General features: G+C 56.5%; 14 protein-coding genes, 1 tRNA gene and 2 rRNA genes (2 of these 17 cut by a window edge). 13 read left to right on the forward strand and 4 right to left on the reverse strand.

Going from position 1 to position 57,671, the window contains the following annotated elements:
* A 23S ribosomal RNA gene (locus tag XMD517_RS11275) occupies positions 1-1,497 on the forward strand; it begins 1,334 nt to the left of the window's first position.
* A gap of 133 nt (positions 1,498-1,630) precedes the next feature.
* A 5S ribosomal RNA gene (gene rrf / locus XMD517_RS11280) occupies positions 1,631-1,745 on the forward strand.
* Between the two features lie 461 nt (positions 1,746-2,206).
* Here the strand turns inward: rrf and XMD517_RS11285 are convergent.
* Positions 2,207-2,722, reverse strand: coding sequence for an acyloxyacyl hydrolase (locus tag XMD517_RS11285; RefSeq protein ID WP_173488013.1), 516 nt, complete (start codon positions 2,720-2,722; stop codon positions 2,207-2,209).
* A 139-nt stretch (positions 2,723-2,861) separates the two neighbouring features.
* Between XMD517_RS11285 and XMD517_RS11290 the strand changes: the two genes are divergently transcribed.
* The 11 genes from XMD517_RS11290 to XMD517_RS11340 all read left to right on the forward strand — a co-directional run bounded on the left by XMD517_RS11290 (position 2,862) and on the right by XMD517_RS11340 (position 55,000).
* Positions 2,862-2,938, forward strand: a tRNA-Met gene (locus XMD517_RS11290).
* A gap of 323 nt (positions 2,939-3,261) precedes the next feature.
* On the forward strand, positions 3,262-4,389 hold the full coding sequence (locus tag XMD517_RS11295) for a BamA/TamA family outer membrane protein (protein ID WP_173488012.1): 1,128 nt from the start codon (positions 3,262-3,264) through the stop codon (positions 4,387-4,389).
* A 31-nt stretch (positions 4,390-4,420) separates the two neighbouring features.
* Positions 4,421-5,932 carry a TolC family protein gene (locus XMD517_RS11300; protein ID WP_371732389.1) on the forward strand — a complete coding sequence of 504 codons (1,512 nt, stop codon included), beginning with the start codon at positions 4,421-4,423 and terminating at the stop codon, positions 5,930-5,932.
* Positions 5,933-5,982: 50 nt separating this feature from the next.
* Entirely contained in the window at positions 5,983-46,677 is a 40,695-nt protein-coding gene (locus XMD517_RS11305; RefSeq protein ID WP_173488010.1) for a DUF4347 domain-containing protein, read from the forward strand.
* 44 nt (positions 46,678-46,721) lie between these two features.
* Positions 46,722-47,051: a DUF3467 domain-containing protein gene (locus tag XMD517_RS11310; RefSeq protein WP_173488009.1), complete on the forward strand. Its 330-nt coding sequence runs from the start codon at positions 46,722-46,724 to the stop codon at positions 47,049-47,051.
* 20 nt (positions 47,052-47,071) lie between these two features.
* Entirely contained in the window at positions 47,072-48,901 is a 1,830-nt protein-coding gene (locus XMD517_RS11315) for an efflux RND transporter periplasmic adaptor subunit (RefSeq protein WP_173488008.1), read from the forward strand.
* Positions 48,835-51,063 carry a hypothetical protein gene (locus XMD517_RS11320; RefSeq protein WP_173488007.1) on the forward strand — a complete coding sequence of 743 codons (2,229 nt, stop codon included), beginning with the start codon at positions 48,835-48,837 and terminating at the stop codon, positions 51,061-51,063. The genes XMD517_RS11315 and XMD517_RS11320 overlap by 67 nt, the downstream gene beginning before the upstream one ends.
* Positions 51,056-53,023, forward strand: coding sequence for a DEAD/DEAH box helicase (locus XMD517_RS11325; RefSeq protein ID WP_371732388.1), 1,968 nt, complete (start codon positions 51,056-51,058; stop codon positions 53,021-53,023). The genes XMD517_RS11320 and XMD517_RS11325 overlap by 8 nt, the downstream gene beginning before the upstream one ends.
* A 73-nt stretch (positions 53,024-53,096) precedes the next feature.
* Positions 53,097-53,711, forward strand: coding sequence for an efflux RND transporter periplasmic adaptor subunit (locus XMD517_RS11330; RefSeq protein WP_173488005.1), 615 nt, complete (start codon positions 53,097-53,099; stop codon positions 53,709-53,711).
* 282 nt (positions 53,712-53,993) lie between these two features.
* Entirely contained in the window at positions 53,994-54,395 is a 402-nt protein-coding gene (locus XMD517_RS11335; protein ID WP_173488004.1) for a hypothetical protein, read from the forward strand.
* A 35-nt stretch (positions 54,396-54,430) separates the two neighbouring features.
* Positions 54,431-55,000 carry a DUF3489 domain-containing protein gene (locus XMD517_RS11340; RefSeq protein ID WP_173488003.1) on the forward strand — a complete coding sequence of 190 codons (570 nt, stop codon included), beginning with the start codon at positions 54,431-54,433 and terminating at the stop codon, positions 54,998-55,000.
* A gap of 9 nt (positions 55,001-55,009) precedes the next feature.
* Here the strand turns inward: XMD517_RS11340 and XMD517_RS11345 are convergent, their stop codons facing one another.
* From XMD517_RS11345 to XMD517_RS11355, 3 genes are all read right to left on the reverse strand, one after another.
* Entirely contained in the window at positions 55,010-55,216 is a 207-nt protein-coding gene (locus XMD517_RS11345; protein ID WP_371732387.1) for a hypothetical protein, read from the reverse strand.
* The gene (locus XMD517_RS11350) at positions 55,216-56,478 is read right to left on the reverse strand and encodes a site-specific DNA-methyltransferase (RefSeq protein WP_173488002.1); all 1,263 of its coding nucleotides are present in this window, start codon (positions 56,476-56,478) and stop codon (positions 55,216-55,218) included. The genes XMD517_RS11345 and XMD517_RS11350 overlap by 1 nt, the downstream gene beginning before the upstream one ends.
* A gap of 467 nt (positions 56,479-56,945) precedes the next feature.
* Positions 56,946-57,671 carry the 3' portion of a Y-family DNA polymerase gene (locus XMD517_RS11355; protein ID WP_173486863.1) on the reverse strand. The gene runs 540 nt beyond the window's last position, so 726 of the gene's 1,266 nt are visible here — the last part of the coding sequence; its start codon lies beyond the right edge, outside the window; its stop codon occupies positions 56,946-56,948.

A 57,671-nucleotide genomic window follows, 5' to 3' on the forward strand; every position in this document is an offset into this window, starting at 1 on the left:
GACATGAGTAGCGACAAAGGGGGTGAGAGACCCCCTCGCCGAAAATCCAAGGGTTCCTGCTTAAAGCTAATCTGAGCAGGGTAAGCCGGCCCCTAAGGCGAGGCCGAAAGGCGTAGCCGATGGGAACCAGGTTAATATTCCTGGGCCAGAAGGAAGTGACGGATCTCGAAGGTTGTTCATCCTTATCGGATTGAATGGGCAGCTTAGAGGTTCCTGGAAATAGCCCTTCATGAGACCGTACCCTAAACCGACACAGGTGGATAGGTAGAGTATACCAAGGCGCTTGAGAGAACGATGTTGAAGGAACTCGGCAAAATACCTCCGTAAGTTCGCGAGAAGGAGGCCCAGTTTCTACGCAAGTATTGACTGGGGGCACAAACCAGGGGGTGGCGACTGTTTACTAAAAACACAGGGCTCTGCGAAGTCGCAAGACGACGTATAGGGTCTGACGCCTGCCCGGTGCCGGAAGGTTAAAAGGAGGTGTGCAAGCACCGAATTGAAGCCCCGGTAAACGGCGGCCGTAACTATAACGGTCCTAAGGTAGCGAAATTCCTTGTCGGGTAAGTTCCGACCTGCACGAATGGCGTAACGACTTCCCCGCTGTCTCCAACATCGACTCAGCGAAATTGAATTGCCTGTCAAGATGCAGGCTTCCCGCGGTTAGACGGAAAGACCCCGTGCACCTTTACTACAGCTTCGCACTGGCATCAGGCACAACATGTGCAGAATAGGTGGTGGGCTTCGAAGCAGGGACGCCAGTTCCTGTGGAGCCTCCTTTGAGATACCACCCTTGTTCTGCTTGATGTCTAACCGCGGTCCGTTATCCGGATCCGGGACCCTGCGTGGTGGGTAGTTTGACTGGGGCGGTCGCCTCCTAAAGCGTAACGGAGGCGCGCGAAGGTTGGCTCAGAGCGGTCGGAAATCGCTCGTTGAGTGCAATGGCAGAAGCCAGCCTGACTGCGAGACTGACAAGTCGAGCAGAGTCGAAAGACGGCCATAGTGATCCGGTGGTCCCGAGTGGAAGGGCCATCGCTCAACGGATAAAAGGTACGCCGGGGATAACAGGCTGATACTGCCCAAGAGTCCATATCGACGGCAGTGTTTGGCACCTCGATGTCGGCTCATCTCATCCTGGGGCTGGAGCAGGTCCCAAGGGTATGGCTGTTCGCCATTTAAAGAGGTACGTGAGCTGGGTTTAGAACGTCGTGAGACAGTTCGGTCCCTATCTGCCGTGGGTGTAGGATACTTGAGAGGAGTTGCCCCTAGTACGAGAGGACCGGGGTGAACGATCCACTGGTGGACCAGTTGTCGTGCCAACGGCAGTGCTGGGTAGCTATGATCGGAAAGGATAACCGCTGAAGGCATCTAAGCGGGAAGCCCCCCTCAAAACAAGGTATCCCTGAGGACCGTGGAAGACTACCACGTCGATAGGCCGGAGATGTAAGCATGGTAACATGCTCAGTTGACCGGTACTAATGGTCCGATAGGCTTGATTTGATCCAGTAGAAGACAAATCTACTGATAAATCAAAAGCATACACAAAAGTGTACCAACTTGGATATTTGGAAAACCAAATTCGGGCTCAAGTAGCCGAAGGCGGTAGCCCAAATAAAATTGGATTTTTACTCGGTTTGGTGGTCATAGCACAAGTGAAACACCCGGTCCCATCCCGAACCCGGCCGTTAAGCACTGTCGCGCCAATGGTACTGCGTCTTAAGACGTGGGAGAGTAGGTCACCGCCAAACCTAGTAAAAATCCAACCTATCCTCTCAATACGATCACATAAATCAAAAAACGCCCTTCGCACAAAAGCGAGGGGCGTTTTTGCTGTTGGCAAGGCTAATAATTAATTGGGAAGAGCTGTAATCTCATGGCCATTAACGGAAACAGCCTAGCGTAATAATCTGCGACCTAAGCCCTCGATAACTCAGGTAACAGCTGGCTATCATGAATTCTGAGGATTGCTGTCTCCGTATCTAGGGCACTTTCGAGGATCGCCGAAAGCCAGTTACGTTGGCCGTCCCGAATTATCCCCGGCTCATCGACACCTTGAAAAAGATTCAAATCTCGTTCGAACGACTTCAGTCGTATCCAACTCAAAAATCACCCACATTATATGACTTTGCCCCAATGAGTTGGGCGCTGAAACTGCCAAGGGAGCATTCGAATGTGGAGGAGTTAATGATCTTGCTGAGAGAAACCTGCATTATTGAAGCTGCCGAGAATACCGCATCAGAACGGTTTCAAGACCAGGGTTCGGGCGGCCCAGGCTACCGTTTGAGCGGTGATCAAGGGACACACCAACACGGTCACCATTTTCCCGATAGATACCGGCCTCCAGACCTGATCGAAATTCCAATGGGTAACCGAGTACAGGACCGGTTTCACCCCGGATCCAACGGCCGGGCATGAAGCTGAGCTCAGCATAGGCGTGGCCTTCTGCGGTTGTAAACTCATTGACCGCTCCGGCGCCGATCCAGACATCTCCATGGGTATCTACTGACAGGCCAAATGCGGGACGGAAGGGACCGAAGGAGACGGGGGCATCGATCCGGTAATAGGCTTCCTGCCCGATCACATCCGCCTCAAACACCAATTGGCCAGCAGATACTGTGTGGCGCACCCCACTCCAGACAGCGCTCATGCAACCCCGGTCACAGTGATTGACCGCCATGTCAATCAACCCCGTCAGCAGAAACACAACCGCTAAAGTACCATCCATGAGAGCGTCCTTTCAAAACAGAGAGTTAGGGTAAATGCCCTGATTTGTCACCCTTCTGCTGGCTGCGAAAGAAATATGACAGTTTTTTGCCATACCCCCTTGTGGTTCCGAACGCGCAGGCGTATATCAGCCCCACTGTCGCGGGATGGAGCAGCCCGGTAGCTCGTCAGGCTCATAACCTGAAGGTCGTAGGTTCAAATCCTACTCCCGCAACCAAAATATGCAAATAAATCAAATGCTTAAGACGATGGTACCATAGTACCATCGGCCTTTTGCGCGTTTACGTCAACACCACGTCAACAATGCACAAGGGCTTACCCCAAGCAGCGGCCTGATCGGCCGGAAGGTGGCAGGACCGATATTTCCGCGCAAAATACTACGAGATCAGTAGTGCGCGACGTTTCTTGACTGATTAACCAAGCTAATCTAAGGATTTACCAGCCAAACAGATTTTGCTTTGATTTCCGTTTACCAAGTGGTTTATTGAGAATTCAAATCCTGCCTTTCAGGATGACCAAACGCAGGGCTTATGCTGCAAAATGTTAGACGAACGTAAACGTTACTTACCCGCCGCATTTTCAACGCAACTGAGAAATTTGACTTCTTTCTTACCGGCGGCAGCAATGACAGTGCTGGTCGCCAGTGGGCCGGCAAATGCTGCCGAGCCTGTTGGAAAAGTCGTGTTCGGCGCAGGTTTTAATGACGCTTACGGCGCAAATCTTCGGTTTGGATTGACCCACAATCAATTCCTTGGTCGAGATCAAACGATTGATGTGGGTGCACAGGTTGGTGAAGACGGTGCACGATATCAGTTGTTCTATAACAATGAAAAGCTGAGTGGTGGCAATCCTGTTCTCGGGGTGAGTGCTTTTTTCACTCAGAAGTTCAGTGGTGACTTGTTTCACTTTGAGTCCCAGAGGGTGGGCGTGACGCCATCGCTAACTTGGCGCCTGAACGAAGACTCATCTTTGAAAGTGCTGGCAAAAATGGGCGCTGATGATCTGAATGGCTTCGCGCCGGATGCAAGCTCGCTCATCACCGCCGAACCGGATTCACGTCAGTACGTGGGGCTTGGGGTGGCGTATTCCCGCCAGCTGGGTGGTTTTGGCTTAGACCTTGCCACCCTTCTTCAGGGCACTAGTGAAAACCAAACCATGCTGAAAACCACCGCTGCATTGTCGGGTGGTACGACCGCAGGGCCAGCAGAGCTTGAGATGCGACTTAAGGGCGGTACGATCAAAATGCTTGATCGACAAAGCTCGGTTTTGGATCGGTTCCTTATTGGCGGCAACGGGTTGCGCGGATTCGCATATGGCGGACTTGGACCGCGTGACACCCGCACTTTAGACAATCAGGCCTTGGGTGGTACCAATTTTGCATCGCTACAGCTTGATGCGCGCTTTCCCGGAATGATCAGTGCGGCGCCCAATATTGTGCTTGGCGTGTTTTTCGATGCGGGTGCCGTTTGGGGGCTGGATGCCTCTGCTGCGGATCTATCGGGGCGCGCTTTGGTGGATGATGGGTTCGACCTTCGCAGCGCGGCGGGTGTGACGCTGGGCTACGCGGTGGACGCTGGGCGTCTTGAGATGAGCCTTGGGGGAGTGCTTAGCTCACGTTCGTTCGATGAGAAACAGCAATTACAAATAGCCTTTACGGCTGATTTTTAGGACGCAAATAGGCTGGAGAAGTTCGTTGAACGTGTTTGATACCCCCAAGGCCCCCACAAAAAGCGTATATTCTGTGTTCATCGCGCGGTTGATGACGCTAGGTGTTGTTGCCTCAACCGTTGCGGGCTGCGCTGAACCGATCAAGTTTGACGACACGGCTCAAGAGCTTGTTGCACGGATCGAAAAAGACGGCCCCAAAGTCCCATTGGCCGCCGCCATCGAAGACCGCGAACCGTCGGAAAATGGATCTTTGTTGGCGTATGCCAAGGTGGTCAGTGAGAATACCCCAAGCGTCCGCGCGGCGCGCCGCGAAGTGCTGGCGGCGCAAGAGCGTGTCGCCGAGTTGAAGCGCGGTTTCGGGCCACAGGTTTCCATTGAGGTCAGGCAGACAACAACGGATCAGGAGATCATCGAGTCTTCAAATCCTTCCTTTGAAGGCAACCAGTCGCAATACGACTCTTTAGATTCGTCTTTGATTGTGCGACAGCGCCTTGTCGATTTGGCGGCATCGGCGGATGTGGCGGCTGTGCGGGCTGAATTGAGGGCGCGAGAGGCCGAATTCGCCGAGGCGCAGCAAGATGCGTTCGATGAGGTGTTACGCCTGACGCTGGACGCCTCGGAAGCCCTAGAGCGCTATCGCCTCGCCGCAGCCGAGGTGCGCTATTACGCAGCGCGCAGCGACTCTGAGCGGGATGCAGTGTCGGCTGGTGAAATGCGGGCATCAAAGCAATCGGAAACACGTGCACAGATGGCGCGGGCCCGCAGTGAAATGCGGATATCAGCGGCTGACTACCGGATTCGTGTGGATCGGTTGTGTCGTTTGTCTTCGGCGGCTGAGTGCCCACTTCCCCAAGCGGTCAGCCTATCGCAAGCCCTGCCGCAGCCTCAGCCATTGACGGCTGAGGAAATTGCGGCTGTAGCGGAAAGCCCGGCGCAATTGGCCTTGCAAGCGTCCACAGACGCCGCCTTGCGCGAGGTCGATCGCGCAAGAATGGGGATGCGCCCGCGCCTAGCGTTAGAGCTTGAGGCAAGGATGCGGGACCGTGGCGGATCGCTGTTTGATGGATCAAGTGAAACGCAGACAGCAGATTTGGGGCTCGTGTTCGAATGGGATCTGTTTACCAGCGGAAGTAAACGCAGCGCCATTCGCCGCGAATTGAACGAGGCACTGTCTGTTGATCTGCAGCGCGAAGCACGTTTGCGCGAAGGGATCGGCACCCTGGAAACCGCGCACTCGGCTTTGATGGCGCTGTGGCAGAATGATCGCGCGCTGGCCACGGTTGTCGGGTTGCAGGCGCAGGCCTTGGGCGAGGTGCGCAAGGAACAAGCCGCAGGCGGCGCCACGTCGGTGGACGTGCAGTCGGCGTGGTTAGAATTGACCAGACTGGAAACGCTGCGTCAGCGCACAAGGCGCAGTTTTGTGGCGGCCACTGTGGCGCGCGAACGCGCCACTGGGAATTTGAATACTGCAACGATTGAATTGGTTGAACGAGTGCTATCGGACGGACGGCTTCGCGCTCAGGTCTACGGAATGCGTAGATAACATACAAAAGGCGCAAGCCTATTCGGCATCAAGCGATGCAGGGGGAAAAGATGAACAAGATCTTTGACAAAAAAAGCAAACCTTTGGCGGGTCGTCGGCAAATATCGGTCGAACCGCTAGAGGAAAGAATTTTGCTTTCGGTGGATCTTATCCCTTATGCGCCCGATGATCGGGATGATGCGGACCTGCAATATGAACAGGTTGTTGAGCCGGAAAACACGACGGCTGAAACAAGCGAGGTATCAGTCGAGACAGAGCCACGGGAATTGGTGTTGCTTGATACCAGCGCCGGAACCCTTGGCGATATTGGGTCGGCGCTGACCGACATAGGCTTTGGCGTCGAGGATGGGAAACGGATCGTCGAGGTTTCCAGCGCCGAGGACATCATCAGCGCGTTGCGTGGTGAGACCTACGATGCAGTCCATTGGTTGACCCACGGCAGCGCGGATGCGCTTCGCGTTGGCGGTGATTTCTTCGATGCGGATATCAAAGCAGATGATCCGCTGGTTCTGGCGTTCGAGGCTGCGCTTAGCGCCGAGGGCGATCTGATGCTTTACGGGTGTGATGTCGGTCAGGGCATGATGCCCGAGCGTCTGGCGCTTTTGACAGGGGCTGATGTGGCCGCGTCGATTAACGCGACAGGCACCGGCGGGGACTGGATGCTAGAAGCATCGGTGGGCGAGATCGAAACAACGGCCCTGAATCTTGGCGATAGCATCGGCACCCTTGGAAGCCTTAGCGTTTTTGAAAGTGTCTTGACTGGTGCGTCCTTGGATTCTGCATCTGAAAGCGCGTTATCGCTGGGCGCATTCTTTGAACAAAGCGCCGATGCGGCCATTGCCGACGGTGTGTTCAGCGCGGCGACGATTGCGTCGGATGCGACATGGGCGGCAGAGTCGCATTCTTTGTCCGATGCGGCATACAAGGATAAAGATCCGCTGGAATGGATCGGCAATGGCATGCCCGGGGTTGTGGGCTATGTTCAGGCGGCCATCGCGTCTGCCGGTGCAGCGGCTTATACCGCTGCTTTCAACGAAATGACGGCAGCGGGCACGCTGGATGCGGATTCGGCAAACTGGACTGCACAGCAGATTGAACGGCTGGAACAAGCCTTTGTAGGATCGGCTGAAGATGCCAGCCGGACCACGGCGGGCAGTATGGCGCAAGCCCTGCAAGCCAATCTTGTCAGCAACGGGTTTGCCGCACCGCCGGCCCAGAAATTGACGTCACGCATCCTATCCTTGGTGTCGGGTATCAATGTTCGGGTCGATATATCGACCCAAACCCTTGAGACCACGATTGGCCTGACGGGTGATTGGATTGGTCTTCCGCCTGCGTTGACCGGCGGCTTTGCTGTGGCGAATGGAACGATCTCGGTGACCAACAAAGTGGTCGGTGATGTTGTGACCCGGTCGCAGCTGGCCGAAATGGTTGCGGCACCCTCAAGCGTGTATGCGCAGACCGGAGACATTTCGACTTTTGCGCGCATGGTCGCGCCCGATGCTTCGGGCACGAGCATTGATTTGTCGGCCGTACCAGCAGAGCACCCATTCTGGAGCGTTACGATTGGCGATGAAAACCGCCTGCTCGTCGTGCCGGACAGCCTTGACGCGGCCAGCGCAGTTGCGACTGCCTTGGCGGATTTGGCAGCGCAACATGGTTTGACGTTGAGCGCATCCAATAACAATTTATCAGCTGTTAAAGTTGCAAATGAAACAACGGCCACCCGCCTTGAAATCGTAGCGTCCTCAGAGATTGCGGTTGTCGATGTGCCGGGCTTTGATGCCACGGTGTCGGTCGTCGAAAACGGCGTGTCTGGTGATATGGCGCTTGCCGATGTCATGGGGCGGATTGATGACACGGTTGCCGCAGATACCTACAGCTTGTTTGACCTGTCTTTGGTTGATCAAGGGACGTATGCGGAGGCTAACACATTTGCGGTGACGCCCGATGTCGAGGTGTCGAAAATCAAGCGGTATATCCGTGCGGTCGGTGGCGTGGATGCGGTAACCGGCGGTCAATGGGTTCAGGCCATGCCGCTTTCGTTTGGTGACAGCCTGTTGGCCGGGCAATTTGCGAACAGTTACGCGACGGGTGGCGTGTTCACGACTGCCCCCAGTTTTGTCCCAGATGCCAGACATTTACTTGGTAGTCTGGAGGTGATGGACGACATCAAGGCAGCCAATAGTGCGCCTGATGTCGTTGCCTGGCTGGATGAATTGGCCGCGAAGGTGGCACTCAGCCACCCGGTTGGCCATGATGCCATGACGTTGCTGGGCTTTCAGAAGGTCATCAATGACCTGCGCGTTCTGCCGGTGCCCGTCAACAAATCGGTTGTAACACCGGCGACAAACAAATCTGCCCTCGACAAAACGCAGTTGCCTGTCGTGCGTGACGGTGAGGCGTTTGTTGATAATCCTGATGTTGGTTTTGGCGATCTGTTGGGCGACGGCGAGGCCGACACAACCGGTGGCGTCGATTTCGCTGAACAACAGGTTGCGGATTTGACAACCCTTCCGGAATTGGCCGGATTTGGCGTTGATACAACGAATGACAGCGGCACTGGCCTGCCGGATCGCGATGCGATTCTGGCTGACAAGCTGGAACTGGTTGCTGACGCAATCGCGCGTGGCTGGTTGAACCGAACAGATAACTCCGCCGCCGAGTTGAACGCCGTTTTATCGGCTATAGACTTTGATGCGCTGGGCTTGGAGGCCTACACTGGCAATGTGCTGCCGTTGCCCGAAACCGCCGAAGTCAGTGCCTTTTCGCTGGCCTACGACAGCACTGCCAACGAACTGAAGGTCGATTTCAAAGGCCTGACGCTGGAAGAAACAGAAGGTCGGCGCGCGGTTTGGGGGGAAATCCCGCTGTTTGCCAATCTTGGTGAGCGTGTGGCAGACACCACATTGGTAAGCAGTCTTGGGTTTGCCTACGCGGTGAATGACACTGCAACCACCCAAAGCGATGATTTGGATATCACGTTGGGGTTGGATGTGCGTTCAGCCGATACCAATCTGGCGCCATTAGACCAAGATTTGCCGGGCGATCCGGTGGTCGATATGGCCACTCTGCGTCTTGGCCTAAGCCAGACTTTCAAGCTGTCGCCGGATGGGTGGAACGCCGCAAATTTCAGTGACTTGGCATGGGAGTTGGCGTTCGATCTGGATTTTAGCGATCCGCGTGGTTTGAATGGAACAGCCGCCGAGGCCGTTCTTGATACCACGTATGAGATGAGCGGCGACGCCGCCGATAGTTTGCGGCGTTTGAACACCGGCAGCGACGATCTGTTTATGGGGGATAGCGACCGCAGCAATGCGCTTTACCTGCTGTCCTTGCGTCAGTCTGACGTTTTGATCGGCGAGGCCTTCCTGAACGGTTTGTTGTCCGCCCCGGAAATGAAGGCGATGATACCGGTCGTTGGCTATAGCCTTGCCGATATGATCGTGAATGATACGGCGGGCACACTGGCGACAGCCGATTTTTACGATTTCCTTGTCAAGGATATAGCCGCCGCATTTGATGCGTCTGAAAATGCGGACAAGACGTTGGATGAAACAGTCAATTTGTTTGGTCCCAACAATTCTGTTGCGTCGTCTTATAGCGCAAACCTTTCAAAGACTGGCAGTGCGGCCGATGGTGTCGAATTCGATGTCAACATCAACAATGCCAGTCTGCCGAGCATTACCATTGATTTTGCAAAACTCAGCACGCTTGCCCTGTCTGGTGCAAGCTACACGCTGAAACCAAATGCTTCGGCCTCGGTCAAAGCGCGTATCCGGCATCAACTGACAGATGTTGCTGGGGCGGATCAAAAGCTGATCTTTGCCACCACGTTCCACCCCGGAACGGGAAATGGCGGAGACCTGTTCACGCTTGATCTTGGCCTTGATACGGCAACTGAAGTTGGCCAGTTGATGCTGGATCTTGGCTTTATCGGGCAGCAGGAAATTGACACGCCGACGCTTGATCTTGACGTCGCCTTTGCGGCGGAAACGCGTGACGTAGAGGTTGCTGGCGGCACCGAAGTTCAGATCCTTGGTGGGGCGTCGCCCACAATCACTCCGGCAGAGGCAAGTGGGTCCACCGTTGGCTATAAATTCAGTCTGCCGATCAATCTGAATGTCACGGCAGAGTCGCTTCCGGTCGATTTACAAGATGACGAAACCTATAGGCTTTTGGATGGGGTGACACCCTATACGCCGCTGTTTGAAGCAAACGGTTTCGCCGAGCTAAGCGCCGACGATCCGCGCATCCTTCTGGTGAATGACGCCGAATGGGAAATGTCGCTGCTTTTGGAAACCCTTGCCGAGCGCTTTAATCAGGCTTGGCTGGTTGAATCCGGGGGCACGTCGCAACTGGACCGTTTGTTGCAGCGCACTGTTGCGTCCAGCGCCGGGTTGAGCGAGTTCATGAATGCGCCCATGGCGCTGTTGAAGGGCGCAAGTTACTTTGACCTGTTGCAAGATCCCGCCGCCAGTGTCGCGTATAGCGATTTGAGCGATGTCATTTTGGAGCATCTGGCAGAGCTTAACCAATATGACATGACCGGCGAAGCGCCGATGCACCCTGCGGGCGACGCCGATCTTGTCGCTTTTGTTGATAATCTCGCGGTGCGACTGTCAGAAATGGCTGAGGTCACAAAAGTGCCGTCGCCGCTTTTGCCGAACGAAACGGGATCTGGCACGCCAGTCAAGTCCCCGGACTCGGCTTCGTTCCTTGAGAATATCGGGCGCGTAGAAAGTGCGGATGCCCAGCTTTTGGATGAAGTCCGTTATCGGGTCACCTTGCGCGATTTGATCACGTTGGAAAAATCGGTCGGTCAGGACGCCCTGAACCAGTTGATTGACCTTTCGGCGATGGGGATCACGCTGGATGGGACAAATGTCGATATTGATGGCTACGAATTTGGCCTAAGCGCCGATCTTAACCTGAATATTGATTTTGGTCTAAAGCGGAACGGTGGCCAGTTTGACCCCTTTGTTGAGATGTCCGAAGTCACCGGCAATGTCGTTCTAAGTTCGACCACTCTGCGCGATCCGCGGCCTTTCATTACCTATCGCTATGACAGCGCCACGATAGGCGACAAGGTGTTTTCCAATCTGACTGATCGTCAGACGCTGACATTTGCGCCAACTTTTGTTTACCGCCCAGCCGAAGGCGCATTGGATTTTTCCGGCGGGATCGTGGCCGACATCGAAGGTAAGGCCCAGTTTGAGATCGGCCTGAAAAGCGCCGGTCCGGGGGCCGCAGGCAAGCTGATTGTCGATCTCTTACCGGGGGCGCGGCAAGAGGGCCGGGTGTTCACCTATGCGGGTGCGGTGCCTCTGGAACTGGCCGATTTTGCGCAACACGTTTCGGATCAATTGAACCTTTCAGAGGTTGCCAAGGGCGACTTGGTGCATGACGTCAGTGGCACCGATCTTTACCGGTATTTGGGCGATAGCGCGCCGACCGTCGTTGATTTCACGGACGATACGCTGTGGAAGAAAGAAAGCCTGATCACGGTTCAAGGCATTGTATCGACCGGCCCGGAAACGGAAAATCGGACGATCACGGGTGTAACCGGTCATGGCGACGCCAATAGCCAAGCGCGTGGGTTCTTGATTGCGGGGGGCAACACCATTCGCCTCGATGCAACCGAAAAAGGATCACAATGGAATGGTTATTCCATTGTGATCCAGCCGGCTGATGATCAGATTTCAGAGCCTGAAGTCGTTCATGATGTCGACGCTAAAACACTGACGTTCCGTTCGCCGACATCCATTGATGCAATTGTATTTGCTGATCTGTTAGAGGGAATGGATAACGCGCCTTTTGTGGCCAGCTTGCTGTGGTCCGAGGTGACAGCGCCGAACGCAACTCAAAGGGTGTATGCCTTTGCTTCGGATGCTCCGGCAACATTGGAGGTAAACTCGGCCTTCCGTCTGCCTGCGACACTGGCAACTGGATCAGCGCTGGATCGTCTTGCGATTTTTGCCGATGGAACCGTGATGAAGGCCGAAATCACCGTTGATTTCGCCGATCAGAAATTAAGCGAACTGCCGGACGGCATCAAAGACCTGACATATGATGGCGACATCAAGGGTGCGATTGATCGCCTGAACGCCGCTTTAAGCGACGCTGACGGTATGTTTGCCGGGTTGTTGGATGTCAAACTGCCGTTTTCCGGCGGGCAGACCATTAAGGATGTTTTGACGAAGCCAACAGACGGCGGCAGCTCGGTTCGGACAATTGGCGAGGCGCTTGGGCTGACAACGCTGGCGACAAAGCTGGACAACCCAGACTTGGCCAATTCTTCAATTGGAGCCGCTGCTACGACGCTGGCCACCGCATATGGCAAGACGGAAGTGGGCGGTCAGGACGTCGCCGATATGCCGGATGCGGTACGATTTGGCTATGACGTGCGCAGCGGCGAGTTGGTGTTGAACTTTGCGCCGACACTGGTGGTCGATTATTCTGCCAGCGCCACGCTGCGCCGTGAACAGTTGGCCGCTTTGTTGGGGCTGACGGTTGGATCACCCGATTTCGATGCCGGGTTGGAAGGCGATCGCCTGACAGGCGATGCGAAACTGTATGTTGAGCCAAATTTCAAGATCATGATCTCGCCCGAGGGTGAGGTGCGTCTTGGCACAGGAGCGCAAGGTCAAATCGACTTTACGATTGCGTCGGGATCTGCAAGCGCACAACGCGCGGCTGATCTGACCGAGGCGGACAAGTCGATATCGCTTTTGCCTGAAGACAATGTTTCATCTGTATCGCTTGAACTGGATGGCGAAACGGCTGGAACTGCAAACGCGTCTTTCGATTTTGATGCGGCCACGCTGGATGTTTTGGGCGACGCTGGGCGTTTCTCGCTTTCGGTGGCGCCGGGAACTGGCGGCGCGGTGTCTATGGATGCGATCAAAGGCGAAGTTTCGCTTGCGGCTTTGCAGTCGCAGGTTAATCTCGCCTCCGAGGTGTCCGGTGATGTGTCCGACAAAGCCGATGATGTCGTCCAAGCCGCAATCTTGTTGGACGATGCCCAGGCGACCCTGAAAGAGGTCGAAGACCGTATCAAGCTATTGCCGTCCTATGTTTCGGGAACGACAAGCGATTTGGCCGACGTGGCGAAAGCGGATGATTTGGTGCTGGCCGACAAGCTGGAACAGGCCTTGTCGGATGTCGCTGCGGCGACCACGGCGTTTGATCAAAAGCAGGCGGTTTTGGCCGCCGCAAAAGCCGCGCTTGACGCTGTGGTGGCTGACATCCAGTCGGCCCGTCAGCAGGCCGTTGATCAATTTGATACCTCGACGTCCGAGACAGAAATGGCGGGTGCGTTGGGCGTTTTGCAAGATCGTGCAGATGCGGCCATCCGCCGGTTGGAGTCGTTGGGCGATGTGGCTGGTACGGTTGTGACGGCAGATGCCGCAACAGCCGCCGGGCAAGACGCAAAGGTAAGGCTTGCAACCGAGGTCGACGCCGTGTTGGTCGAGCAAGCCCGCCTTGAAAACCGACTGGGCGAACTTTCGGCGACAGTCAAAGACGTTGTGGCGCGTGTGGCGCTTCCAGCAAGCGACCCACTGGCACAACCGACGGCCATCGCACAAGCGCTTGACGCGATCGAGGCACAGCTTGTGGTCGTGAACGCGCAGATTAGCCGCGCCAGCCAAAGCGCGACCGCTTTGACGGACCGCGCCAATGCGATGTCGGATGTCGGTGACCTGACTGCGGCGTTGGCTGCGGTGGTTGCAGGGTTGCAAGACGCGGACGCGATAGGTTCGTCGCTGGCCGACTATATCCTGCAGGTTCAGCGCGCGACCAGTATCGACTTGGATGTGGCGCGTGACACGATGGACGCGATCACGCTGGCCGAGGCTTTGTATCTGCGTGCCGGTCAAGAGGTGGTCAAGCTGGCGGAAACGCTGCGGGCTGCCGCAACGGCTGTTGCGAATGGGCAGACGGTCGATTCACGCCTATCACAAGTGCACATCGCCTTGACTGCGTTAGAGACGCTTGTTGCCAATGCGCAAACGCTGAAGGTTGCGGCGCAAACACAAATCGACACTGCGGCGGACGCGTATGACAATATCAGCGGCTTACCGTCAGGCGTTACCAAGCCTGATTGGGACGTCGTAACAGCCGCACGCTTGGATGCCATTGATTTGGTGGCGCTGACCGATGCAATTGCATTGTTCCAAAACGCGGTGGCATCCAACACGGCCCTTCAGGACAATCTAAGTGCATTACAGGCGGCCGTTTCCGACAATGGTGTCGTCTTTGATCGTATATTGGGCGATTTCGAATCCGAAAATCTTCCCAATATTGATTTCTCAACTCTGGCGTTGGCGTTGAAAGCCAACGAGGCACAGGCAAGCTTCGAAAGCTCAAGCGAGAAGGTCTTGCTTGATTTCTTGGCCACGGCGACCTTGCCGGCCACGGTGTCGGCAGGGTCCGGCGAAGCGGTTGAAGCGGTGAATGCGTTTACACCGCCCTCCATGTCGGACCTGCGGTTTGGCATGCTCAGCGGGTTGGATCAGGTCGTCTTGCCTTCGGCTGATCCACAAACCGGCGCTTTGTCGGGATTGGCCAAGACCATAGCCGATACGCTTGATGCTATGCTTGCCCCATCATCTTCAGCGACCGGAACGGCAGTTTTCTATCAAGACATACCGCTTTTGGGCAAAAGCCTTGCGGAATTGATCAACCTCGATGACCGTTTGGATCAGATCACCGGTTTGATTGCCTCCGCGCCAACCACGTCGATTGCCCAGTTGGATGCGATTGTGAACAAAGGGTTGGGCGACTCTCCGTTGTCGCTCAGGCTTGAGGCGCCCGGCGAAATGAACGCGGGCGAGGTCAATCGCCTGAACGTCATCCTAGAAATCCGTGCTGATCAACTAATAGGTGAAGGCACGGCGCTTGACCTGAGCGATTTTGCCGAATTCTTCGGCATCCCGACGCCCGAGATCCCGCTTGTAAAAGATCTGGTTCTTGATCTGAGCGGCACTGTTGTCACAAACAAATCTGAAATAACCCTGACGCAAGACCAGGTTCGGACACTTTTGTCCGGAACCAAAGACGATACCCTTGCCAATGGTGATCGCCTGCGGCTGCGCGATAGCAATGGAACGACCTTGGCAACCGGTGTGGTGCGCAGTGTCGACTACACGTTTGGGAGTGGACAGGACGCACCGCGCGCAGATTTCTACGATAGCCTTGATGCCAATAACGCAACGGCGATGACCGTTCTAAAAATTGATTTGCAGGGTGATTTCGATCCTGCTGATGTCGGCGATATTGTGCGCGATGATCTGAATGCCGACCGGGTATTGATCACATCGCCGGGGGTGGGCATTGCATCTTCGGATGCGAATGTGACGTTCGAAATGTCCCAAGATGCGCCTCTTTTGGCGGCGTTTCAGTTTGGCATAGACCTGTCGAGTGTCAGTACGCAATGGGACGGTTTCGACGCGTCTGCGCTTTCACAGCATATCGGCGAGGATATTGCCGTGATCCGCGACGGTGCGGTCGTCGGGCGAGGTCTGCTTGCAAGCGCGAACAGTTCGGGCGCGGGGTTTGTTTTGAACTCGGGCACGTTACGGGACGGTGATTCCATCAAGCTGCGGACCGGCGCGCAAACGTCGACGACGTTTACCGGCGCAAGCGATGTGACCTATCTGCCGATGGAAACGGTGGACGAATTTGGCACGCGGGCAGGGGCCGACCTGGTCATTGGGCTTGCGCCAAAAGACGGCACGGGCGCGGGATCGCTTATGGAATTCCGCAGTGGCGTTTTCGGTGCCGACAGTGTCAAGGTTGCGGTCACTGGTGGCACACAGGCCGCGCCGCTGGAATTGGGCCGCACGGCCTTGCGTTTGAAGCTAGACGATGGCTTGCCTGATTTTGAACCGATTGTGGCCGCGTTCGAACCGTCGCGATTGGTGCCGACATCCGCCTTTGCATTCAAGTCAGATGCTATGCTGGACGTGACCGCAACAGTGGTGGCAGACAAGACCTATCCCCTTGATTTGGGAACAGCCGACCTGTCGGCGCTTTACGTTGACGGGAAGTATACCGCCCCGAAACTTGGCTTTGCCAATGGCACTTTAGTCGACGCGATGACCGCGGCGCTGTCACAGGACGGGGCAATATTGGCCCAGATGGCGGCTGGCTGGGAAGACCTGACACGGTTTGAGGCTGGATTTAGCGATCTGTTGGGGCAGGTTGTTGGCGATCTGGATCGCAAAGACGGTTTGCTGGACATGGTCATTCCGGGATTGGGGCAGTCCGTCGAAGAGATGACTGGCGTCAAATCCAGTTTGCGCGCGGCGCTATCGGCCCTTGAAGAGGCAGGGGACCAATCGCTGGACTATGCCGCCGGATTGATCCATCAGGCCATGACCGATGCGACAGATCCGCTAAGCTTTAAGCCGGACGAATTGGCCGTCAGCCTGATGCCGGATGAGCCCGACGCAACATCCGGGGTGTCCGAGGCGGTTATTCTGTCGCTGAAAGGCACGCGCATCCTGAATGGCGAGATTGATTTTGGGATGGACCTTTCGGAATTGCCAATCGGCAATTTGGAGGCGCTGAAATCAGTACTTAACCTTGATCAGCCGGGTTTGCTGAGTATCAGCGCGCAGGATCAGAGCTATCTGCGCTATGCGTTGTCGTTGGGGCTGGATCTGACCGTTCGCATCGGGTGGGATGACACCGAAGGCCAGCCAACCGTTACGTTCGTGAAGCAGGACTTGCAGGATGGCACCTTCAAAGAACTTGCAGACGGGCAAACGGCTGCGCCGCTTGAATTGCGGGTGTTGGGCGATCTGGGCCCGACCGATGTGTCCTTTGCTTTGGATGCGGGCAGTCTTGGCACTTTCGGTGTTATCGCTGAAGATACGCGGTTTGTCTTGGGCCGGTCAGGCGACATCACACCCAAACCTGCCTCTGACGCCTCTCTTAGCGCGCAGTTAGGCGCGCTTGGCGCGCGCTTGGCGGTTGAAGTGGACCATCAAGGCAGTGTGGATTTATCTGCCGAGGGCGCCTTTGGAATGGGGCTTGCGCTGTCTCGTATGTTCGGCGAGGCGTTGCAGCCGATTGACGGCTTCCAAGACGCGCGCTTTAGCGGTCTGATATCGGCACCTTCGGATGTGTCCAGCACAATGCCCGTTCTGGATGTGCAATTTCTGGATGTGCCCACCGATCTGAACCTGCGGTCGTTGTTGATGCCGCAGTTGGATGATTTTTCCTCATTCAGTGTCACTGATCTGATTGACATGACACAAACTGCCCTAAAATGGGTTCGTCAAAGCAACGATGCGACCGCAACAAGCCCGGTTTTGGATAGCGAGTTGCCGTTTATCGGACAGTCCTTGTCTGAAATGCTGCCTATCTCCGATGTGTTCGAAACCATTGAAACTGCCCTGACCGCGCTGAGTGGACAGGATTTTGTTCAGGCCGCTTTGACATTGGAAGAAACCGTCAATGACGCGCTTTCGTCACTGGCAGGTTGGGTGTCACCGCCGGTTTTCGGGCTTAATTTTTCAACGTTGCCGGGGTCGGTCTGGAATGGCGTCGTGCCACTGCGCGGCCTTGAGATGACGCTTAACTTTGACGAGGCGGTTGTCTTTGATCAGGCGTTGGCGCTGGATTTGGCCAAAGCCTTGGGTCTGGACGGCATCATGGAGGCCAACATGTCGGCCCTGCTTGAGGCGGGTGTTGGGCTGTCTGGCACATTGGTGTTTGGTGGAGCGCTGTCCTCGGATGCTTCGTTGCAATCCCTGGGGTCATTGGCAGATGATCCAAACCTTACAAAACCGGTTCTGTATGTCGGCGGAGGGAGCGGTTTGACGCTTGGCTTCAACGCCGGGGCCTCTGATGTTGCTATGAAACTTGGCTTCGATGTTGGTAGCGATGCGCTTGCGGCTTCGGTGTCGGGAGGCGAAATTTATCTGGGTGGCGCAGGTGGCGAGGGACAGGCAACGCTGCGCTATGGGCTTCCAGGTATTTCAGATGACCAAAGCGCCGATGGCATTCGTCAGGCGTATCACCTTATTGACACGGCGGGTACACTCCAAAGCGCGGCGGCCGGTGCAGTCGACACCACAGGTGTAGCAGCGGCCCAAGGGGGCACGATTACCTACGTGACTTTGGACAGTGCGCTGGTAACCGGGTCGTCACAGCGTCTGGGCAATGTTGGTGCAGCCGACGGTTTGGTGAATGATCAAAATGCGACCGATGAACAGTATATCGCGCTGGGCAAGCAACGGATCGGTATCGTTCTTGCCGGTGGCGAACAGATGCTGTTGCACGAGACAGGCATTGGCAGCGCACAAACGTCTTTGAAAGAGGGCGACAGTCTGCACCGCGTGATTGTCGATGCGACATATGACGTGACAGTGTCGGATCGCACAGGTCAAACCGCGACGGTAAACTTCGCGCCGGGTTCAGGTATTTCTGCGGCAAATTATGATGGCCTGAGCCATGCCTTGCTTGAGTTCGACTACGAGGTCGGCGGACAGACGACGGCGATGTCGTTGCCGCTTCCCATCGTGCTGCCCGAAGACCTGTCCGAGCAAAACCTGCGGATTCTATTGCCAGCCGGTGTTCTGTCAGATGGGACTTGGTCCAATGTTCGGCTAACCGGGCTGGCCCCCGGTGCCACGGTCGTATCCCAGCCAGAACCGCGCCCAATTGCGGATCTGCCGTTTGTTTATGATGTGACGTTCGACAGCCACTCAGCCGAAGGCATGGCGCTATTTGCGGCGCTGGATGGCGTAAGCACTGCCTCTGGCCCCGATGCAAGCAGCGTGGTCTTTGGTCCCACGGACTATAACGGGCGCACGGTTATGGTGCATGGTCGGGTGCTGTCGACTGATGCAACCTCGGCGCGGATGGTGCTGGATACCGAAGACGTGCTGTTGCAACAGGCGCTTCGCAGTGGCGATGTCGCCGCCATAGGTGCGGCGCTGAATGCGCTGGACATGTATCAAGGCGACGTGCCCCTGTTCAATCCCGAGAGCGTGGCCCCCGAACTGAACGGTGAAATATCGGTCGATTTGACAGCCGTTTCTGATCTGATTGGGCAAGAGATTGGGTCACTGTCCACCACTATGGATCTAAGCGATTTCGCCAAGTTGGATGTGGATCCTAATGGCGACGGGTCACTATCAGGGCTTAAGCAGCTGTTTGACGATCTGGGCACCGCCGCAGGTGATCAGGCGGTCGGGATATTCAGCCCTGCAATGACGGATGTTGCCGACTACCTGTCAGGTCAGTTGGACAAGGTGACAGCCGCTTTGGCAAACCTGTCGTCGATCACCCCGGCACAGCTTGTGTCCTATATCCGAAGCGGGCTTGATGCTGTTGTCAACGGCGAGGGGACGGCGGCTAACCTGTTGCGCGCAGAGATTCCCTTTGTCGGCAAGTCACTGAACGAGCTGACAAATCTGAAAACCATTCTTGCGGGCGTTCTGGATCAATTGCCGACCGGCGATCAGCCGATCCAAGAGTGGCTGGACGCAATCAACAACGATCCGTCTTTGCCGCGCGGCCTGATAAATCTCAGCTACACGGACCTTGAAGACGACAAGTGGTCCCTGTCGGTTGATGTGGACTACGCAAAGATTATTCAGGTTGCAAATGATGTGACCTTGTCGCTGGGCGATTTTGGCGATCTTGGTCCTATCTCGGGGTCTGCCCTGAGCGACGGCGTAGATCTGGAAATGCGTCTGGATGGCACTGCGGCGCTGGCGCTGAACCTTGAGCTGCATGGCGATGGGTTGTCACCCGTCGAATTGCGTCTGTTGGACAGCAGCGGTCTTGATCTTGGCTTTGGGATGCGTTTGGCGCAAGAGACGGGCGTCTCTTTGGGCCTGTCCGAAAGTGTCAAAGACTTGTTGGACACTTTTGCCGGTAGTGGGACCGACGTGTTCGCACCGGACCTTGCAATCAATGGCGCTGTCATGTGGTTGTCGTCCGATCCGAATGCACAGCAGCAAACGCTGACGCTGTCACGCCGCCTGCCCGACGGGGGAACGGCGTCCTTTGCCCAAGATACGTTTGAAATCGGGCAAGTTTTGACAACCTCTGTTGCTCAGACATTTGTCGGCGCCGACGCAAAATACGGGATCGTGACAGGTTGGGACCACACAAGCGGCACCCTGACGCTGTTGGCCCCATCCGGAACGGTGACTGACGAGCACGACAATGCCGTTTCGGTGAATAGCTTTACAACGCAAGACCGCCTGCGCCTTGTGGTGGACGCCAAGGTGCAAAGCGGCGGTTTCACGATTTCACGTGTCGATCGCCCCGAGGCGTCCGAACTGCGCACCACCCTTGTCAATGGGGCGGATCGCTATTTCGCAAGTGGTGACCTGATAGCCGCCGATGATGGCAGTTGGACCGGCGCGGTTGTGGCACTTGACCAAGACGAGCTTATCGCAGTCAATCAGACCGGAGCGTTGAACGAGACAGCGACATTGGATCGCCTGGTTGAATTTAGCGATGGGACGACGGCACGCTTTGGCGAGTTGGCCAAATCGATTGATGCTAACACGCGCATTTTGGGTGCGGTTGGCGACGCAGCAACCCAGCCTGATCAATCGGTCCGCTATGAGGTAACGCTGACGCCAGAGTCGACCGGCACATTGGAGTCGGGGAATTATTATCTTGATGATGCGGGCCGTTGGTTCGTTGTTAAGCGTGTGTCTGACACTTCGGCATGGCTGCAAGCGGTCGGGCATAATGCGGCCCCTGTTGCCGGTGGTGCCTTGCATAGCCCAAGTGCCGTTGTCGACAGTGTTTCCGAAATCACGGTCTCGCCGGGCGAAACTGTACAGCGCGTGACGCTGGCTGCGGGCACGCCGGTCAGTAAATGGCTTATGGATGTGGGTCTGTTGCGTGGGCCCGGCGGTTGGTTCCGCGTTTCGGGCTTGGACCCCGTCGCCCGGACCGTAGATTTGCAGCCAGTTGATACAGCATCGGTCATTCAAGCCGCCGATACCTTGCGTGTCGCGCCGGTGAATGTTGCGCTTGATGGTCAGGTCTATGATGTGCCGTCGAAAGCCGGGCTTTCGATCGGGATCAAAGGTGCCGATGATGCGGGCTATGCGCGGATTCCGTTCAGCACGGACCAAACGCAAATCACAGGCGTCACATCGTTGAAGCCATACGACCTGAGTGTCGAAGATACCTCTGCGTTGGCCGATGCAACGACCCGCATCGTTGAATTGCGCCTTGTCGGGAACGAGGTTGCCAGCACCACAAGCGCAGAACTTCTTGACCGCGACGGAACGACGCTGCGCCTTGATCAGGGGGCAGCAACCTTTGACCCTGACGCCAACGCTACCGATATAACTGAGGTTGCGTATTTCGGCGTGATTCCGGGGGCGACGGCCTCGCATACTTTGGGTGATCTGGCCACCGCGCTGGCGCTGACCTGGGCGGATTTGAGCGAAGGCGATATCGCCTTCGAAGCCGCCCCGGATCAGACAGAAAAAGACCAAATCGTTGACGCGATAAATCAAACAGCAAGTGTGCGGCTGGTGGCGGCGGGTGGAACCACGACGCTATTTGATCTGGGGTCGCTTGTTTCCGGGGCCCTGGCCCTGACAAGCACCGAGATATCCGGGTTTCTTAGCGCCATTCAGGCAGGGGCTTATCTTGAGCTTACGACCGAGCTGGAGGTTGATGATGACACCGATAACGGCACCGAGACTCATACCGCGACAGTAACCCTGGCGGATGTCACCGCAGCGTTGCATGTTGATGCGCCGCAGTGGTCGGGTGCAAGTGATCGTTTGCTGAAGATTGCGAACGTCGGCTCGCGGCTTTGGGCCACGACAGGCGATGCCGCCCTAAACATTGATCTAACGTCGGCCGCACCCGATGCAGTGCTAAGCCAGACGGCAACCGCAACAGGGCTTACCCGACTGTCCGCTTCCAACGGTTTTGCCGTGACCGCCATTGGCGTCGCTGAAACATGGCAAAGGCTGACGGTAGATAGCGTGGATGGCTTTGGCGTTGGAACGTCTGTCGAAGATACGCAGACTGGCGCCACCGGAACGATCCGCGCGATTTATGGCGACGCCGACCAATATGTTGCGGTGGAACTGGATGGCGCCACCGGCTTTGGCGTGTCGCCTGCGACCGGCGCAACAGACACATTGCGACAGACGCGTGATGATATCGGCTATCGCGGAGACATGAGCGCCTCAATCGGGTTGTTCGTGCCTGTCAGTGCCTCTTTGGGGGGCGATGGCGCGGTTGCCGTGATGCGGGCATCGGCAGGATTGGACGGCGCGACCTTTGCGCTGCCCGAACTGGTAATCCCTGCTGGCTTGGTTGATTTTCTGACGGCCGAATATCAGGCACGTGTCGAACAGGCGATGGGCGCTTTGTCAAACCTCAGCTACGCTGACGTGCTTGATGGCGTGATTACCGCCCTTGATGTGATCTTGGGTGAAAGCGACGGTGACGGGCTTATTGACACCCAGATTCCGGTGATTGGAAAATCGCTTGACGATCTGACAGGCATCAGTGCCCTGCGCGACGCCTTTAATACGGTAAAAGCCTCGGGGGCGCAGACGCTTGATGGCGTCGAGGGCGCCATTCGCAGTGCTTTGGAAATGGTGTTCGGTGATTTGGGATCGGGCACGATTTCGGTTGAATTGGCACCCGTTGCGGACAGCGGTAACAGCCAGATGCGCGCCAATATCCGGGTTGAAAATCTTGATTTTCAACGCAGTGAGCGGTTGGAGGTGTCTGACGCCGATCTGTCTGACGCATTGGGCGTCGATCTTGGCCCGCTTAAGTTCAATGGCGGTGGTCAGGTCGATATTGCAGCCACGTCGAACATGGTGTTCGACCTGTTGTTTGAAGTTGAGACAACGGCACCCCTTGGACAAACCCCCGAGGTGTCGGTCTACCTCAGTGATGAAACCGGCATAGATTTCGCGATTGATCAGATGGTCCTGACGCCTGTTGGCGCGACCAGCATTGACTTGGGCTTTGCCGAAGGCACTGCCGCATTGACCGGCGATGCCAGCATCGAGATCGACGCTGGTACAATGACGCTGCGCAATATTGAAGATGACCTGAGCAGTCTGGTCGGTTTGACCTTACAGCAAAGCAATGGGGCCATCTTCAAGGTGCTGGCGTTCAAGCCAAATACCGGCACAAGCGCTGATCCGAATGGTGTGCTAAAGCTTGAGCGGATCAAAGGTGCGATCCAGACGGCTGATGATACATCTGCGGATGTCACAGAAGTTAAGACGACAGGCCCATCTTTCGGCAACCATATCCTCACAGAATATGACATGAACGGTGATCCGACGGGCCATTATATAGACATGTGGTTCGGGCAGGCCCCTTCGAACATTGGTGATCTGAGCGTCGGCTTTGAGGGGTGGGATAGTGCCACGCGGGCGGCGACAGACGAAAGCGGCATGCTGCTGCTGGCCGATGGTACGTCTGTGGAAATGGTCGGAACAGAAGTTTTGACCAAAGGACTTCGGCCGACAGGGGCGGCCTTGGCTGGTCAGACGTTAACCTTGACCATGGCCGCGCCACTGACTGCGGAAACCGCGCCACAGATCGGGGCGCTTGTACCGCTTGGAAACGGCTTGATTGGCCGCACGACTGCGGCCACCGTGGGCGGGTCGACCGTCACGCTGGATTTGTCCGGCGAAATGAAACAGCCCACTTTGGTCGGGACCGAATTGACAGCAACTGTCAACGGCAGTTCGGCATCGGTCGATCTGTTGCAGGCGCCGGTCTTGCGCGCTGGTGTTGTGATAGATGCAATTGCTTTGAACGGCGACACCGGCCGCGCGACGATCAAACTGTCGGAAACACTAGGGCAGGCTGATCTGCCACCTGTGGGCACCGCAGTGACGATCAATGGCTTGGATGCCGTCGTGATCGGGCGCGCGGTTGATACTGATCTGCTGGAAGTGGCGTTTACAGGCGAAGTCCGTCCTGTTGCACAGGGACAGGGCGTTCGACTGTCCTTGCCGTTGATGACGCAGCTTAGCGATGGCACAACCACTTTTGACGTGACCAAGGCCGGTTTTGCTGATGATGGCCGGACCTTGCAACTGACGCTGGAGTCCGGTGGCGAAGCCGACAATGTCCAAGAGGTTGAAGAAAAGCTGAACGCGTTGCGTGAGCTTAAGCCTGGGATGGTCTTGTCCTCGGCGGACGCAAGTTATGTTGTTTTGTCGACAGACCCCAATGGTGGAACGGTTGATGTCCTTTGGTTGGCAGGATCGTCTGCCACGCCACCCGCAGTTCATAAGGTTGGGTATGACAGCGATCAGCCATCCTTTGAATATTCCGACGGAACGGCAAACCAGTCTATTGATGTCTCGCAGGTCACGGTCACCGAGGACGGGGTTCTGTATCTGTTTGCGAAAGACGCCGAAAATTCGACCACACAAGCCGATCATCTTGAAACGCTGGCCGATGCCGCCGCTGGCGCTTCGGTTACAATCAATGGTGAGGCGATTGATACAGATCGCGTGACGGTATCGGAAGCAAAGCGCACGGTGTTCATCTCACATAGCGCGATTGATCTGGCGGCTGGCAGTGTCCAGACGGTGGATGCGACACCGGCTATGGCGTCCGGCCTTACACAGTTTTTGCGCAACGCAGGGACAAACCTAAGCAGCGATCCGGTCTATGCGGCGCTGCGCCCCGTCGCGCAGTCTGCAGGCGTGGATACCAGCGTAACCGAAAATGGTGTGACAACAGATTTCGTGCGCGTGCTGAATTCGGCTGGTGCCACCAATCTGGGAATTTCCAGCATTTTTTCGGGGATAGGGCTGTTTTCCAACCTGCCGATCGCCATTTCCGGTGGGATCGGGGATATTGACCTTCCCACGCTTCCGGCGTTGGATCTTGGCTTTGATTTTTCGCTGCCGTCGATCAACTTCGGGTTGGGCGATTTGGGGCTTCCGGATGTGCCGGGCCTGAATCTGCCTGATTTCGATGTTCCAAACTTGGTTCTTCCGAGCCTGCCAGGCCTGCCGTCGCTGGATATTCCTTTTGATCTGTCGCTTCCGGATCTTCCGGACCTTCCTGGCATCGGGGCATTCCCGAGTTTGCCTGACTTCGACATTTCGATGCCTGATTTGGATTTCACTGGGCTATTTGGTGATTTGAATATTGGGTCGTCGCTTACCGCGCTTATTGACCTGATTGAAACCGTGTCAGCCTCGATTGTGACCGAGGGGGAGATCGGCAACGACATCCTAACAACTGAACTGCCGTTGCTGAATTTTTCCCTTGATAGCAAACTTGGGATCGTGCCGCTGTTCCGCTCGATCAGCAGCGTCGTGGCAGGGTTGGACGACAACCTTATGCAGATGCAGCAATTGTTGGATGCCGAGTTGGCGACGCTTGGATTTGATGTCGGTCTTGGGGCTGACGACAAGCCCGTCGACAGCCGTGTCACGGTGGCACGCGTTAATTATGATGACCCGAGCAATCAGGACAATCGCAACGATCTGGTGTTCGGCATCAACATTCGCAAGCTGGTGAGTGAAACGGTCGATACGGATATTGATCTTGCGGCTGTGATGGCCGGAATGGACAACGCATTGGCGGGGCCATTGGCCAAACTGTTCGCCATGAACGGCAACTTCAAGGGCGCGTTCGAGATGTCGGCGGGCCTGATGCTGGACCTGGTTTTGAATCTTGACGATGTGCGCGCACCCAAAGCCTTTATCGGTGCTGATTCGGATCTGTATGTCGATTTTGACGTGGTCACCGATCAGGCCGATATGGAGGTTTCATTTGAGGTCGGTGAATTCGCGGCCGAAGCGCGCACCGGCACGTCAGAGGCCGATCCGTTCGTCTTTGAGATGGTCAACAGAGATGGCTCTGCTTTGGCCCCTGATGCCAATACCCGTTTCCTGAAGATGGGTCTTAACGGCGATGGATTGAGCACGTCGCGATTGAGCGTCGATCAGATAGCGCTTGAGCTGGCCAGCGAAGAAAGTTTGCAGGTTTCGGTTCCGGTCTATGCAGGCATCGAACATGATTCACTTGGCAGCTTTGAAACCAAAGTGGTGGATTTCGATCTGTCGTTTGACCCCGGTCAGTTCATCAGTGAAACGCGTCCAGAGCTTTTTGTGTATCAAGATGCGAACGCATCGACAGCCGTCGCATTCAGTGCTTTCCGCCAGACGGGTGTCGTGGCTGTAAGTTACCAGTTCGCGGACGAGTTTTCCTTTGACACTTCAGTTCTTGATAAACTGATGGCTGCGGCCAACCAACCATTGAATTTCACCGACCTGTTCAAACAAATGCAGGGGGTCGTGAATGGCGTGAAATTCGCCACGACGACGGTCGAAGTTCCGTTCGTGGGTGAAACAATTGCCGGGTTGATCGGGATCGAGGATGAGGCCAACACTGTTTTCTCAAAGCTGGATGACATCTTTACAGACTTAATAACTGCGACAACGCCCGACCCAGATGATGAGACAGATGGGACGGTTAAAAGCCTTGATTTCATCAACACTAAAATCGGTGAAGTTCTGTTCAAGGGCCAACAGGATCAGGTCGACGGTTTGCTATTCAATGCCGGCTTTACCTTCGGTCGTAATGCCGAAGACAAGCTGGTTGCAAATGCTGTAAACGTAACGTTCGATCTAAGCTTCTTCGCGCTTCTGCAGGTGCATAACATCATCGATGTTGACCGGACCGTGCGCCAGACGTTGCGCCCAGCCGATTACCTGCCGCGTGAACAGTTGAACATGCTGCGGGCGCTTGGGGTTGATATCGACCTTGAGATGGACCCGATAGATTTGCTGTTCAACTTTGACATTGGTGTCAAAGGCAGCATCTCGCTTGGGATCGGCGGCACGTCGCGCTCACCCACTTACACGACAACTCTGCACGAAGGGGCCGGGGTTTATATCGGCTTTGGCGCGCGCGCTTTTGTCGAACAGGCACAGCTGAAAGCAGGGCTGACATTTGTGCCGGGCGCACAAATGACGGCATCGGTGCTGGATGCAACCTTTGCACTGGATGCCGACGGTGATGTTGAGCGCGATGGCGCAGGGCGTATCATTGATGATGGGCTTGCGGTCGTAGAATACGTGACCTCTTCTGCGCTGGTTGCCTCGGGGATGACTACCAATCAAACGTTAAACAACGCGATGAGCCTGAACACCAAGGGTCATGCGGCACTTATGGTTCCGATCTATTTCCCGACCAAGTCCGCGCCGTTGACTGGTAGCTCCGATGTGATTGACGACGATTTCCTGACGGACGAGGCAGGGCGCTACGCGAAATATGCGTCGACCAAGATGGACCAATGGACCGGTGCCGATGTTCAGCGAAACGCGATTTTTATCGGCTACGACCTGACCAGTACCAACCTGACCAACGCCGCAGAGCTGGTGAACGATTCGCGGTTTTACTACTATGTGCCAAACCCGATGCCGCAAATCGGCTTGGGGATGTTCATCAACGATCCTTTGCTGCTGATTGACGGACTTAGCAGTGTTCTGGACGCATTGGACAAAACCATTCGGCAGGCACCGCTATTCGCTATGGATTTGCCGTTCATCGGTAGTGAAATGCGGCGCGGGGCTAACTTTGTCAGTTCGACTTTGATTGACCCGCTTGAGGATGTGCTTGGCGATCTGTCCAACCTTATCCGGCTTGAGCAATCGAAGCGTGACGGCGAGTTTACGACAGTGGATCTGTTGCAGCTTGCGATGTACGAGCTGTTCGGCGAGATTGAAGATGCCACAGGCGACCTGATTGAATTCGTTGCGGCGGATGGCACCGCTTTGCGCAGTTATGACGATGTTGATGTCACTTTGACGGATACGTTCGACGACCTGCGTGTCGGAATCCGTGCCATGGGCAATATTTTCGATCCGATCGATATCGAGTTGGATGTCAATGGCGCGGTGCCGGGGTTGCCGGTGTCGTTTGCATCGGATGCCATGATCCAACTGGGCATGACCTATGACATGTCGCTGGCATTAGGCGTCAGCTATATCAATGACAAGCTGGACTTTTACATTGATACGGCACGTGAAAACGAGATTCTGGTCGAAGCCTATGCCGACCTTGATGACAATGCGAGCCTGTCTGCGGCGCTTGGCTTCCTTGATTTCGATGTCAACAACCTGCTTAAAAACGGGCACAAGGAGCTGTCAGCGGCGCTAACAGTTGACCTGAAAGATCCCAATGCCGGCAACACATCGAAGCCCGAATTGGATGACGGACGACTGTCGCTGATCCAGGAACTGCGGGGCACAAAGTTCAAGGATGTGGTCGACGCACAATTCACGGCCCGCGCCGAAGTCAGCCTTGCGTTTGTCGGCAGCTTTGGAGGATCAACGCAGTTTCCACGGTTCCTGACCGATTTCCATTATTCGCAGGTTTTTGCGGATGTGAACCTGACAACCGGTGTGAAACAATCCGAATTCGGCGGCACGCCTGAAATCGTTCTGGCGGGTATACGGCTTGATCTGGGGACGTTCATCTCGAATTTCGCCGGGCCTATCTTGCAAGAGGTGCAGAAGATCACGCAGCCGACGGGCGAGGCATTGCAGCCGGTGGTTGATCCGCTGCCTGTTGTCTCTGACTTGTTGGGCTCGCCCACATCGGCGCTTCGGTTGATCGAGATGTTCGGCGGCGCGGGTGTTGCGAAATACACGACCTTCTTCAGGGTTCTGAAAGGCATTGTGGATTTGATCAACGCAATGCCGCCGCCTGATGACGCCAACGGTGTCATGATCCGCTTTGGGGATTATGTCGTGTCGGGTGCAAATCGTGATGCGCGAAATCCACAAAAATTCGATCAAAATCAGATCAGTACTGAAAACAAGGGACGAAAAATCAATCCGCAGGCACAGGCGACATCGCCCAAGCTGCCGACGGCTAATGTGGGGCGGCCAACGTCGGACACGTCCGGTAAAAAGGCATCTGGTAAGACCAAGGGCTTCTTGTCAAAGTCGGGTGCGCTACAGGGGCTGCGCTTCCCGATCCTTAACAACCCGTCGACTGCGATTGGGTTGCTGACCGGGGCCAGCAATGTTGATCTGGTTGTGTTTGACCTGCCTGAACTATATATCGAGAAATCGGTCAGTCAGGATATCTGGATCTGGGCGCCTTTCCTGTCGGCGACGTTTGGGGCTGGCATCAGTGCAACTGTCAATCTGAGTTTCGGCTTTGACAGTCGCGGCTTGAACCTGTTCCGCGACAGTGGGTGGAACAATCCTGAATATCTGTTCTTCGGCTTGCACGCCCGTGATTGGTATGATGACGGCAGCGAACGTGTTGAACTTCAGATCGACATGCAAATCACGGCATCCGCGCAGATTGGCGGCAATTTCGTGGTGATGTCGGTCAAGGCCGGAATCGCGGGCGGTATCTTTGGCACCGTCAAATTTGATCTCAACGACGTTGCCAGCCGCGAAGGCACCTATGACGGCAAGCTGTATATTGATGAATTAGCCTATATCGTGCAGCGCGATCCATTGGGGCTTTTTGACGTCAGTGCCGAATTCCGCGCCAAGGTTTGGGCGTTTGTCGAAATCAAGCTTAGCCTTTTGTTCACCACGATTACGATCTTTGAGAAGAAACAAACGTTGGTGGACGTGGTTCTGTGGCGGTTTGACTATCACAAACATTTCCAACTTGCCCCGCTGGGCGAGGTCAACGACGGCATCTTGACCGTCTTTACCTCTTCTGGTGCGGATAAGATCACGATCCACGAAACCGATGATGGACGGGTCATGGTTGATGCGTCGGGTGACTTGCAGCGGTTCGAGGATGTGACCGAGGTGGTCATCGATGCCGGTGCGGGTGACGATTACATCGTCATCGCAGACACCTTTACCCGCAAGGCGACGGTGCGCGGCGGTGCCGGGCGCGATACCTTGATCAGTGAAGCAGATGCCGAAATTTATTTTGACGGTGGAGCAGGGGCAGATGTCCTGATCCAGCGCGGCAGCACCGGTGCGATCCTGCGTGGTGGTGACGGCGATGACCGGCTGACCGGTGGCATCGGTGACGATCAGCTATACGGTGACGCCGGAAACGATATCATTTTCGCGGATGAACCCGATACGGTGTTCGGAACTGCAGACGCCTATGGCATCGGCGGCAATGACACGATCTATGGCGGTTCTGGAAACGACGTTCTTTACGGCCAGTATGGCGATGATGTGATCTTCGGAGACGCGGGCAATGACCTGATCTTCGGCCAGATGGGCGACGATACATTGAATGCTGGCGCGGGCCGTGACGAGGTGCTTGGCGGTGACGGCGATGATCGTATTCTTGGCGCATCAGGTGTCAATGTTTTGGCTGGCAATGATGGCGTTGATTATATCGTGGGCGGCACGGGGGCCGATACCATTCGCTGGTCAGTCGGTGACAAAGCGGATGTGTTTGACGGCGGTGCCGGTCGCTCGGACGTGGTCGAGTTGCGCGCGGCGGAATTCAGCCGTGGTCAGGTTGCCCAAGATAGCGTGAACGTGTCGACGCTGAAGGATGGCCGCACGCGGGTTGAGTGGCGGGACTCTGTTCTTGAGCTACTGGAAATCCGGAATGCCGAAACAATCGATATGATGTTTGGCTTGGGACAAGATGACATTGTGCTGAACACGCCCGATGGCGTGGCGGATGCAGCCTCGATCGTGTTGCAACTGGGGGCCGCAGTGGCAGGTCGCCCCGGAGATCGGTCAACCGACACTGTGCGGATTGTCGGATCGGATGATGACGACAAGATCACATCAACGGCTGTAACGGCAGACAGTTCCAGCTATGCCCTGCATCGCAAAGCCAGCGATGGCAGCTTTGAAAAACTACAGGTCGTGACCCTGCGGGACACAGCGCGGGGTGAGTCAGAAGAAGACACGCTGCGCCTCATGACAGGTCTGGGCGACGATACAGTCGATTTGTCCGGTCAACGGATTATCGCGAATAGTGTCGGCGGTCTGGTTCGCGTCATCGAAACAGAAGGTGGTGACGATACTGTAATCGGCAGCGCACGCGACGAGATCATCAATGTCGGTGCGGGCAACGACGAAGTCCGGCCCGGCCGGGGAAATGATGTTCTGATTGATGGCAGTGGCCGCGATACCTTGGTCTATGACGCGGCCGAGGAAGCGGGGAACGCAAACCCGGTGACATACCGCCTCTATGGCCAACAGCTTGAAATTGAACAAGCTGGGGATATCCAACGCGAATACCTGTGGGATTTCGAGGTGATACGCCTGTTGGGTACCGACAGCGATGACACCTATGATATCCGCGAATTCATGGCCCGCGCCGAGCTTGACGGTCGCGAAGGGTCCGATGCCTATCTGGGCCGCGCGAACGAAGGCGTTGCAAGGTTCGGGGTCGAAGGCTTCTCGGACAATACCGTTGTGGTGGATGGCACTTTGGACGTTCAGGACGGTGATGTCCTTGTTGGTCTGGAAGTGGCGCGTCTGCTGCTTGAATCCGGGTCCGGTGCCATTGAGGATCTTGAAGAAAACAAAACCGTTTTGCGTGGTGTGCGTTCGGGTGTGCTGGCCACTTTGATCAGCTATTCCGAGCAAACCGGCGAACTGGTGCTGCGCGGGCTGACCGGGGTTCCCCAGCATGGCGAGAAATTCGAAGTCGTGGGCAAAGCCGCCGTTGATGCCAAAACGCTTGCGCTTTCGGTAAATGACGCGGCTGGTTTTGCCGCCGGCGATTTGTTGACCCGTGAGGAAAAGCGCACGGCTGGCGAATTGGTTACGACGAACGATTTCATCAGCGTTACGGGGTCGGTTGAACTTTACGTTCCGGATCTGGATTTCCCTGATTTTAAACTTGTGGAAGCGGACGGCGCGCTGGCACCTGAAACCACGCTTCGCCGGGAGCTGGGGGATGGCAGTTTTGAACGGATCGGCGTGATTGAGGCGGTTGATCCCCCGAACGGCACCTTGGCAGTCAAGTTGCTTTCGGGCCTATCGTTGAGCGCTGCCGATCTGTCGTCAGGGTCGATTTTCTATGGGGTCGGCGCAACCGATGCGGTATTGCCGGGCAATACCACCGGGCTGGTCGGGCTGAGCGCCCAGACAGAAATTCGTTCGGTGTCTGAAGGTGACGCAACCCTTGGCCTGAGCCTTGAAGGCGCGCCGGCGGACAATGCCTTGGTCTATGCAAGTCTGGGTCAAGAGCAACGCCAGATTGGCAAACTTGCCAGTCGCACGGCCACCGAATTTGTAATCTCGGTGGATGGCGGCGAAGTGCTTGAAAGCGGCCAAACGGTTGAGGTCGAATTAAGCCCGCATACCGTGATGCGTGTGACGTCTGTGGATTCCCAGCTTAACTCGCTTGCCGTTGACCTGCTCAGCGGAACCGCGACCGGAGGTGAGGCCGGCTTTGCTGTGTCCCACAATGGGCAGGATGTGAATGTTTCGGTTCGCAACAGTGACACGGCCCAAGAGCCGACCATTCTCACTTTGGCGCGCCCGGACGGGGTGACATTGTCGGTCGGCGATCTTTTGAGTGAGCAAAGCGGCGGCGCGAACGCGCTTTACCGTGTCAATGCGCTTGGCGCGTCGACGATGGAATTGGCCCTGCTTGAAGGGCGTTGGATCAATGGATTTGGCGCGGCTGCAAGCGTGGCCAACATGGCCAGCGGATATGATATCCCGCAACGCGCTGTGCAGACCGTCACTTTGGAGTTCAGCGCCGTCAACGGGGCCACACGCCAGCCTGTCGCAGGCGAAATTTGGCAAGCCACGAATGCGGATGTCGAAGCGGTCTTTTATGTCTCGGCTGTGGCCGGGAACGAGGTCACCGTCGAATTGTTATCGGGTCGTTTGGGGACAGGCTTCCTTGATCTGACGCTTGAATACACTGCGCCGGGCGACAGCGCCCCGACCCAACCGGCGATTGGCCAGTTCGGGCTTGCGCCGGTTGGGACCGATGCGCCGCTTATCAGTATTTCGGTCGAAGACGAAGCGATTGAAACACTGTCTGCGCCAGTTGAACTTGATGCTGACCTGTCCGAATTGCCCGCGACACCTGCGATTTTGATCAATAGCAATGGCGACAGCGTTTTGCGCGTGTCAGCGGAAGGCATGATTGAGCTTCTGCGCGGTGCGCCGATTTCGGGTGGCGTATATTCGATGGCGGGATCGACCACAGAGACATTTACGTTGTCTCCGGCGCGTATCAAACTGGACGATCATATCGCCCTTGCCGCTGAGATAAGCCTGCCGTTCTCGTCTTTGGAAGACGAAAGTGGTGCACCCCTTGCAGCCCCGCAAGTGGGCGAGATTTGGAGCCTAAGCAGTGATCCAGAAACGTTGCTACAGGTCGTTTCAACGGACAATAGTGTTCTAAAGGCGCGGCTGTTGACCGGTGCGTTGCCGGTGATCAACGATACAACACTGGATCAGTTTGAAACCCAACGTCAGATTTTTGGCGATGGCGCTTTGGGCCTGATGCCTTTGGGGGCATCTGCTCCGCAGGCTGTGATTTCGGTTGACCGGGCTGGCCTGCTAGCAATCGACGGCACACCTTTGCCGGTTGATGGGGCAGGGCGCATCGGCGACCCGGATCTGTGGATATCGGAAGATGGTTCTACCATTGTGCAAATTCAGGATGGCGTTGCAGTTCTGTTGAACGGGTTGGCCGTTGATGGGCTGGAGTTGTTCCCTGATGGTGATCTCTTGGCCACGCCATGGGCACTTAAATCCAGCGGTCGTGTCGCTACCTTGACCGGGGCGCTGACTCCGGCTGTGACGCAAAGCTATACCTATCAGGTCGCGGTTGAGGGTGATCTGTCGGATGTTCAAACACCCGTGGACGCGATTGCAGAGCGTTTGCAAGGCGGTGACGGCGTCACACTTAGCACGATTGACCGCGCAGGACATGAAACCGATCTGGATATCGTTTCGGTCAACGCAACCGCTGGCACAATTGATATTCGCGTGGATGGCTCGACGCTGTCGTCTGGCATGGGGCTTTACGATTTGTCTGCCGCGGCAGGCATCGACCTGCTGCGCACGGATCGCGCAGTTCTACGGATCGAACGCGAGGTCGAGGCCACAGGCGCAGCCGATGGCGTTCGCCGTTTCGTGTATGTTGAAACGGCCCCGCTTGAGCGTTCTGCCACTGCTCGGGTCTTTGAGGAGTTCGCCAATGCCTCAGCGACAAACCCGATCAGCCTGTACACCTCTTTGGGGCAACGCGTTCTGATTACTGGTGCGGATGCGTCCAAGGGGACGGTCACGATGCGTTTCGCGGCCCCGGATTTTGACGAAACCGGTGCCGAACGCGCCCGCGTCGTGTTTAACGATATGGCGCTTTATGCCCTATCAGATGCGACTTTGATCTCGGATCAGCCGGTTTTGCGATTGATATCGCAAACCGAAGGTGATGCGCAGGCGATGAATTTGACCGCCGCCCGAATAGCGAAAACGGCAAGTGGCACCTCTGACCTTAAGATTTCAGGCCTGACGCAGCCCCTGTTCGAAGGGCTAAGCACCGTTTTGTTGAATGGAACGACAGCCTCGAACCTTCAGACTGTGACGCAGACCGATCTTGATACGTCCAAGCTGCATATCTCGGTCAGCGACACTGGCGGAGAGGCGACAACGCGGCTTGATCTGGCCAATGGTCAGACAGTTCCATCGTTGCCAAACCGAAGCGTGGTTGTAAATCTTGACACGGCGATTGTTCGCTTGCCCGCGGGCTTTGATGGCACGTTCATCAAAGGTCAGGATGTGTTCATGGCTGGCGTGTCCGATGCTATCGGCACCGTCAAGGTGTTCAAGGCTGGTGCGGGTGAACTCCACATTGACCTTCATCGTGATGTCCTGAACACCGCCGAAGCCGTGGTTGGCTTTGGTAGTCGTTTGTATTCGCAATACACCGCCCAAGGTGCGGATGCACATTCTGGCGATCTGGTTATCTCTGATCCCGATGACCTGAAAACTGTCAATAAACAGGTGGTGTGGGACTCGGTTGATAGCGGCACGGACGGTATGGGGTTCGTTTCCGGTGATGGTTTGATTTCAGAGGATGGTCGCACGCTGTTGGATGTCGGCTATTTCGGCACCGAGAGGGATGAGTTTGGCAATCCCATTGGCGGTTCGAGCGAACTGGATCTGGTGTTCAATCGCGTGCGCGTGCCGGTGCAGCCGTTCAATCCGGGCGATGATCTTAAACTGCTTTCGCGCACAGGCACCACGTATGCCGACCTACCAGTTGATCCAACTGATCCGGCTATCGGGCAGATCAACGTTGGTGGTGGGTCTTTGGATGTGGCCTTTGGACCGGATGGTTGGGAAGTCAAGCTGGGCCAAGATGCGGCTGACGCGTTCGAAGCTGGCCTGATAGCCGAGTTGAAGCGCCTTTATCCAACTTCGGACAGCAGCATCGTTGATCCGGGGGCGTTCCAGAAGCTGGTGAACGAAATGGCGGGCCGTGACGGGCTTTACCTGTCGTCTGCTGATGGCAAGGATATGGGCCGGATCATCGGATGGAATGGTGATCAGCGTTTGGTCACCATCGAGGTGCTGGAAGAAGACCGCGCCGAAGCCAGCCTGTCGGACAACTACAATCAGGCGTTCTACCTGCGCGAGGCGCCAGTTTATCGTTTGGACGATATCCGCTTGCAAGCCGGAGATGGGGAAACGCCAATAAGCGTCACAACCGAGGATATTGCGAATGAACAGGCACAGCGTGTCAGCCTGTCAGTTCCGAAATCCCAAATCGACGCTAATTTCCCGTTGGATGCGGCCTATTCACACGTCTACTTGATTGACGAGGCGACCGATGCTTTGGTTGCCGTGGCCAAGATTGACAAAAATGCAACGGCGGCCTCTTTGGCTGGTGCCAGCGGTAGTGGTAACCGGACGATCATTGCTGTTGCTGAAGGCAAGGATAACAATGGTTGGGATAGCTCGCTGACCGGCGTTAAAGTTGTCGTCTCCGAGGGGTATGACCAGATTGCGCGTGTTTCGGACGTGGGCAGTGTCACCACCGCAAAAGATACCGGCATCCGCACAACTGTTGTCACTGTCAATAAATCCAATGCGTTGACGCTTGAGTATGCCGAAGATGGCACTCCGCGCTTTGCCCAAACAATCGGATTGGTTGGATCGGATGCAAACCGCTATGAAAACTTGATGTTCGGGCGCGTCGCTTCGGTTGCCGAGGTGGGCGATACCTATGAACTGACGGTGACTTTGGGGCAAACGGCGGCAGCACCAGTTGCGGGCGACGTTGTGCGGTTGGCGACGGCGGATCGGATGCCAGCCTTTATGCTTGGCGATGCCAATTCGGCGCTGATCCAAGCGGCCAGCGCGCAATATTCAGCGCAAGTCAGCCTTGGAAACCTGTCTTGGGAAGTTGACAATATCACCCAGACACTTGAACTGGATGATGTTGCGGGCCTGAGTGTTGGCGATGTGATCACGGGCGATGGCTTGTCCGCCACGGTCAACGCGATCAACGGGACCACGGTCGATGTTACGTTGCGCCGTGATCGTGATATTTTCGCCGGTCTGTCCGATCTAGAACTGAACCGTCAAGGCGATGCCGTCGGGGCCAACCGTTGGCAGATCGAAGGTCAGCCCGAGCAGGTATGGGAAGCGGTCGACGCAGATGGCTGGTATGCTGACAACCTTTCAGATTGGGATGTCGAAGAAGGTGGAAATGCCACACGGGATGTCTGGACCTTCGTTGTGGAATACACCCCGACAGGGGCAGAAGCCGATGTTTTGCAAAAAATTGCTGACGGTCAGGCTCTGACTGCTGCCGAAACTCTTGTTTATGAGGGTATCGTTCAGCCCGTGCGCCCGTTGGTGAACGACCGGTTGATGTTCCGCGAAGGTGACTTTGACGGTGGCACCCGCTCGGCTGATCAGGCGACGGTTCTTGATATTCAAGAGATTGACGGCGAAGGGAACGAGTATCGCTTCCGCATCTTTGCCGAGGTTACTTGGCAGGATCTTCAAGATCCCGAAGCCTTGGCCGGTATGACGCTGGACGGTCGCAAGGTGCTGGATGCAAGTGACGTCACAGTGCAAACTGTCGATGATGTGGATTGGCAAACTGCGGATACGACGGATGAAGATTTTATCGCGCGTCGTCAGGACGGTTTGGAGAGAGCCTCACCGCGTGAGTTCTATTCGGCGCAACCCTTCCGTCTGTATGATGCAGCGGACAGTGGCCTGACCACGCAGATTGCGACTGGTCGTGTCAGCGATTGGAATTCCGAAACTGCCACAATTACGCTGTCCCGGCTTTCGTCTTTGGATAGCAACGGCGCGGTGCTGAAAGGCGATGCGGCGTTAACGCAATCCTTGCGCGATATCATCGGCAATGGGGATCTGTTGCGCAGTGACATCGACGCGTCCGGCGCGACGATCGTGGGCGAGCGTGTGATGGTCACTTTGGCTGATGGCACAACGTCAACCACGCTGACCGGCACGAAACTACCGAAAGTGGGCAGTGTCTTGCGTGCCTATGGTGTCGTTGGATCAACCGCATATGACGCCGAAATCGGTCGTATATTGTGGGTCGAGGACAATGGCTCCATTGAGCTTTTGATCAATCGCGAGGCAATCGCCGAGTATTCGATTGGTGCCGGGCTGAACGTGCGTTGGACCTACGAAGATGACAACGACGATATTGATGGGAACGCGGCCCTGAAGACGGGCGAGGGGGCGATCCTGTCGCTGGAAACGGCTGCGGTCATGTCGTTTGTCCTGCACCAGATACCCGACATAGACACCAGCACTGGAACGCGTGGCGACAAGAACCCGATCGACGATTTGAACCGCGCCGACATAAACCCGGTGGCCGGTGATCTGGTTGCAATCGGTGGCGTGATTGTTGGCGAAGTTCTAAGTTTTGACCCCGAGAAGGCGCTTTTGGGCGTCGCTGTGGATCATGACAAGCTGTCTGCGGTTCGGCTTGATGCGGCAAGAATGCCCAATGATCTGTCGGGCGTTGGCATCGAACTGATCAAAAATGTTGATCGTGACGCCGCTGCGATCAAAACCGGAACCTATGCAACCAAGTATCAATTGAACGAGATCCGCCTTGGGTCGATCCGCTTTGAGGGCCAAGGTGTTGCTGTACCTGCCGATCAAGGTGGAACTGGCCTGTCTCTTGCGGGCCTTGCTTTGGGCTTTGCCGGTGACTCGGTCGGGGGAGAGGCGCTGGTTCTTCCGAATTTGGGGATGCTGGACGGCACCCCAGATCGTGTAACAGGCACAGATCAGGCCGATGTCGACTTCCGTAGTCAACTCGATGCTCTTAGGTTGGGCTTTGAGGGGGTTAAGTTCTTCAACCGTGACCGCGTTGTGGTCGGGCTTGATGCGCTTCCCGATAGCGCGGTTGGGTATCAAGAGCACCGCGATTTCAGCATGGCTACACCGGCAAGCGAGTCGCATCTGTTCGGCATCCAGCGCACACAAATCGGGGTCGCAGTGGACGGCGGACAAGCGTATCGCTTCCAGAACGGTGAACTGGTGACAGTTGCCCAGAAAGCCGAACAACGCTTTGTGAACTATGCCGGTATGGACGAAGTGTTCCTGCATGGCTCAAATGCGTCTGATATCTTCAGCTTCGATAACACTGGCGCGTTGACCTATGCATATGGTCACGGGGGCAAAGACAGTTTTAACGTCGGGTCGATCATTTCGACCCGTCAGGCCCCGAACCCTGATGGGACAGGCGGTACAGTGACAGTTGTTGAAACCACGTCCGGCACGGCGCATGATACGCGGATGTTCGGCGGCGGCGGAAATGACTATTTCCAAGTCTACCGCAACAAGGGCGAGACATGGCTGTTTGGTGACGCGGGTGACGACACCTTCTTTGTCAAGGCGACGCTAGGGGTCACGAACCTTGGTTCTGGCAAAGGTAAAAACAAGGTCGGTTTCAATCGCAACGCCCCGCTGCATATCGACGGCGGAAGCGGGTTTGATACGTTCATCCTTGAAGGCACCGAAATTGGTGACCAGTTCATCGTCTTTGTCGATGATGACGGTGTGCAGCAAATCAAAGGCGCCGGGCTTGATCTGGGATCAATCAAGAATGTCGAAAACATTCAGATCAATTCCATTGATGGGGACGACACGATTTATGTCTACGGGGTCAACTCTGAGACACGCCTGACAATCAATTCAGGGCGCGGCAATGACGCGATCACAATTGGCGGCCCGGCACAGGTGTTCAATCCTGAAAGCCAAACGATTGATCTGGATTCCACGGCGGCGGCGGCCAAAGTGCCAACTATCGTCTATGAAGAGGTCGAGGAGTTCGTGCCGGGCTTCACCCGTGTCGAACGGACAGCCAACCCCGATGGTACCGAAACCGTGCGGCAGGTGGTTGTTCCCGGCTATACCCGGATCAAGAAGGTTGCGACAGTCGAGTTGGTGGATGTGGCAGCAACCACCCAAACCGAGCGTCGCCGCTTTTCGCCCGATGCAACACGTATCGGGGCACAGGATGATCTGTCGGCCTTTGATAATCTGGTGATCATTGACGGGTCTGCCGGTGCAGATACCATTGATGTCAAACTGTACGGAAATACCGATGGAAGCCGCGCCAATGGTGCGCTCGGTGTGACGACGGACCGCGATATTCAGATCCGCTCTCTCAAGGCTGTGTATGGTCAAAGTTATCAACCCTCCGAAAGCGAACTTGTCGCCATCGACAGTCCAGACAACCAATCCTATGGGTGGCTCACCGGGTTTGCCGGAAACCGGCAGGGGATTGTTCTGGACAATCTGGAATTGGTGCGCATCCAGCTTGGGGATGCTGACAACAACTTCACGCTTGAGGGGCTGGACACGGACATCGACTATGCGGTGATTTCGCTGGGCGGCGGGGATGATACCCTGTCTGTCGGCCAGATGTCCGAAACTGATGATCCCGGCAACCTTGTTGGATTGACTGTCGAGGGCCAGACAAATGATGTTCAGGATTGGCTGGCGGACAAAAAGGATGGCTTGCCTACGGGCATGACAAAGCTGCATTTGTTGATGCAAGCCGCACGTGATGATGTGCCGTTCTCGGTTGTGTCGCTGAATGACTGGTTCGCCCAACTTGACCTTGAAGCCGTTGATCTGGCGCAGTTGGAATCGGATTATGCGGCACAGAACGGCAAGTTGCACGGGGCGCTTTTGACCCGCCTGTCGCCCGAATTGCGCGATTGGTTCGCCCTGCGCGATACCGCCTTGTCGCGGGCCGGGCTGACGCAGCAGAACTTGTTGACCGCCGCGGTGCAGGAATTTAACGTTACGGTCACTGATCTTACGACCTTGGACTTGGATGGCTGGTACAATGGTCTGGCTCTGTCGAGCTTGAACGCACAAGCACTGACACGCGCATGGGAGCAGGCCAACCCGCGCTGGGGCGGCGTTGTGGGGTCTTTGGAAAACCTTCTGTCGCGCGCGGTTTTGATCGGTGGGACGGGCAATGACGAAGTGTCGATTTTCGACAGTGCCCGCGCGGATGCCGTGCTTGCCGAGGTTTCGACCTTTGCGGCCAAGCCGTACAATCCGGCCGACCCAACGGTCGCCACGCCAGATGAAATCGCCAAGGACCCACTTCAGGAACGTATCGCCTTTACTAATTTGGCGTTCTCACCACGCGATGGTGACAGCGATTTGAAAGGCTCTGTCGCGCTCAATAGTTTCGAGATGTCGATGGTCTATCTTGGGGCAGGCAATGACGACGTCCACATCAAGTCCGCTTTGCAGCCGTTGTTTATCTACGGCGGTGGGGGTGATGATACGTTCTTTGTCGGCTCGACGCCCGATGATACGCTGACGTCATCGCTTGACGGGGTGGATACAACGATCTCGCTTGATGGTGGTCAGGGCTCGACCCGCCTGATTGTCTCTCGTGGTGGCGATACGGACCAGACTGGCCCGGTCGAAATCAACGACAATGCGGTCATCCTGCGCCATTTCGCGGGCGATAACGTATCCGTTCCCCCGATGGTCACAAGCATCCGCTATGATGCAAAAACTGACCCCATTCAGGATGCAGCCAAAATCGCCGGCAGCTATATAGGCGAGGCGTCGCTTGGCTTTGATCGTGGCGTGACCGTCTATACTGGTGAAGGCGATGACAAGTCGGTCTATATCAAAAGCATCCGCTCGGAAGCGCCGACCAGTATCTATCTGGGCGCAGGGTCTGACATTGCAAGTGTGTTGCCAACCCTTGGGGCCGCGACAAATCTGGGTTTGACGAACGACCGAACCGGCGACCCACATGATAAATTGCAGGTCTTCGGCGGTGAGGGTAACGATAAGGTCGATCTGTCCAAAGCTTTGGTCAATGTGCGTGCCTACGGCGATGCCGGGAACGATACACTGATCGGGTCAACCGGCGTGGATATCTTGATTGGCGGTGCCGGTCACGACGAATTGCAAGGCTATGGCGCAACCATTCTGGGGTCGCCCGATGACGGCAGCCTATGGGCCAGCCAACTGGAAGTGTTGGCCGGGGACGATCTTGGCCGCTATTTTGCGATTGGGGCGGGTAGCGATTTGGTCAATTATCGCCTTCCGGGCTTTATTGACGCCAACAGTCAGTTCTTTGATGCACGTTGGATGGAAGCCGGTGGCGTATATCTGTTTGATCGTAGTGACAGTGCAGGGCAACTGTTCGACCTGTCGCAAGCCGTGAACGCGGATGGGATCCTGCTAGAGCAATATCGCCAAGGTGATCCGCTGGCCGAATGGTATTCGGTGGCCTCTCCGACCGAGACGCTGGGCGACGGTGGCAACGACATCATTTTCTCAGGTGTGGCGTTGGCGAATGATCTGGGCCTCAGTTCAGATGTGGCGTCGGCGTTGCAGGGCACAAACCTTGTCTTGGCTGGCAGCGGTGCCGACCGTGTTTATCTGGGTAACGCCAATGCTGCACATGCATTTGGTCATGTGATTGCAGGCGACGAAGCGCAGATGCGCTTCAAAGCGGATGATGAAAATATCTTCGATATGGAAGATATCGCCGCAGCCCGTCCACCGTACATGGAGCCGCGTGGCGATGACTGGATCCAGTATGGTGCCGGCATGGCGCATGTTCTGGCCGGGCATGGCAATGACGCGATTTTCGGGGGCTTGACCCCAGAGGGCAGCAACGCGGCGGGCCAATATGAGCATCGTATTGTTTCCGACATGGGCGTCATCCGCTTGTTGAACGATACAACTGAACTGAACTATCTGGCGACCCAACAGGATCGTCCGGGTGGCGACGATACGCTTGTTCTGGGCGATGATGATGTGAACTGGGTCGGCGGTGGCGGCAATGATCGCATCTGGGCGGGCTATACTGCCGAGATTTCGCCAAAACCAACCGATCCCGCCTATGTGGATGGATCTTGGATCACCAATGCCGAAGATCAGAAAATTGATCTTGGGGCGCTGTATACCCAGTCCACTCAGGTCACATGGGGCGGCTATGACAAAGGTTTTGCCAGTGGGTTTGTTGGCAAGGCCGTCAATATTCTGCGCGCGGGCGAACAGGTTGGTACAGGCAAACTGACTGTTGCGGGCAAGACTGGTGCCGGCATCGTGTTGGACAGCGGCACGATGCGCCAAGGCGATTTGGTGCAGGTCATTGTGGATATCAGTGGCACCACAGAAGATCTGCCGCTGTTGACCGCTGTGCTGAAGGAAGCAGTCGATTACGATTTGTTGCCATATCTGTTGCGCGGCACATGGGGCGGTAGCGCCCTTGCAACCGGCAGCGATAGCTGGACATGGACGCCACGCGTTGTGGCGATCGACACCTCGTCGATGGCGCGCACAGTCCAGAACGTCAATCTTGTGTCGGATTACGGCAGCATCGAACGCGATGTCTATCTCGCCGGGAGTGACGCGGATCCGTATAAATACAATGACGGCTCGTATTCTGTGAACCTGTTCGAAGATGGCAAACAGATCACGGCCCTTGTGGTGACGTCAAACACCCCGTCCGATGATTTTGATGCCGAACTTGCACAACCCATTCTGGGGCTTGATACGCGCACGCGGGCGGTCAATCGTGGCGACGGGGGGCATGACAGTGTCATACTTGGCTCGGCGCAGGGCAGCATCGTGTTGGGCGAAGGCAATGACCATATCTATGCAGCGGATAACAACAAATCTGTTGATACGCCGTTCGACGATATGGCTGATGCCACAAACAATGAGGCTGCTGACGGTCTGGCGATCATGGCCGACGCAGGTGAGCTGCATCGTTTGCTGGGCGTCACCGATCAAGGCGTGCCGCTGACCGGTCAAAACGGACGGCGCTTGATCCATGCCGCCACCAGCAAGAATGAAACCCCGGTCGGTGTGACTGGTGCCAATGGTCAAACTTTGGTGTCGCAGGTCTATCGTGGCGGTGACGATCAGGTCAGCGTTGGCGCTGGCAATCATGTCATCGTCGGTGGCATTGGCGCGGATACGATTTCCGCAGCCGATGGGGCGGATACCGATTATCGCCAAATCATCTCTGGTGACGGCGCGACAATGATGTTCGACCCAAGGCTGGGCCTTGGGGCACCGCTGACCTTGCTGACGTTTGAGACGATGGAACGCTCCAGCCTTTCTGACCCGGATGAGGCTGATGCCTTTGCCGCGACGGTTGGCGCGGTCAACGATCTGGGCGCGCGCTCGGGTGATGTGATCGACGCTGGTAATGGTGATGTGCTTGTTGCGGGCGGTCTTGGGGCCGACGATATCACCACCGGAACCGGGCGGCACATACTGGCCGGGGACGGGCTTGCCGCACAAATGCTGCGTGCCGGGTCTGTTCCACTTTATGCCGAGAACAACCCGCTTGAGCTGTGGATTCGCGACTTGGATAACGCCGTGTCAGGTGGCGGTGATACCATATCGTCATCCGCACGCGATGTTGTGGCGTTGGGTGGCGGCGGCGATGATCAGATCGCGCTTCAGGTTGGGATGGCAACGTCCCAGACCGGACGCGCCCTCGTGATCGGCGGTCGTGGTGAAATGGTGTTCAAGCTGAACGCGAACGGTGATGAAGGGTTCACAGGCGCCGCAACCGATGCTGCATTGGATATATTCGATCAAGCAGCGCTGGCCCGTGCGACAAGCGCGGATAGCACATATGCTGACGACAACCCCGACAGCGTCGCAACACAAAGATCGGGTGGCGATGACCTTATAAGCCTTGGTCATGGGCACCTTCTGGCCTTTGGGGGCGGCGGTGAGGATACGATCACCGGCGGGCATGCCGACGCCCAATCGACCGCGATTTTTGCCGGTGACGTGGCCGAAGCCGTTTTGACCCCGGATACGGATAACCTGTTGTTGCAGCGGTTTGAATCCGCGCGCATTGAGGTTGCCGGAAAATCGGAGCTGCGTCGCTCGGGTGGGGATGACAGCCTTGCGCTTGCCTCGGGTCATCTGATGGCCATCGGCGGTGATGGCGCTGACCGCATTCAAAACGGCAATGGCGAAGCCACCGTTTTGGGTGATCACGGTGAAATGCTGTTTAGCGCCGACAACGGGCACCAATTGCAAAGCGTCACCAATGCGCCACGTGATGGTGAGGCGGCGGCCTTTACCGAAATTGCCGGTGATGACACCGTGCGATTGGGGCAAGGATGGCGCCAGATCGTCATGGGCGGCGAAGGCAATGACAACGTCGCGACCCAAGTGACCGTCAGCTTTGATGGCAGCGACGAGGTTCTGACGCCGCTGCCCGCAACAGGGGCACGGAACGACAGTTATTTTGTCGGCGACTATGGCATGATCGTGTTTGATCCAGCCCATCCCGACAATGCGTCGGGTGGTCTTTTGTCGATGACCGGCCTTGACGGGGCGGACACCAGCAAAGGCAACGATACCTTTGCCACCGGCGACGGTTTGCTGCGGGCGGTTCTGGGAACCGGCGATGACACGCTGACCGCTGGCAATGGCGAAGCCATCGTTCTGGGTGATTTCGGCCGTATCCTGAATGACGTTGCATTCCGTCTGGAAAGCGTCGCGAACAGCCCGACCACAGAAGGTGATCAAGATACCTATGACCGGCTTTCGGGCGATGACACGGTTACGCTTGGTGATGCCTCTAGGCAGGTTATCATGGGGGGTGCCGGGGATGATCGTCTGGTGTCAGGTGATGTGGGTCTTGGATATCTGGCAGGGGATCACGCCGTTCTTACGTTCGATCCCGTCGCAGGCCGAATGTTAAGCCTTGTGTCGATGGATTGGAGCACGGCGCTTACCCCGGATGCCGGTTTGAGCTTCAACGATGATTTCCAGATCGGTGATGGCGATATGCGCGCGGTTATGGGGATCGGAAAAGACAGCCTGCGTCAGGGCGATGGCCTTGGTTACGTGCTGGGGGATGGTGGCATTCTTGACCAAAGAAATGCCAGCTTTATCCTGCAACGGATCGCGGCAGTCGCGGATGGCGTCTATGGCCCGTTGGGCGACGATGACACCTGGAGTGCAGGTGATGGTCGGCACGTCGGTATCATGGGCGCAGGTGACGATAGCGCAACGCTTGGTGATGGGGCTGTGTTCGCCTTGATGGATCACGGTCAGATCGACTTTGACCCGGTCAATGCCAAAATGGACAAGGCCCAAGACCTGTCCACCCGGTGGTTTGGCGATGACACGCTGACGTCAGGGTCTGGCTATGGTCTGGTCGTCGGCGGCGGTGGCAAAGATGACATCCGCACGGGCCGCACCGCTGCGGGCGGTCTTGCTGCGGGCGATGGCACACATGTCTTGCTGGGTGATCTGGGCGTGATTGATGGCGCGCCGGACGTCTCGGGTGTTCTTCCGCTCAAGCAGATTGAGGCGCTTGTACCCTCTATCTATGGCAATGATTGGCTTGCGGGCGGCAACGGGCGCGACGTGGTGATTGGCGGAGGCGGTAGCGATGAAGTGCGCGGTGAAGGGGGCCGTGACATTCTGGCCGGTGACTATCTGCGAGTTGATTATGCCAATGGGCTGGTCACGGAAATCGAAACGCCGCAACAGTTCAACTTTTCCGGGGCTGGCGATACTATCCGTACTGGCTACGACGGCGATTTCGTCTTTGGTGGCACACAGTTCAATCGGTTCGAAGTTGCGGCGAGTGTCGATATCATCTTTGAAACATTCGGTCGGGTTCTGACCGAACAAGGGACGGGGATCGACAAGGTTGCCTACATCTTCAACCAAGGCGTCAGTGGCAGTTTGCTGGACGATCGTGTGGCTGATGGGCAGGTGCCGACCAAACGAGATCGCGAATACAGCGCTGATGGATATGATTTCTTGGACCGCTCGTCTAAAGATTCGAGCGCGCCTGAAAGGACCGAAAATCAAGCTGGAGAGGACCTTTCGCAGACCTTCATGGCAGCACAATTGCTCGTGGACTCTGGACAGCAGAATTTCATGGGATCCAGTATGACGCAGGAGTCCGATGCTGTTGATGCGGATCTTCTGAACCTTGCTGGTATTTCCATGAAGCCTGATTTGCCTGCGGACCCAGCCGCAGTAAGTGATGCTGTGCAGACCGCCGCGAAATCGCCGGATGTAAAAGCTGACCAGATAACAGATAAGATTGGCTTTGTGTCGGATGACGACTCCATGCCGGTTGATATTCTCAGCGTGCTTGAACTGGGGGCTGGGGCTGCAGCAGTCAAAAGTTTGGGGCTGCGTCGGTATGGTCCTGTCAAGGTTGGCAGTCTAGAACAGCGGCTGCGTGTTTGGGATGGCAGTCGTTTTGTCCTCAGGGGCAAAAGTGCGGTTGACCATCTGGTCGATATGTAATGAGTTTCACGCGACAAATTTGAACAAAACGAGGATCAAAACACATGGCTGAGCAGGACAAGAAAAGTACCGAAGGCGGAAAAACAGTTGTTTTCCGCGATCAGAATATGCGCACAAGCTATTCCAACGTGGTGAACGTTGCGGCGACATCTGAAGAATTCGCGTTGTTGATCGGAACCGGACGCACTTGGCATGGACGGGGTGACGAGTTTGAGGTTGATTTGAACGACCGGATCATCATGACGCCTCAAACCGCCAAGCGGATGGCGGCGATGTTGGTGAACGCAATTGCCCAGCATGAATCGCGATATGGCCAAATTGATGCGGCAGCGCAGCCGCCGATGCCTGAAACGGCCCCCAAAGACATGACATAAGCCCATCTTTGGTTGGATGCATGGCACACGAGCAGTCAAACACCCAAGCCGCTGATCCGACCGTGGATAGCGGTTTGGGGGCGGCCTCAAGTGATAGCTCAGCTGCCCTGATGCAGTGGTGCTGTGATTTGGTGGAACGCACGCGCGGCGTGCGGGAAGCTGCTGTTCTTGTGTTGGATGGGGCCGCCGCTGCGCCAGTGGCGCGTGCCCCCGAGGCGATGGTGATTGAGCGGCGCGGTTATCTGACCGCGCTGCAGCAGATGCAACAGGCCAACGCACCTGTGGTCGTCCCGTTTGACCGGCCCGAGGATGAGATATTCGAAGCGATTGCCTTGCCCGTCGCGTATAAGGGCGGGGCGGGTGTTTTGCTGGTTGGGCTTGATGAGATGCCCGCGCGGCAGGCCGAATTGGTCATGGCGCATTTACAGGGCGTGTTGGGATGGGTGGTATACCACTTGTCCCAAGAGACATTGCAAGCGGCGCAAGATACTGTCGATATTCAGAAAAAAGGGTTTTTGGTGTCAGCGGAAATGTTGGATGCCGAAACACCTATAGAGGCGCGGCATGCGCTTGTGTCGCTGGCCGCGGATTATCTGGGGGCCACACGCGCAACACTTGTGCGGCGTAAGCTATTGGGCGGTACAAGGGTTGAAGCAGTCTCGGGTGAGACAAAGTTTGACCGCCGGTCGCGTCTTAACGATCTGACATTACAGGCGGCGCAAGAAGCCTTGATGCGCCGCGAACCAATCAAGTGGTGTCGCGGCCAGTCTGCCAACAACTCCATGGTGGCGCGTCTGGCTGCCGACCAAGGCGAAGAAGCGGCGATTGCATTGCCGTTGGCTGATGCGCGTGGTCGCATGTCTGAGGTGATTGTGCTTCAATGGGCCCATGCCGAGGTCATGCCGAAGATCGACAATTGGTCGTCTTTGTGGATATTGGCGCGTCCAATATTGGCGCTGCATGATAGGGCCAGTTACGGGGCGTTGGCGCGTTTTGGACAAACGCTTTGGCGCGGGATCGAAACGCTTTTCGGGCCTGCAAACATAAAGACAAAGGTGATTGCGTCTGCGGCTATTTTGGCTGTTTGGGCTGTGATTTTTGTCGAGGTTCCCAACACCCTGCGGGCCGAAGCCGTTGTCGACGACCCAGATCTGCGGGTTATCAGTGCGCCTTCAGAGGGATTTCTTGACGCCACGTCGGTGCTGCCAGGAGACTTTGTAACCGAAGGGCAGGAATTGGTGCGCTTGGACAGCACCGACCTGCGCTTGCGCGAAGTGGAACTTCAGGCCCAGATGGCCCGCCACGCGGCCGAGGCCGCTGTCGCGCGCCGCAACAGGGATCGTGGCGCGGTAGCCGTTGCCGAGGCCGAGGCCGCTGAAACTGCAGCACGCCTTGCCCTTGTCCAGCGTGATATCAGTGCCAGCATCATCCGTGCGCAAGCCGATGGGCTAGTCTTGGATGGTGACTTGCGTTCGCGGTTGGGGGCGCGTGTCACAGAAGGTGAAACCCTCATGCAGATTGCCCCGCGTCGGGGTGTCGAACTGCGGGTTTCGGTAAGTAATCGCAATGGGGCAGAGCTTGAAAACGGTTTGGAAGGCACAGTGCGGCTTAAATCTGCGCCACAAGAGCAACTTAGCTTCACAGTGACCCGTGTCCGTCCGGGCGCCGAGCCTATAGATGGGGATTTGCGCTTTGTGGCCTATGCCCGTCTTGCGAAGACCGATTTGAATCTGGAAAATGGGATGCAGGGGATTGCCCGCCTTGACAAGGGGACCGCCCCGATATGGCGGGTTTGGCTGCTGCCGATCTACGAAACTGCATATCTGTTCTTCTGGCGCTGGATGCCTTAATGTCACGTGCCCCGTTGCTCAGCCAGGATTGGTATCGGGTTGCGGACCTAAAACCGCGTATCCGTCCGCAGGTGTCTATCGCCCTTCACGAATATCGCGGAAAACCGTGGTATGTTCTGACGGATCGGTCATCCGGGCGATCTTTTCGCCTGCCAACACAGGATTTCGACATTTTGCGTCGTTTCGACGGCGATACGACTGTTGAGAAGATTTGGAACGACTTGGCATGGAGCGGCAACACTGACCTGCCCCCGCAAGACGAATTTATCGAGGTCTTGTCGCGGCTCTATGATGCGGGGCTGGTTTTGGTGAACAGTCTGCCGCGTTTTGGGTCTTTGGCGCGTAGTCAAACGGCCAAGAAACGCGAATGGCTGACGCGCTTTTTGAAATCCCCAGTGACCCAAAAGATACCGTTGTTCAATCCATCACCTTTGATTGAAACACGGCTTGTGACAGCGTTGTCTCATTTGGTCTTCAGCCGAAGCGGGGCGGCTCTTTGGGCGTTGCTGATCCTGTCGGGTCTTTACGCGGCTTTGTCCAATTGGGAGCCTCTGACAGCGAACATAACAGACCGGGCTTTATCCCCGACGAATTTGATCGTTATGGTCTGTGTCTACCCGTTTGTGAAATTGCTGCACGAATTGGCCCATGCCATGGCTGTGCGCAGATTCGGTGGGACCATCACCCAGATGGGGATCATGTTTTTGATCTTCGTGCCCATGCCGTTTGTGGACGCATCACAGGCTAACGGCTTTCGCACCCATAGCTCTCGTGCTCTTGTAGCGGCTGCCGGAATCCTTGCCGAATTTGCGATCGCGGCGATTGCCGTGATCCTGTGGGCCAAGGCCGACCCCGGCTTGATGCGGGCCATCTTGTTCAACACGGTTGTGATTTGCACCATCTCGACGCTGTTCTTCAATGGTAACCCGCTGTTGCGCTTTGATGCTTATTTCGTTCTGAGTGACCTAACCCAGACACCCGGTCTTGCGACACGCGGCCAACGCTTGTTGGGGCGCAGGTTCAAAAAACTGTTGGGCGTTGATCCCGGTCCCGATCCCGAGACGGCCTTGCAAGGTGAAAGACTGTGGATGGCAAGCTATGCCGTGGCGGCAGGTATTTATCGTATCTTCATTGTTTTTTCTATCGCGTTGATTGTGGCCTCGACACTTGGAGAATTGGGGCAGATCCTTGCGGTCTGGGTCATCGTGGGCGGCCTTTTATGGCCGCAGGCGAAGGCGGCTATTGATCTGGTGGGCGCACCGTCGGTTCGTAAAAGAAAGGAACTTGTCATGGCGCGTGGCTTTGCTTTGGTGGCTGTCTTGGCGATTGTTTTGTTTGTGATCCCGTTCCCAAGTCGGACCACGGTCAACGCGCTTGTCACCCATGCGCCGGGCGCAGAAGTTTTGGCACGCGCCGAGGGTACGATTGAATCAATCAATGTCATGTCGGGCACGCCACTGCAGCAAGGTGATGTTATCCTGACGCTTACAAACGACCGGCTTGTGACGGAAAGTGGGGCACTGGAGGCGCGTTTGGCGGCGATTGACGCCCGTCTGAGGCGTGCCTCGGCGCGGTCTGAAGTCACGCTTTCGACCGCGATCAAGCGTGAGCGTAGCGCGGTTGAAAACTCTTTGGGCGAAGTGCGGCGCCAGATAAGCCGTGGGGCAGTGCGCGCCACGACCAATGGCCTTTGGGATCCCTCGGATCCGCCGCCACAATTGGGCGCACATGTGGTGCGCGGTATGTTGTTGGGCTGGCTAGACCAACCAGAAAAGCGCCGACTTGTCGCGCACATCCCGGAATCGGCTGGCCGTCAAATGCAGCGCGGGATCACGGGGGTAAAGGTGTTGCTATCCGCCCATGAGGTCCATGAAATACCGGTGTCCTCGCTGGCCGTGCGCCTTAATGCCAGCCGCATCCTTGCCGAACAGCGGATGGCCGATCGGTTGGGCGGGCCGGTTCTGACCGACCCGGAATCTGAAAATGGTGATCTGCGTGCCCTGAACCCCGGACACCCCGCGGAAATAAAAATGGACCTGTCGGGCGTTCCTGTCGGGCGCATCGTAGCTGTCAAATTGATGCATCCACCTGAAACCCTGTTTTCGCAGATATGGCCACGGATCACATCAATCGTAAGGGACCGCTTTGGACCAGGTGCATGATATTCCGCTTCCAAACTCGGGGCGTTTCTTGCGTCCGCCTGAACGGATTGAGGTGCCGCATTCCAAACGCGGCTGGAATGTCCGCCCGCGGCTGCGCAGGGGCCTTTTTGTCACGCGGTATAACCGCCGTGTCATCCTGAAGACCGTTCATGCGCTGAGATCACAAAAGCGCATAGCGGCCCTAGATGCCGAACAGTTAAAGCAAGAGGCGGCCGATGTAGGACGTGACCTTCGCAAAGGCCGTTTGACCCGCGCCCTTGTTGCGCAGACCATCGCCTTGGTGGACGAGGCGGTATTTCGCACCAACGGATTTCGCTTTCATGACAGCCAGATTCAGGCGGGTATGTTACTTGGGGCTGGCTGCTTTGTTGAGATGGCGACAGGCGAAGGCAAAACATTGACCGCCACCATCCCGGTTGCGCTGCATGGGTTGGCTGGCTGTTCGGTCCATGTCGTGACAGTGAACGATTATTTGGCAAAACGTGATGCTGGCGAAACCCAGCCGATCTATGCGATGTTAGGCCTTGAATGCGCCGCGTTGGAACACGACATGAGCGCCGGCGAAAAACGTGCCGTTTACCAAGCTGAAATTGTCTATTGCGCCAACAAAGATCTTGTCTTCGACTACCTCAAAGACCGCGTGCGTTTTGATGAGCTGTCATCTTTGGCCTACCGTGTGCAAATGCATGGCAGTGACCAAGGACCGATCCTGAGCAATCTGGATTTCGTCGTGATAGATGAGGCCGACTCGGTCTTGATCGACGAGGCAAACATCCCCCTGATCCTGACCGAACCGCGTGATGATGCGCTATCAGAGGTTTTTGTCAGACAGGCAGTGGACCTGGCTGCAAGCGCACCAAGCGATGTTTGGGAACTGGCCGACAAGCTGGGGTATCGGACGTTGAAACCAGAACGGCTGCGTTCACTGATTGATACGCTGCCTGATCCTGCGCCAGAGTGGGCTTCTCTTGCCGTGGCCGAAGAATTGCTTGTGCAAGCGCACACCGCGCAGGAACGCTATGTTCGCGATGTCCACTACATGATAGAAGACACAAAAGTCGTCCTGATCGACCCACAAACCGGACGGCCAACTCCTGATCGGACCTTGCCGTGGGGCTTGCAACAAATCATCGAACTTCGCGAAGGTTTGGAAATCAGCAAAAGCCGCCGTGTGATCGCCAAGCAAAGCTTTCAGGGCTATTTTGGAAAATATCACAAGGTCGCGGGGATGAGCGGCACCCTGAAAGAGGTGGGCGGCGAGTTGCGGCGCATCTACAAAATGCCCGTGATCCCTGTGGCACCCAACAGGCCCGTCATTCGTTTCCTTGACCAAACCCGGCTTTTTGCCACGTCGGATCAGAAAATTGATTGGGCAATCGGTCGTATCACAGAGTTGACCAAGCAAGGCCGGCCTGTCCTGATTGGCGTCACCAGCGTGCTGTTGTCCGAACAAGTCAGTGCCGCATTGGACCGAAGGGCGTTGCCGCATGATGTTCTGAATGCACGTTACTTGGAACCAGAAGCAGATATCGTCGCGCGGGCCGGTGGTGTCGGCCGCATCACGGTTGTCACCAACATGGCGGGTCGTGGCACGGATATCAAACTGACTGCCCAAACTCGGACGGCGGGCGGATTGCATGTGATTATATTGGATGCGCTCGAAACGTCCCGACTAGAGCGCCAGCTTTTCGGTCGTGCTGGTCGACAGGGCGATCCGGGCAGCTACGATGTGGCACATGCGCTGGACGAGCCAGAGCTGTCTCGCCTGATTGGAAAGAACCTTGTTTCGCTCTTGCGGCACAGCTACACAGTCGCGCCCAGTTTGACGAAATCACTGTATTTCCGCATTGTTGCACTGCGGCGGGCAAAACTGGAAAAAGTCAGGCGAAAAAGACGGATCAAGGTTTTGAAAAGCAAGGAAAAACGAGATGACCTTATGGCGTTCACACGGCGTATTTAGCCTGCTGATGCTCACTTTTTTCGGGGGTATGGGCACCGTTGTAGCAGCGCAAGGCCAAGACGAGTCGTATTGCTTGTTGGCCCCCCTTAACGATACGGCGCTTGGCCTGCCCGGTCGCAAAATTCTGGCGGACAAGCCAGCCGATCTTGGGGATGCAGTCAAAAAGGGTGACGTGCTTTTGCGATTTGCATCGGGCGGTTTGCCGGCGCAGATCGAAGAAGCCCGCGCTGAAATGGAATACGCGCGTAGCAATGTCGAGCGTGCGAAAGAACTTGACCGCGTCCTGACGCGCGCCGAACGCGACGAACGAGACACCCAATTTGCCGTCAAATCGGCACGTCTGCGCCAGTTGGAGCTTGAACTGTCAGATCACATCATCGTTGCCCCGCACGACGGGATTGTTGTGGATGCATCACTATCTGTTGGTGAGGTGTCGGGTGATGATCCCGCAATGCGATTGGTTTTTCTGGAAACGCTGCGGGTCGAGATGGATTTTCCGCTGACCGCTTTCGGGCAATATCGCGTTGGCGACACCTTGTCGATCGCGGTGGATGGTGTGACACAGCGTGACGCGACGATCACCTTTGTCGATCCGTTGATCGACCTGGCCAGCCGAACATTCCGCGTGCAGGCTCATTTGCCCAATGAGGATGGTAAATTTACAGCCGGGATGGAATGCCGTATGTGATCAATTTTTTTGGGGGGGATGACTGCGACCTCGGTCCCCACCGCCTTGCCTGATGCCTTTTCCATTTTGGCAGGCATTTGTGCTGCCATCACGGCTCCGAGCAGCCAGGCCTCTGCTCAATTCAGCCATCCTTCCAGCACGTGTTCGCCTGCCCTGCAGACATCGCGTACGCAGTAATGATCATAAAGCAATGAAATTGCTGCGATTTTACTACGCTAATCGGCGTCAAAGAGCGATGGTCATAGCACCAAAACGATGCAACTCACCTGAAAGGCCCAAGCCATGAGCAACCACATCACGCTGCCCAGCCAAAACGAAACCTTCGGCTTCTTTGGCACGGTGACCAATTGCCCGCACCGCGACCGCACAAGCGCGGAGGTCTGGGCCCTGGCCTGCAGCCTTATCGCGGACGCAACCCACGCTGACAGCGAAGACGAGATGATCGGCATCCGCGATTTTCTCGACAGCCGCATGGGCCGGCATTTCGCCGACGATGTGATCGGCAACCTCACCGGCTGTAGCATCAACCTTGAGACCGCGATCACCGCCACAATCACCAAATGGCAGGACTGGCGCATCAGCCGCCGCACCCAGCGCGAAGAGGGGATACCCGCGGGGCTGCCTTACCTCACCGGCTGGGTGCAGCATTTTGCGATCACGGCAGCGATGGAAAACGCCGACTGACCCAAGATTTGCATCCCAAACTTAACGAGGTCCCGATGCCAAAACTCACCGACACCCAAGCCGCCATTCTTACCCGCGCCGCCTCTCGCCCTGGGAACTTGGCCATGCCGCTACCCGACGGGTTGGCTGGCGCTGCGGCCAAGATGGCGGTGACCAAGATGATCGAGCGCGGCTGGCTCGACGAGGTCGATGCCAACATTAGCCGCAATGAGCCGCTCTGGCGCGAGACCGGCGATGGTCATGGCACCACGCTGATCGCCACCGAGGCTGGGCTTGAGGCCATCGGGATCGACCCTGTCGTGGCCAGCACGCTCAACAATGTCCGCAAGGCAGCCCCGGGCACCAAATCTGGAGGCGTTGCTGCGGACGACATTCCGACGCTGAAGCTGGCGTCCATCCGGCAGGGTACCAAGCAGGCCCTGTTGATCGAACTGCTTCAGCGACCCGAGGGCATTTCTATACAAGAGATTGCCAAAGAGCTCGGCTGGTTGCCGCATACCGCGAGAGGTGTGATTTCCGGCGCGCTCAAAAAGAAGCTTGGCTTGCCGATCAGTTCCGAAAAGCAAGCCGGTCGCGGTACCGTTTACAAATTACATGCGGCCTGAGCACGCTAGTCATCGCCAGCGCTCAAACAGCCGTCGAAGGGCGTAGCAGCGCGCAAGCGATATCATCACGAACATTGCGCCGATCGCGAGGTTGTCGCCCAGACTGACCTGCAACCCAAACCACGGGAACACCATAAGCTGCGTCATCACCGCGAATAAGTAGCCGACCATGACATTGATGATCGCTTCGATTAGCGAACGGTGGCGCGACTGCATCAGGCCGCCAGCCTCTGGGATTTCAGCGCGGCGAAGGTTTCTCCGCTGTCTACCAGCACCGCCTCTTCACCGGTAAAGGCCTGCCAGCGCTCGATGGCCACATCTACGTAAATTGGGTTCAGCTCCACGCCGTAACAGACCCGCCCTGTGGTTTCCGCCGCGATCAGCGTGGTGCCGGACCCCATGAAGGGCTCAAACACGGCCTGGCCGGGGCTGGAGTTGTTCAGGATTGGCCGGCGCATGCATTCAACCGGTTTCTGTGTGCCGTGGACGGTATCTGCGTCCTGATCCTTGTTTGCAATCTGCCACAACGTGGTCTGTTTGCGATCCCCCGCCCAGTGGCCTTTGCCCTTGGCGCGCACGGCAAACCAGCAAGGCTCGTGCTGCCAGTGATAGTCACCGCGACTGAGCACCAGCCGGTCCTTGGCCCAGATAATCTGCGAGCGGATGTTGAAGCCCGAGGCAATCAGGCTGTCGGCCACGGTCGCTGCGTGTAGCGCGCCGTGCCAGATATAGGCGACATCGCCGGGAAACAGAGACCAGGCCTCGCGCCAGTCCGCGCGGTCATCATTCAGCACCTTGCCAGTGCGTTTGGTTGCGGCAGCACCTGCTTTGTTGCGCCAGCCTGGGTCGTATTCCACACCATAGGGTGGGTCCGTGACCATCAGCAGCGGTCTTACATTGCCGAGCAGGCGCCCAACCACATCGGCAGACGTACTGTCACCACAGATCAGCCGGTGCGATCCGAGCTGCCAGAGGTCGCCCATAACAGAGACCGGCGTGACCGGTACTTCCGGGATATCATCCTCACCCTCGACCGGACCATCAGTGCCCAGCGCATCAGGGTCTTGCAGCAGCGCGTCGAGTTCTTCGTCCGTAATCCCCAGGAGCGACAGTTCAAAATCATCCGCCAGCAGCCCAGCGATCTCGTCGCGCAGCATGGTCTCGTCCCAGTCACCCAGTTCAGTCAGTTTATTGTCGGCGATGCGGTAGGCCCGCCGCTCGGCTTCATCCAGATGCCCCAGCCGAATGACCGGCACATCTGTCAGCCCCAGCATCGTTGCGGCCAGCACCCGGCCATGCCCGGCGATCAGTTCGCCATCGTCGGCCACCATGCAGGGCACGGTCCAGCCAAACTTGGCCATGCTGGCGGCAATCTTGGCCACCTGGTCGTCGCCATGGATCTTGGCATTACGGGCATAGGGGCGCAGCCGGTCGATCGGCCAGACCTCAATCTGGCTCGGTGCAAAGACGAGGTCCATCGACGGTTCTCATTTAGGGCAGGGGCGACATACCGATGCTCACGCCGGTGTGACCGGCGAGCAGAACAGGATCCGCGATGTCAGGAAAACTAAAAGCGCCCGAAAGGGTTATTCTTCGGGCGCAATTCTTCGATGATTGAGGGGTACGTCAAGGGGGCTAGAAAAGTCAATCCCAAATGTGAATCAGAGTCACATTTTTGCCAAGAGGGTGCTGTGCTAGAGGCGTCAGTGGTGGATTCTTGACAAAGATAGGTGGATTCCCAAGTGGATTCTTGATTGAAATAGTCAAGAATCCACTCTGAAAATACTTAAGTCCCTGAAAGTAAACATTTAATAACGGCCTCTTTTTTGGGTGGATTCCAAAGTGGATTCCCCGGTGAAAAAGCCACGCGCTAGCGAAATGGCGTGCTGCGCCCCCCCGTATACAGATCGGGCCGGGGAGGAACCACGCCCGGGGGGTATGCTGGTCATCTGACCACTGGCAGATCCGAGATTCTCGTCGTGTAGCGTGGACTGCGGTGGTTGGCGCGCAGTTGCCAAGAGCGTGACGTACCTTCACTGGCGAGGACCATCGTCTTCTTACCGAACCGGTTGTTGACAGCATCAAGCGCAGTCATCAGTTTTGGTGATCGCTGCGGCGCATCGAACAGCGTCCTAGGTCGATCCTCAAGAGGGAGCAGATCATCCAACATGACCCCCGCTTTGGTGAAGGCGTAGCTTTGAGGGTCGACCTTTGGCCACGCGGCGATTGCACATCGCTTGGCGGCTGCGACCATTTCAAACGTGTCACAGGACATCGGCGTCAGGCGTGTTGAACGCGAGCCTGCATATTGGGGCCGGTCGGGGCGGTGCCGGTTGGTGTGAAAGAACACCGTCAAAGTGCCCGCGACCAAACCGTGTTGCCGGAGCTTTTCGGCCGCGCGCGTTGCATGCGCCGTGATCGCTTGGAAAACGGTATCGAAATCCGTCATCGGCGTTCCGGCTGAGCGGGTCACCGCCATGCCCTTACGCTGCGGTTCGACGTCGTCAAAGGCGATACATGGCTCGCCTTGCAGCTCAAGCACTGTGCGCTCGAGAACGACAGTTCCCAGCGCACGTGCCTGGCGTAGTGGCATGTCACGCAGCTGGGCGGCTGTGCTGATACCTAGACCTTCAAGCTTTCGTGTTGTGCGCCGCCCAATGCCCCATATGTC

The organism is Aliiroseovarius sp. xm-d-517 (assembly GCF_013283135.1).
GTDB classification, from domain to species: domain Bacteria; phylum Pseudomonadota; class Alphaproteobacteria; order Rhodobacterales; family Rhodobacteraceae; genus Aliiroseovarius; species Aliiroseovarius crassostreae.

Bases quoted from the DNA above. Each gene is read 5' to 3' on its own strand.
- XMD517_RS11310 (WP_173488009.1), top strand. From the start codon at position 46,722: ATGGCTGAGCAGGACAAGAAAAGTACCGAAGGCGGAAAAACAGTTGTT.
- XMD517_RS11350 (WP_173488002.1), bottom strand. From the start codon at position 56,478: ATGGACCTCGTCTTTGCACCGAGCCAGATTGAGGTCTGGCCGATCGAC.
- XMD517_RS11345 (WP_371732387.1), bottom strand. From the start codon at position 55,216: ATGCAGTCGCGCCACCGTTCGCTAATCGAAGCGATCATCAATGTCATG.
- XMD517_RS11285 (WP_173488013.1), bottom strand. From the start codon at position 2,722: ATGGATGGTACTTTAGCGGTTGTGTTTCTGCTGACGGGGTTGATTGAC.
- XMD517_RS11295 (WP_173488012.1), top strand. From the start codon at position 3,262: ATGTTAGACGAACGTAAACGTTACTTACCCGCCGCATTTTCAACGCAA.
- XMD517_RS11320 (WP_173488007.1), top strand. From the start codon at position 48,835: ATGGCGGGTTTGGCTGCTGCCGATCTACGAAACTGCATATCTGTTCTT.
- XMD517_RS11335 (WP_173488004.1), top strand. From the start codon at position 53,994: ATGAGCAACCACATCACGCTGCCCAGCCAAAACGAAACCTTCGGCTTC.
- XMD517_RS11315 (WP_173488008.1), top strand. From the start codon at position 47,072: ATGGCACACGAGCAGTCAAACACCCAAGCCGCTGATCCGACCGTGGAT.
- XMD517_RS11305 (WP_173488010.1), top strand. From the start codon at position 5,983: ATGAACAAGATCTTTGACAAAAAAAGCAAACCTTTGGCGGGTCGTCGG.
- XMD517_RS11340 (WP_173488003.1), top strand. From the start codon at position 54,431: ATGCCAAAACTCACCGACACCCAAGCCGCCATTCTTACCCGCGCCGCC.